45 protein-coding genes and 1 tRNA gene (2 of these 46 running past the window's edge) are annotated in these 57,671 nt (G+C 70.6%); 20 read left to right on the top strand and 26 right to left on the bottom strand.

What is annotated here, in order from left to right:
* The 5 genes from thrC to EAT51_RS09960 form a co-directional block, all read right to left on the bottom strand.
* A protein-coding gene (gene thrC, locus EAT51_RS09975; RefSeq protein ID WP_130517472.1) for a threonine synthase crosses the window boundary here: on the bottom strand, positions 1–1,197 show its 5' portion. 96 nt of this gene lie to the left of the window's left edge; the window shows 1,197 of its 1,293 coding nt (coding positions 1–1,197); it begins with the start codon at positions 1,195–1,197; the stop codon falls past the left edge of the window.
* A gap of 153 nt (positions 1,198–1,350) precedes the next feature.
* On the bottom strand, positions 1,351–2,271 hold the full coding sequence (locus tag EAT51_RS09970) for a homoserine kinase (protein ID WP_130517470.1): 921 nt from the start codon (positions 2,269–2,271) through the stop codon (positions 1,351–1,353).
* On the bottom strand, positions 2,268–4,751 hold the full coding sequence (gene thrA, locus EAT51_RS09965; RefSeq protein ID WP_130517468.1) for a bifunctional aspartate kinase/homoserine dehydrogenase I: 2,484 nt from the start codon (positions 4,749–4,751) through the stop codon (positions 2,268–2,270). Before thrA ends, EAT51_RS09970 begins: the two co-directional genes overlap by 4 nt.
* Positions 4,752–4,842: 91 nt before the next feature.
* Entirely contained in the window at positions 4,843–4,977 is a 135-nt protein-coding gene (locus EAT51_RS20775; RefSeq protein ID WP_265937028.1) for a hypothetical protein, read from the bottom strand.
* A 132-nt stretch (positions 4,978–5,109) separates the two neighbouring features.
* Positions 5,110–5,186: transfer RNA gene (locus EAT51_RS09960), tRNA-Arg, on the bottom strand.
* Between the two features lie 129 nt (positions 5,187–5,315).
* On the opposite strand from EAT51_RS09960, the gene EAT51_RS09955 reads away from it, so the two are divergent.
* From EAT51_RS09955 to EAT51_RS09930, 6 genes are all read left to right on the top strand, one after another.
* Positions 5,316–5,885 (top strand): hypothetical protein, encoded by a 570-nt coding sequence (locus tag EAT51_RS09955; RefSeq protein WP_130517466.1) that lies wholly within the window; start codon positions 5,316–5,318, stop codon positions 5,883–5,885.
* 425 nt (positions 5,886–6,310) lie between these two features.
* Positions 6,311–7,153, top strand: coding sequence for a cyanophycinase (locus tag EAT51_RS09950; protein ID WP_130517464.1), 843 nt, complete (start codon positions 6,311–6,313; stop codon positions 7,151–7,153).
* Positions 7,150–9,921: a cyanophycin synthetase gene (gene cphA / locus EAT51_RS09945; RefSeq protein WP_228257877.1), complete on the top strand. Its 2,772-nt coding sequence runs from the start codon at positions 7,150–7,152 to the stop codon at positions 9,919–9,921. The genes EAT51_RS09950 and cphA overlap by 4 nt, the downstream gene beginning before the upstream one ends.
* Before the next feature lie 8 nt (positions 9,922–9,929).
* The gene (locus EAT51_RS09940) at positions 9,930–11,708 is read left to right on the top strand and encodes a Mur ligase family protein (RefSeq protein WP_130517462.1); all 1,779 of its coding nucleotides are present in this window, start codon (positions 9,930–9,932) and stop codon (positions 11,706–11,708) included.
* Between the two features lie 503 nt (positions 11,709–12,211).
* On the top strand, positions 12,212–13,024 hold the full coding sequence (locus tag EAT51_RS09935; RefSeq protein WP_130517460.1) for an AraC family transcriptional regulator: 813 nt from the start codon (positions 12,212–12,214) through the stop codon (positions 13,022–13,024).
* A 76-nt stretch (positions 13,025–13,100) separates the two neighbouring features.
* Positions 13,101–13,742, top strand: coding sequence for a LysE family translocator (locus tag EAT51_RS09930; protein ID WP_130561580.1), 642 nt, complete (start codon positions 13,101–13,103; stop codon positions 13,740–13,742).
* A gap of 93 nt (positions 13,743–13,835) precedes the next feature.
* Here EAT51_RS09930 and EAT51_RS09925 read toward each other — a convergent pair whose 3' ends face one another.
* From EAT51_RS09925 to creD, 5 genes are all read right to left on the bottom strand, one after another.
* Complete coding sequence (locus EAT51_RS09925; RefSeq protein ID WP_130517674.1) at positions 13,836–15,422, bottom strand: M20/M25/M40 family metallo-hydrolase; 1,587 nt, start codon at positions 15,420–15,422, stop codon at positions 13,836–13,838.
* 120 nt (positions 15,423–15,542) lie between these two features.
* Complete coding sequence (locus EAT51_RS09920; RefSeq protein ID WP_130561579.1) at positions 15,543–16,427, bottom strand: carbon-nitrogen hydrolase family protein; 885 nt, start codon at positions 16,425–16,427, stop codon at positions 15,543–15,545.
* Positions 16,424–17,047, bottom strand: a complete 624-nt coding sequence (locus EAT51_RS09915) for a GNAT family N-acetyltransferase (protein ID WP_130517454.1) — start codon at positions 17,045–17,047, stop codon at positions 16,424–16,426. The genes EAT51_RS09920 and EAT51_RS09915 overlap by 4 nt, the downstream gene beginning before the upstream one ends.
* Entirely contained in the window at positions 17,044–17,433 is a 390-nt protein-coding gene (locus EAT51_RS09910) for a hypothetical protein (RefSeq protein ID WP_130517452.1), read from the bottom strand. Before EAT51_RS09910 ends, EAT51_RS09915 begins: the two co-directional genes overlap by 4 nt.
* On the bottom strand, positions 17,433–18,758 hold the full coding sequence (gene creD, locus EAT51_RS09905) for a cell envelope integrity protein CreD (protein ID WP_130517450.1): 1,326 nt from the start codon (positions 18,756–18,758) through the stop codon (positions 17,433–17,435). Before creD ends, EAT51_RS09910 begins: the two co-directional genes overlap by 1 nt.
* A 173-nt stretch (positions 18,759–18,931) precedes the next feature.
* On the opposite strand from creD, the gene EAT51_RS09900 reads away from it, so the two are divergent.
* From EAT51_RS09900 to EAT51_RS09880, 5 genes are all read left to right on the top strand, one after another.
* The gene (locus EAT51_RS09900) at positions 18,932–20,302 is read left to right on the top strand and encodes a GntT/GntP/DsdX family permease (protein WP_130517448.1); all 1,371 of its coding nucleotides are present in this window, start codon (positions 18,932–18,934) and stop codon (positions 20,300–20,302) included.
* A 39-nt stretch (positions 20,303–20,341) separates the two neighbouring features.
* Entirely contained in the window at positions 20,342–21,640 is a 1,299-nt protein-coding gene (locus EAT51_RS09895) for a DUF445 domain-containing protein (RefSeq protein ID WP_130517446.1), read from the top strand.
* 168 nt (positions 21,641–21,808) lie between these two features.
* On the top strand, positions 21,809–24,490 hold the full coding sequence (locus tag EAT51_RS09890; protein WP_130517444.1) for a M1 family metallopeptidase: 2,682 nt from the start codon (positions 21,809–21,811) through the stop codon (positions 24,488–24,490).
* 980 nt (positions 24,491–25,470) lie between these two features.
* Positions 25,471–25,728, top strand: coding sequence for a DUF2845 domain-containing protein (locus tag EAT51_RS09885; protein WP_165422704.1), 258 nt, complete (start codon positions 25,471–25,473; stop codon positions 25,726–25,728).
* Positions 25,729–25,980: 252 nt separating this feature from the next.
* On the top strand, positions 25,981–27,432 hold the full coding sequence (locus EAT51_RS09880) for an MFS transporter (protein WP_130561577.1): 1,452 nt from the start codon (positions 25,981–25,983) through the stop codon (positions 27,430–27,432).
* Position 27,433: 1 nt separating this feature from the next.
* Here the strand turns inward: EAT51_RS09880 and EAT51_RS09875 are convergent, their stop codons facing one another.
* The 3 genes from EAT51_RS09875 to EAT51_RS09865 all read right to left on the bottom strand — a co-directional run bounded on the left by EAT51_RS09875 (position 27,434) and on the right by EAT51_RS09865 (position 31,536).
* Positions 27,434–28,705, bottom strand: a complete 1,272-nt coding sequence (locus EAT51_RS09875; RefSeq protein WP_130561576.1) for an MFS transporter — start codon at positions 28,703–28,705, stop codon at positions 27,434–27,436.
* A gap of 66 nt (positions 28,706–28,771) precedes the next feature.
* A complete protein-coding gene (locus EAT51_RS09870; protein WP_130561575.1) occupies positions 28,772–30,043 on the bottom strand; it encodes an MFS transporter in 1,272 nt (423 codons plus the stop codon).
* Positions 30,044–30,147: 104 nt separating this feature from the next.
* Positions 30,148–31,536, bottom strand: coding sequence for an aminotransferase-like domain-containing protein (locus tag EAT51_RS09865; RefSeq protein ID WP_130561574.1), 1,389 nt, complete (start codon positions 31,534–31,536; stop codon positions 30,148–30,150).
* Positions 31,537–31,664: 128 nt separating this feature from the next.
* Here EAT51_RS09865 and EAT51_RS09860 point away from each other — a divergent pair, with 128 nt between their 5' ends.
* Positions 31,665–32,528: a DMT family transporter gene (locus EAT51_RS09860; RefSeq protein WP_130561573.1), complete on the top strand. Its 864-nt coding sequence runs from the start codon at positions 31,665–31,667 to the stop codon at positions 32,526–32,528.
* A 15-nt stretch (positions 32,529–32,543) separates the two neighbouring features.
* Here EAT51_RS09860 and rlmKL read toward each other — a convergent pair whose 3' ends face one another.
* The 3 genes from rlmKL to EAT51_RS09845 all read right to left on the bottom strand — a co-directional run bounded on the left by rlmKL (position 32,544) and on the right by EAT51_RS09845 (position 35,810).
* Positions 32,544–34,682, bottom strand: coding sequence for a bifunctional 23S rRNA (guanine(2069)-N(7))-methyltransferase RlmK/23S rRNA (guanine(2445)-N(2))-methyltransferase RlmL (gene rlmKL, locus EAT51_RS09855; RefSeq protein ID WP_130561572.1), 2,139 nt, complete (start codon positions 34,680–34,682; stop codon positions 32,544–32,546).
* A 112-nt stretch (positions 34,683–34,794) separates the two neighbouring features.
* Positions 34,795–35,322, bottom strand: coding sequence for a YqiA/YcfP family alpha/beta fold hydrolase (locus tag EAT51_RS09850; protein ID WP_130517428.1), 528 nt, complete (start codon positions 35,320–35,322; stop codon positions 34,795–34,797).
* Positions 35,319–35,810, bottom strand: a complete 492-nt coding sequence (locus tag EAT51_RS09845; protein WP_130517426.1) for an MOSC domain-containing protein — start codon at positions 35,808–35,810, stop codon at positions 35,319–35,321. The genes EAT51_RS09850 and EAT51_RS09845 overlap by 4 nt, the downstream gene beginning before the upstream one ends.
* A 91-nt stretch (positions 35,811–35,901) precedes the next feature.
* Here EAT51_RS09845 and EAT51_RS09840 point away from each other — a divergent pair, with 91 nt between their 5' ends.
* Positions 35,902–36,465, top strand: a complete 564-nt coding sequence (locus EAT51_RS09840) for an N-acetylmuramoyl-L-alanine amidase (RefSeq protein WP_130517425.1) — start codon at positions 35,902–35,904, stop codon at positions 36,463–36,465.
* 436 nt (positions 36,466–36,901) lie between these two features.
* Here EAT51_RS09840 and trxC read toward each other — a convergent pair whose 3' ends face one another.
* A complete protein-coding gene (gene trxC, locus EAT51_RS09835; RefSeq protein WP_130517423.1) occupies positions 36,902–37,342 on the bottom strand; it encodes a thioredoxin TrxC in 441 nt (146 codons plus the stop codon).
* A complete protein-coding gene (locus EAT51_RS09830; RefSeq protein WP_130561571.1) occupies positions 37,339–37,818 on the bottom strand; it encodes an OsmC family protein in 480 nt (159 codons plus the stop codon). Before EAT51_RS09830 ends, trxC begins: the two co-directional genes overlap by 4 nt.
* A 158-nt stretch (positions 37,819–37,976) precedes the next feature.
* Here EAT51_RS09830 and modA point away from each other — a divergent pair, with 158 nt between their 5' ends.
* The 4 genes from modA to EAT51_RS09810 are packed head-to-tail and all read left to right on the top strand — an operon-like array spanning position 37,977 to position 40,695.
* Positions 37,977–38,759, top strand: a complete 783-nt coding sequence (gene modA, locus EAT51_RS09825; protein ID WP_130561570.1) for a molybdate ABC transporter substrate-binding protein — start codon at positions 37,977–37,979, stop codon at positions 38,757–38,759.
* A gap of 3 nt (positions 38,760–38,762) precedes the next feature.
* The gene (gene modB, locus EAT51_RS09820) at positions 38,763–39,461 is read left to right on the top strand and encodes a molybdate ABC transporter permease subunit (protein ID WP_130528537.1); all 699 of its coding nucleotides are present in this window, start codon (positions 38,763–38,765) and stop codon (positions 39,459–39,461) included.
* Positions 39,461–40,078, top strand: a complete 618-nt coding sequence (gene modC / locus EAT51_RS09815; RefSeq protein ID WP_130561569.1) for a molybdenum ABC transporter ATP-binding protein — start codon at positions 39,461–39,463, stop codon at positions 40,076–40,078. The genes modB and modC overlap by 1 nt, the downstream gene beginning before the upstream one ends.
* 59 nt (positions 40,079–40,137) lie before the next feature.
* Positions 40,138–40,695, top strand: coding sequence for a flavin reductase family protein (locus EAT51_RS09810; RefSeq protein ID WP_130517413.1), 558 nt, complete (start codon positions 40,138–40,140; stop codon positions 40,693–40,695).
* Between the two features lie 239 nt (positions 40,696–40,934).
* Here the strand turns inward: EAT51_RS09810 and EAT51_RS09805 are convergent, their stop codons facing one another.
* From EAT51_RS09805 to EAT51_RS09790, 4 genes are all read right to left on the bottom strand, one after another.
* Positions 40,935–41,609, bottom strand: coding sequence for a hypothetical protein (locus tag EAT51_RS09805; RefSeq protein WP_425599569.1), 675 nt, complete (start codon positions 41,607–41,609; stop codon positions 40,935–40,937).
* Positions 41,609–43,327, bottom strand: coding sequence for a TonB family protein (locus EAT51_RS09800; RefSeq protein ID WP_130561568.1), 1,719 nt, complete (start codon positions 43,325–43,327; stop codon positions 41,609–41,611). The genes EAT51_RS09805 and EAT51_RS09800 overlap by 1 nt, the downstream gene beginning before the upstream one ends.
* The gene (locus EAT51_RS09795) at positions 43,317–43,685 is read right to left on the bottom strand and encodes a BlaI/MecI/CopY family transcriptional regulator (RefSeq protein ID WP_130561567.1); all 369 of its coding nucleotides are present in this window, start codon (positions 43,683–43,685) and stop codon (positions 43,317–43,319) included. The genes EAT51_RS09800 and EAT51_RS09795 overlap by 11 nt, the downstream gene beginning before the upstream one ends.
* A 172-nt stretch (positions 43,686–43,857) precedes the next feature.
* Entirely contained in the window at positions 43,858–45,999 is a 2,142-nt protein-coding gene (locus tag EAT51_RS09790) for a TonB-dependent siderophore receptor (RefSeq protein WP_130561566.1), read from the bottom strand.
* A gap of 264 nt (positions 46,000–46,263) precedes the next feature.
* Here EAT51_RS09790 and EAT51_RS09785 point away from each other — a divergent pair, with 264 nt between their 5' ends.
* A complete protein-coding gene (locus tag EAT51_RS09785) occupies positions 46,264–48,225 on the top strand; it encodes an acetyl-CoA hydrolase/transferase C-terminal domain-containing protein (protein ID WP_130561565.1) in 1,962 nt (653 codons plus the stop codon).
* 106 nt (positions 48,226–48,331) lie between these two features.
* Here EAT51_RS09785 and EAT51_RS09780 read toward each other — a convergent pair whose 3' ends face one another.
* Positions 48,332–49,747, bottom strand: coding sequence for a virulence factor family protein (locus EAT51_RS09780; RefSeq protein ID WP_130561564.1), 1,416 nt, complete (start codon positions 49,745–49,747; stop codon positions 48,332–48,334).
* Positions 49,744–52,326 (bottom strand): bifunctional lysylphosphatidylglycerol flippase/synthetase MprF, encoded by a 2,583-nt coding sequence (gene mprF / locus EAT51_RS09775; RefSeq protein WP_130561563.1) that lies wholly within the window; start codon positions 52,324–52,326, stop codon positions 49,744–49,746. The genes EAT51_RS09780 and mprF overlap by 4 nt, the downstream gene beginning before the upstream one ends.
* 193 nt (positions 52,327–52,519) lie before the next feature.
* Between mprF and EAT51_RS09770 the strand changes: the two genes are divergently transcribed.
* Both EAT51_RS09770 and EAT51_RS09765 read left to right on the top strand, forming a co-directional pair.
* Complete coding sequence (locus EAT51_RS09770; protein WP_130561562.1) at positions 52,520–53,533, top strand: L,D-transpeptidase family protein; 1,014 nt, start codon at positions 52,520–52,522, stop codon at positions 53,531–53,533.
* 4 nt (positions 53,534–53,537) lie between these two features.
* The gene (locus tag EAT51_RS09765; RefSeq protein WP_130561561.1) at positions 53,538–54,293 is read left to right on the top strand and encodes a M23 family metallopeptidase; all 756 of its coding nucleotides are present in this window, start codon (positions 53,538–53,540) and stop codon (positions 54,291–54,293) included.
* A 474-nt stretch (positions 54,294–54,767) separates the two neighbouring features.
* Here EAT51_RS09765 and tkt read toward each other — a convergent pair whose 3' ends face one another.
* Positions 54,768–56,777, bottom strand: coding sequence for a transketolase (gene tkt / locus EAT51_RS09760; RefSeq protein ID WP_130561560.1), 2,010 nt, complete (start codon positions 56,775–56,777; stop codon positions 54,768–54,770).
* A 226-nt stretch (positions 56,778–57,003) separates the two neighbouring features.
* A protein-coding gene (locus tag EAT51_RS09755; protein ID WP_130561559.1) for a dicarboxylate/amino acid:cation symporter crosses the window boundary here: on the bottom strand, positions 57,004–57,671 show its 3' portion. The gene runs 607 nt beyond the window's last position; 668 of the gene's 1,275 nt are visible here — the last part of the coding sequence; its start codon lies off the right edge, out of view; the stop codon is at positions 57,004–57,006.

The following is a 57,671-nucleotide window of genomic DNA, read 5'->3' as shown; positions in this document are numbered from 1 at the left end:
TGGCACCCCGATCGGGCCGACCAGCGGCTCGACCACGCTCTCGAACTTGGCCGGGTGCGCCGTGGCGGCCACCGCCCAGTCGCCGCCCTCGCCCTGGTTGCGCAGGTCCTCGAGCACCTTCACCGCCGTGGCCGTATGCGGGCAGAACACCTCGCCGAAGTGCCGATAGCGGCGCGCGATCACCAGCCGGATCGCGTCGTCGTCCACGCTGGCCGAGGCGAAGGCCGCGCGCAGCGCCGCGTCGTCGCCGCGATACAGCCAGCGCAGGCGCTCGAAGTTGCTCGGCGCGCCCACGTCCATGGCGTTGGCGATGGTCGCCACGCTGGGCTGGGGCGCGTACTCGCCGCCGTCGAAGTAGTCCGGCAGCACGTGGTTGGCGTTGGTCGCCAGCACGATGCGGCCGATCGGCACGCCCATCGCCCGCGCCAGGATCGCGGCCATCGCATTGCCCAGGTTGCCGGTGGGGATGACGAAGTTCAGCGTGTTGCCGCTGCGGGCGTGGTGGCCGAGCGCGGCGTGGGCGTAGTAGCTCATCTGCGGCAGCAGGCGCCCCAGGCTGATCGAATTGGCCGAACTCAGCGGCGCGCGCGCCTGCAGCTGCGCGTCGTTCAAGGCGCGCTTGACCAGCGCCTGGCAGTCGTCGAACGAGCCGGCCACGCGCAGGGCGGTGATGTTGTCGCCGAAGCAGCCCAGCTGATGCGCCTGGCGCGGCGAGACACGCCCGTCCGGATACAGCACGATCACGCGCAGATTGGGCTGGCGATGGAAGGCGGCGGCCACCGCCGCGCCGGTATCGCCGGAGGTCGCCACCAGGATGGTCAGCGGCGGCTCCTGCGCGCCGCGCAGGCGGGTCAGGCACTGCGCCAGGAAGCGCGCGCCGAAGTCCTTGAACGCCGCGGTCGGGCCATGGAACAGCTCCAGCACATGGTCGTTCGGCGTGGCCAGCGGCAGCAGCGGCGCGGGGAAGTCGAAGGCCGCCTCGCAGATGTCCGGCAAGGCGCCCTCCAGGCCGTCGCCCTCGAACAACGGCTGCAGCAGCGTGGCGGCGGTGCCGGCCAGCGACTCGCCGGCGGCCAGCGCGCGCACCGGCGGCAGGGCCTGGGGCACATACAGGCCGCCATCGGGCGCCAGGCCGGCGGCGATGGCCGCGCTCAGCGAAGCGGCGGGCGAGGCGTTGCGGGTGGAGACGAAGTGCATGGGAGAGGTTTTCCGAAAAGCTGAGGATTGGCGATGGATGCGGTTGTTCTGCGTGGGAGCCGCCATGGCGGCGATGAGGCTTTACCGGTAAGGCCCATCGCCGCCATGGCGGCTCCCACACTCAGGAGGATGAGTCTCTGGGTGCCAAGAAGGTCAGAGCACGCGCGCCCCCGGCGCGGCGATGCGCGAGACCCAGGCCTGCGAGGTGAAGCCGGCCTGCTCGAAGGCGGCCTGCACCGCCGGCGCCGTGGCCTGCGCCTCGGCGCGCGTCTCGAACCAGCCGAAGATGCTCGGCCCGGCACCGGAGATGCTCGCCCCCATAGCCCCGCCGGCCAGCATCGCCGCCTTGGCCGCGTCGAAGCCGCCGATCAGCGGCGCGCGCCGCGGCTCGACCAGCACATCGGCCAGGCCGGCACGCACCAGGGTCGCATCACCCTGATAGCAGCCGGCCAGGACCAGGGCGAGATTGGCGCTCTGGTGGACGAAGTCCTTCAGCTCGTAGGCGCCGGCCAGCGCGGCGCGCGCGCGGCGTGTCTCCAGCACCGCGTCGGGATGCACCAGCAGGCTGTGCCAGCCCTGCGGCACCGGCACGCTGGCCAGATGCTCGGCCGTGGCCAGCACCAGCCCGCCCAGCAGCATCGGCCCCAGGTTGTCGCCATGCCGGCCACCGCTGGCCACCGCCTCGCCGACCAGGGTGAACGGGTACAGCGCCTGCGGGCTCAGCGGTTCGTCGAGCAAGGCATTGGCAGCGACCACCGCCGCCACGCAGGAGGCGGCCGAACCGCCCATGCCCGAACCCAGCGCGATGCCCTTGTCGATCTCCACCTCGAAGCCGAACGGCAGCTCCAGCGCCTCGCGCATCGCGATCAAGGCCGCGCCCGCCGTGTTGGCCGGCGCCTCCAGCGGCAGGTCGAGCGTGGTGCCGCGGATGGCGGCGATGCGCACCACAGGCGCCTCGATGCGACGCACGGTGACGGTGTCGCCCGGGCCCTCGATCACGTGCCCCAGGATGTCGAAGCCGACCCCGACATTGCCGACTGAGGCCGGCGAGAACGCGCGTGCCTCCCGCCTCACAGGCGCGCCCCCTGCCCCGCCGCCACGCGCAGCACATCGGCGAACACGCCGGCCGCGGTCACCTCGGGACCGGCGCCCGGGCCCTGCACGATCAGCGGGTTGTCGCAGTAGCGACGCGTGGTGAACTGCACGACGTTGTCGGTCTGGCGCAGGTTGGCGAAGGCGTGGTCGGCGGGCAGCTCGACCAGGCCGACGCTGGCGCCGTCCTGATCCAGGCGCGCGACGTAGCGCAGCACCTTGCCGGCCGCCTTCGCCGCGGCCAGGCGCTGGGCGAAGTCGGCGTCCACCTCGTCCAGGCGCGCCATGAAGTCCTCCACGCTGGCCTGGCGCAGCGCCTGCGGCACCAGGCTCTCGATGCGCACGTCTTCCAGCGACAGCGCACGGCCGGCCTCGCGCGCCAGGATCACCAGCTTGCGGCCGACATCGGTGCCGGACAGGTCGTCGCGCGGATCCGGCTCGGTATAGCCCATCGCCCGCGCCTGCCGCACCAGTTCGGAGAACGGCACGCTGCCGTCGAAGCGGTTGAACAGCCAAGCCAGCGTGCCGGAGAAGATGCCTTCGATGCTGGTCACCGCATCGCCGGTGTCCACCAGGTCGCGCAGCGTGGTGATCACCGGCAGGCCGGCGCCGACGGTGGCCTCGTAGCGGAAGCGCGCCCCGCTGGCGGCCGCGGCCTCGGCGATGGCCTCGAAGCGCTGCAGCGAGCCCGAGCCGGCCTGCTTGTTCGGCGTGACCACGTGGATGCCCGCGGCCAGCCAGCCGGCATAGCGATCGGCCACGGCCGGGCTGGCCGAGCAGTCCACGATCACCGTATGCGGCAGGTGCGAGGCCAGCAGGTGTTCGGTGAAGCGGTCCAGGTCCAGCGGCTCGCGCGCCTGGGCGAAGACGCCGCGCCAGTCGTCCTCGATGCTGCGTTCGGCCAGCAGCATGCGGTGCGAGGAGGCGATCGCGCGCAGGCGCAGGTCGACATTGGCCTTGCCCAGCAGCTGCGGCTGCGCCGCGCGCAGCTGATCCAGCAGCGCGCCGCCGACATGGCCCGGCCCGATCACGCCGACCGCGAAGGTCTGCGGCGAGAGCCAGAAGCCGGCATGCGCCGCGCGCAGCGCCTTGGTCGCATCGCTGCTGGCGATGGCCACCGAGATGTTGCGCTCCGACGAGCCCTGGGCGATGGCCAGGATGTTGACCCGCGCGCGGCCCAGCGATTCGAACAACCGCGCCGCCACGCCCGGCAGGCCGGCCATGCCGTCGCCCACCGCGGCCAGCACGCTGACCCCGTCGGTGAGCTGCACGCGCTGGATCTGGCCGATCGCCAGCTCGTGGGCGAAGGCGGTCAGCAGCGCGGTGCGCGCACGCGCGGCATCGACCGCCTTGACCACGCAGCAGATCGAATGCTCCGAGGAGCCCTGCGAGATCATCACCACCGACACGCGTTCGGCACGCAGCGCCGAGAACACGCGCTCGGCCGTGCCCGGCACGCCGATCAGGCCGGTGCCTTCCAGGTTGACCACCGCCAGATCGGGCGAGAGCGTCAGGCCCTTGACCGGGCCAGCCGCGTCCTTGCGCGCGGTGATGCGCGTGCCCGGATGCTCGGGCTGGAAGGTGTTGCGGATGATGATCGGCAGGCCGCGCTCGATCGCCGGCGACATGGTCTGCGGATGCACGACCTTGGCGCCGAAATAGGCCAGTTCGCAGGCCTCGTCGTAGCTGAGCGATTCCAGCTGCACCGCCTCGGGCACCACGCGCGGATCGGCCGAGAGCACGCCGTCCACGTCGGTCCAGATGTGCAGTTCGGCGGCGTTGAACAGCGCGGCGAAGATCGCCCCGGAGTAGTCGCTGCCGTTGCGGCCCAGGGTGGTGATGCGATTGGCGCGATCGCGCGCGACGAAACCGGTCACCACCACGCGCCGGGCCGGGTGGCTGGCGCGCCACTGCGCCAGGCGCTGGGCGCTGGTCTCCCAGTCCACGTCCACGCCCAGCTCGCCGCGATCGACCACCAGCACCTCGCGCGCATCGAGCACCGCGCAGTCCTGGCCGCGGCTGCGCAGGTGGTCGCCCAGCAGCCGCGCCGAATACACCTCGCCCAGGCCCTGCACCCGTTCGAGCACCTCGCGCGGCAGCTCGCCGATCACCGACAGCGCCTGCAGCACCTCGGCCAGTGTGTCGAACTGCCCGTCCAGCCATTCCACCGTCGCGCCGGAGTCCTCGCCCAGCAGCGCCACCGCCGCGCCGCGATGGCGCGCGCGCAGCTCGTGCCAGCGCTCGCGCCAGTCGGCCAGGTTGCCGGCCGCACGCCCAGCCAGGTCGATCAGCGCATCGGTGACGCCCTTCATCGCCGAGACCACGGTGACCTGCTCGTCCTCATCGCGCGCCAGCAGCAGGTCGGCGACGTGGCGGTAACGCGTGGCATCGGCCACGGAGGTGCCGCCGAACTTGTGGGCGACGGTTTTCAGCGGTTGGGCGGATGCAGCGGGCGACGACATGGAGACCTCGGGTGGGGAGAAGGCCTCGCGCGCATCAGGATGTGGGGCTCCCGCATCCTGATCCGGGTGCGGGGCGGTGTTTGCGAAGAACCTACGCTTGCACGGCCACCAGCACCCGGATCCGGGTGATCGTGGTGGTGGTAATCGTGCCGATGCCCGCCGCGCCCGCGACGAAGCCCGCGCAGGGTGCGCTGGCGGTCACGGCAGGGGTGGGCAGGTGCGTCATGGGCGGCTAATGAACCGCATGCAGCGCAAGCCTGTCAAGCGCTGTGAAACAAGGCATCTCATGGTTTCACGCGCAACTTCGAAGGCCGGCCCGGCGCTGGCGAAAATTTCGCCACACCAAATGGCTGCGCGATGGTGACCCCGGCCCGATTCGAACGGGCGACCTTCCCCTTAGGAGGGGGACGCTCTATCCAGCTGAGCTACGGGGCCATGCGCGGGGAGCGATTGTAGCGGATGGCGTCTCAAATCCACACAATGCCGGGGAAACCCGCGCTTCAACATTTCTGTTTCGATTACGACCATCTGCCGATTCGCCGCCCTCGTCCCAAGGAGTTGACCATGAAATGGACCATCGTATCGATGCTTGTTCTGCTGACATCCTGTGCGACATTGGATAATCGATACGATCCAGCAAAACTGAGCGTCGGCGGCGTCGCCCCCGGATCAGGAGTCGTTGTCCTATCCACCGGAGCACAGGAGCGGTGCATTTCGGCTTCGACCTTTCTCAAGGTGGCTCCAGCGCAATCGCCGTATTACGTCACTGGGATTGCATTGCTACCTGTAGACAGTTACGCACTCAAAAGCGATTTCCCAGACCATCAAGGCAATGTGCACGCTCTTGCCCTCCCGGCCGGCAAATACTATTTGGCTCCTTGGGTGGCTAATCCGATGCTGAAGGCCGTCAAGATTCCTAAGGCGGAGTTTTCTGTAAATGCGGGTGAAGTCGTTTACTTGGGCGAATACTTCATGCCTGTTGCATGTTCCTGGTCCACGCAAAGCAAGTTCTTCAATCGCTTCAATCGAGACATCGATCTCATCACTGCGAAGAATCCGTCCATCGACAGATCCAAAGTCGTCGTGCGAATCGGGGGTTTCACCGGCCTAGCGATAGGAAACCCCAATCCATGACGCAGGCCTATAGGTCTGTTGCTGCTTGGCTGGTGGCCCACGCAATTAAGTCGCTGTGTCGTCGTTCTTATTTACACCCATGAACCGAAAGGCCTGCCCCTGCGCTCACGGAGAACCACGAAGCACGGTATTGCGGAGGAGCAGTCAGCACGATCCGCGAGCTTTATGCCAAACCTAACGTCACCTTATCCAGCCATCCATTTCAGGCAATACATAACACGGAGCATGGAATCGTTCGAGTAAAGCACGTAGCCCCTCACGCGCCTCTTGTAGCCCAGTCGGATGCGATGGTGCCATCGGCATCGCGCAGCGCACGGTCTAGGAAAACGGATGCAAAGCCTAGGCTGGCGCCGATCGCACAGCCCGCCCACACCCCGCGTGCTACGTTGCCAGGCCTGTTTGAACGGGCGAGGAGCGGCGGCGTCATGTGTCCGAGCAAGGTGGCCGAAGGCGCGGCGCGGGGCTGGCTGGTGCCGATCGGCGGGGCCGAGGACAAGGGGCGCGATGCGCGCATCCTGCGCCGCTTCGTGGCGCTGGCAGGGGGCAAGGCGGCACGGATCGCGGTGATCCCCACGGCCAGCCAGTCGCGCGAGGCCGGGCCGCGCTACGAACAGTTGTTTGAGGAACTCGGCGCGCGCCAGGTGGAGGTGCTGGACTTCGGCACCCGCCGCGACGGCCAGGACCGTGCGCGGCTGGCGCGGATCGAACAGGCCAGCGCGATCTTCTTCACTGGCGGCAACCAGCTGCGGCTGTCCACGCTGCTGGGCGGCACGCCGGCCGCGCAGCTGATCCGCGCGCGCAACGCGGCCGGGATCCCGGTCGGCGGCACCAGCGCCGGGGCGGCGATCCTGTCCGAGCACATGATCGCCTTCGGCCGCGAGGGCTCGGCACCACAGGCCGATTCGGTGCGCCTGGCGCCCGGTCTGGGCCTGACCAACCGCTTCGTGATCGACCAGCACTTCCGCCAGCGCGACCGGCTGGGCCGGCTGCTGGCGGCGCTGGCCTACAACCCCTTCGCCATCGGCATCGGCCTGGACGAGGACACCGCGGCCTTCATCGGCCCGGACAACACGCTGGAAGTGGAAGGCTCCGGCGCGGTCACGGTGGTCGATGCGGGCGAGCTGGAGTTCTCCTCCATGGCCGAGGCCAGCGAGCGCGACCCGGTGTGCATGCTCGGCCTGAAGATGCATCTGCTGCTGGCCGGGGCCACCTACAACCTGGCCACGCGCACGGCCTCGCCCGGCACGCTGGCGCGGGAGCCGACATGAGCCGGCCCCTGCGCATCGTCGAACGCGCGGTCTATGTAGGCCCCTCGATCTACGCGCACGAGCCGGTGATCCGGCTGGACCTGGACCCTGGCGATCTGCGCGACTGGCCCAGCGGCCGGCTGGGGCCGGCCTTGGCCGAGGCGCTGCTGGCCGCCGTGCCCGGCCTGGCCGCGCACGGCGACTTCGCCCAGCGCCTGCGCGCGGGCGATGGCCTGCCGCTGAGCGAGGTCCTGCAGCACATGGCGCTGGCGGTGCAGGCCATGGCCGGCGAGGACGTGCGCTTCGGCGCGACACTGCTCGGCGAAGATGCGCCGCCGGGCCTGGAGCGGGTGGTCTATGCCTACACCCAGCGCGAGGAAGGCCTGGCCGCCGGCGAGTTGGCCCTGCGCCTGCTCACCTCGCTGTTGCCCGCACCCCTGCGCGACGAGGCGGCACCGGACGATGGCTGGAGCTGGGACACGGCCAGGGTCGACTACATCCTCTACGCGCAGCGGCGCGCACTGGGCCCGTCCACCGCCGCGCTGGTCGCCGCGGCGCAGGCGCGCGGGATTCCGTGGCTGAGGCTGGACACCCATTCGCTGATCCAGTTCGGCCACGGCCGCTATCAGCAGCGCATCCAGGCCACGCTGACCGGACGCACGCCGCATCTGGCGGTCGAGCTGGCCAGCGACAAGGAGGCCACCAACCATCTGCTGGCCGGACTGGGGCTGCCGGTGCCGCAGCAGCGCCTGGTCACCACGCTGGAAGGCGCGGTGCGCGCCGCGCGCGCGCTGGGCGGCCCGGTGGTCACCAAGCCCTACAACGGCAACCACGGCCGCGGCATCAGCATCGACCTGTCCACGCCGGAGGAGATCGCCGCCGGCTTCGAGGCCGCGCGGGAACACGCACGCTCGGTGATCGTGGAGACCTACATCGCCGGCGACGACCACCGCCTGCTGGTGGTGGACGGTGCGCTGGTCGCCGCCACCCGGCGCACGCCCGGGCATGTGGTCGGCGATGGCATGGCCGACATCGCCGAGCTGGTCGACCGGGTCAACGCCGACCCGCGCCGCGGCATCGGCCACGAGAAGGTGCTGACCCAGCTGGAGCTGGACGAACAGGCCGACGCCATGCTCGAACGCGTCGGCTACGGCCATTTCAGCGTGCCGGCGGCCGGCGAGGTGGTGTACCTGCGCGCCACCGCCAACCTGTCCACCGGCGGCACCGCCACCGACGTCACCGACCTGATCCACCCCGACAACCGCGACATGGCGGAGCGCGCGGTGCGCGCGATCGGCCTGGACGTGGCCGGCGTGGACTTCATCAGCCCGGACATCGCGCGCAGCCATCGCGAGGTGGGCGGGGCGATCTGCGAGGTCAACGCCGCGCCCGGCCTGCGCATGCACGTGGCGCCCAGCGAGGGCCGCCCGCGCGATGCGGCCGGGCCGGTGCTGGACATGCTGTTCCCGCCCGGCACACCGTCGCGCGTGCCGATCGCGGCGCTGACCGGCACCAACGGCAAGACCACCACCGCGCGCATGCTGGCGCACATCGCCAAGATGGCCGGCCACGTGCCGGGCATGACCAGCACCGACGGGGTGTACATCGACGGCCAGCGCACCGTTGAGGGCGACATGACCGGCCCGCTCGCCGCGCGCATGGTGCTGGGCGATCCGCAGATCGACATCGCCCTGCTCGAGACCGCGCGCGGCGGCCTGCTGCGCGCCGGGCTGGGCGTGCCGGAGGTGGACGTAGGCGCGGTGCTCAACGTCGCCGCCGATCACCTGGGCGCGCGTGGCGTGGACACGCTGGCGCAGCTGGCGCGGGTCAAGCGCATCGTGGTGGAGGTGGCGCGCGACTGCGCGGTGCTCAACGCCGACGACCCGCTGGTGCTGCGCATGTCCGCCTACACGCAGGCGCGCAACGTCTGCTACGTCACCACCAACCCTTCCCATGCGCTGGTGCGTGCGCATATCCGCGCCGGCGGCCGCGCCTGCGCGCTGGAGGACGGCGTCAACGGCCAGATGATCACGCTCTACGACAAGGGCGCGCATCTGCCGCTGCTGTGGACGCATCTGATCCCGGCCACGCTGGAGGGCCGCGCCACGCACAACGTGTCCAACGCGATGTTCGCCGCGGCGATGGCCTTCGCGCTGGGGCTCAGGCTCGAGGCGATCCGCCAGGGCCTGCGCACCTTCGACACCACCTTCTTCCAGTCGCCAGGAAGGCTCAACCTGTTCGAGGAACATCCCTTCAAGGTGCTGATGGACTACGCGCACAACGCGCACGCCGCGGCGACCATGACCGACCTGGCGCGCCGCATGGACGTGGACGGCCGGCGCATCGTGGTGCTGAGCGCGCCGGGCGATCGCCGCGATACCGACATCGATGCCGTCGCCCGCGCGGTGGCCGGCCAGTTCGACCACTACATCCTGCGCCGCGACGACGCGCTGCGCGGACGCGGCGAGGACGAGGTGCCGCAGCGCCTGGCCCGCGCCCTGCACGCGGCGGGCGTGGACGCCGAGGCCATCGAACTGATTCCCGACGAACAGCAGGCCGTGGACGCCGCGCTGCGAATGGGCCGGCCGGGCGACCTGGTGCTGATCTTCGCCGACCAGCTCAGCCGCACCTGGAAGCAGATCACCAAGTTCCGCGCCGAGGGCAGCGCCGCGCCTTCGCCCGTGCAGCGGACCACGCACGCGCAGGACGACGAGGAGACGCCCGACGCGCTGCCCGAGGGCGTGGTGCAGGACGCGCGGGGTCTGGTGTTCCGCCGTGAGACCGACTGAGCCGCGCCATGCAGGCCCTGCCCTATCGACACGCGCGTCGGTTGACCGGCCCCAATGTCTACTTCGCCGACACCGGCACGGCGCTGGAAAGCGCGGCCGGGCAGGCGTTCGACCTGGACGCGCTGCGGCGCTGGGACGCGCTGGTGCGCGAGGCCGTGGCGCGGCTGGGCTGGCCGGCCGGCGCGCGCTATCGGCATCGCCACGCCAGCGGCGCCACGCTCGCCTTCTCCGCGCCGCTGGATCAGCTGCACACCGCCACCGCGCTGAACGTCTGGGCGTGGTGGATCGCCAGCAACAGCCCGGCCGAGCCGCTGCACGCGCCCGGCGATGCGGCCACCTGGGACATCGCGCTGGCCACGCGCACGCTGCAGGCCAGCGCCGCGGCCGAGGCGCAGCCGACCCTGCTCGCCCTGCAGCGCAAGGCGCGCGCCCGCGCCCTGCCCTTCCTGCTGGACGAGGACGAACTGACGCTGGGCAGCGGCAGTGGTGCGCGCAGCTGGTTCGTCGACGAGCTGCCCGATCCGGCGCACGTGCCCTGGCCGCGCCTGCATCGCATCCCGACCGCGCTGGTGACCGGCTCCAACGGCAAGACCACCACCACGCGCCTGCTGGCCGCGCTGTGCCAGGCGCATGTCGGGGACACCGCGTACTGCTGCACCGATGGTGTGTTCTTCCAGGGCCAGGCGCTGGACAGCGGCGACTTCTCCGGGCCGGCCGGCGCGCGCGAGGCGCTGCGCCAAGGCCAGGCCCGCGCCGCCGTGCTGGAGACCGCGCGTGGTGGGCTGCTGCGTCACGGTCTGGCGATCGAACAGGCCGATGTGGCGGTGGTGACCAATGTGGCGCACGACCACTTCGGCGAGTTCGGCGTGCATGACCTGCACATGCTGGCGCAGGTCAAGCTCAGCGTGGCCCGCGCGGTGGGCGTGGGCGCGCATCTGGTGCTCAATGCGGACGATGCGTTCCTGCGCACGCAGTCCACCGCACTGTCGTGTCCGCTGGCGTGGTTCGCGCTGGATTTCGACCAGCCGCTGCTGCGACTGCATCGCGCGCTCGGCAAGCCGACCTGCGGCGTGCGCGACGCGCATCTGTGGCTGGCGCTGGCGGGCATCGAACACGACCTCGGCCCTACCGCCGCGATGCCGCTGAGTCTGGGCGATCGCGCGCGCTACAACCTGGGCAACCTGGCGGCGGGCGCTCTGGCCGGCGCCCTGCTGGGTATCGCGCCGGGGATCATTGCGCACGTGCTCGCCTGCTTCGGGCAGGACCCGGACGACAACCCCGGAAGGCTGCAGCGCTGGATGTTCGGCAGCACGCGCGTGGTCGTGGACTATGCCCACAATCCTGAGGGCCTGCGCAGCCTGCTCGATGCGCTCGACGCTTCGCGACGCGGCGGCCGGTTGGGGCTGCTGCTGGGCCACGCCGGCAATCGCCAGGACGAGGATCTGCGCGCGGTCGCGCATGTCGCGGCGGCGTACGCGCCGGAGCGGGTGATCCTCAAGGAGCTGCCGGGTTATGCCCGCGGCCGCGATGCCGATTCGGTACCGGCGCTGATGCATGCGCAGCTGCTGGCCGATGGCCTGGATCCGCAACGCGTGCAGCTGCGGGCAGATGAGGTGCAGGCCGCGCGTAGTCTGCTCGCTTGGGCAAGCGAAGGCGATCTGCTGGTACTGCCTGTGCACGAGTTGGCCAACCGCGCGCAGGTGGTGGCGCTGCTGGATGAGATGGCCGCTTTGGGGTGGCGGGCGGGGGCTGCGGTTCCGGAGCAGGCGATGGATCCAGCCGGATAGAACAACGGTCCCGCAACTGCGCGACTCGGACTCGCTGGTATCGCTGATTGATCGATTGATCGATTGATCGATTGATCGAGCAGCAGAGTGTGAAGCTGCGGCTTTGCCCATTTCCGTGCATAGCAAGTTGAGGCCGGAAGTGGGTTGCGCCAGCCGAGCATGATGCGAAGAGCACCCCTCCCCAGCCCTCCCCTTCGCTTCGCGAAAGGGAGGGGGCCGATCATGCGATCGGCAAGGACTACTGGGCGGTGTTGCTGTCCGCTTGATTCGCGAACAGCAGTGCCGATCGTCGATCTTAGGGATGACGGGCTGTGCTTTTGCTCCCTCCCTTTGGCCGAAGGCCAAGGGGAGGGCTGGGGAGGGGTTGCGCCGTTGCCGTTGCTCCCGCTGTCGCGCTCCTGCACGAACGAGCGAGCCAGCGCAGCAAAGCAGCTGACCAAACATCCTCTTCGACTAAACCGCCATCGCGCGCACGGCCACCGGCATGCCATCCTGATGCCCTCATGAAACCTGCCCCGCAGTTCTGGCGCGATCCGGCCATGCCGCATGTAGAGAGCAGGCGTGCGTGGCAGAGCCGCGCCTGTTACCGGCCGCATAGCCATCCGACCTTTTCCATCGGCGCGGTCGATGAGGGCACCAGCGTCTTTACCGGCGCGCCCGAGGGGCCGGTCGTGCTGCAGCCGGGCTCGCTGGTGCTGGTCCCGCCTGCGCGCGTGCATGCCTGCAATCCCGCCCCGGGCAGCGCCTGGAGCTACCAGATGCTGCATCTGGATGCGCGCTGGCTGCAGCGCGTGCTGCAGGCGCAGCGGCCGCAGGCGCAGGCGCTGGAGCGCGCGCCGATCCGTGTGAGCGCTGAGCCCGCGCACTACCAGGCCTTCTGCCGACTCAATGCGCTGCTGTTTTCCACCGCCGATATCCAGGAGAAGGAGGCCGCCCTCCTCGCCTTCGTCGCACGCTTCTGCCGCCTGCCGGCACAACGCGTCTTCCCGCCGCGGGAAACCGGCGCGAGCCACCAGCGACTGCGGCCGGTGCTGGACGCGTTGCACCAGTCCGGCGCCGAGATGCGCTCGCTTCAGGAACTGGCGGACATGGCCGGCCTGAGCCGCTACCAGATGATCCGCATGTTCCGCGCCGCGACCGGCCTCACCCCGCATGCCTGGCAGTTGAACCAGGCGATCAACCAGGCGCGCACGCGTCTGCAGGCAGGCGACGCGTTGGCCGACGTCGCCGCCGATCTCGGCTTTGCCGATCAGAGCCATTTCCAGCGGATCTTCAAGGCCCATACCGGCACCACACCGGGGCGCTACCGGTCCTGAGCCCGGCGCAATTTCGTTCAAGACGCGCGCCGTCGGCATGCACAGACTCGGGCGTCCTTCGAACACCGATGTCCGCATGCAGCAGTTCCTGATCATCGCCGCGGCCCACTTCCTGGCGCTGCTCTCGCCCGGTCCCGATTTCTTCCTGGTCGCGCGCACCTCGCTGCGTGCCGTCTGGCGGCTGGCCAGCGGCGCCTGCCTGGGGATCGCCGTGGCCAACGGCGTCTTCATCCTCATCGCCTTGGCCGGCCTGTCGGCCTTGCGCCCGGGCAGCACGCTGTTCGTCGGCCTTCAGCTCATCGGCTGTCTGTATCTGCTGTATCTGGGCTGGCTGTTCCTTGTCCGCGCCGGCAGAAGCGACCTGCAGGTGATGGACGGCGTCCAGGCGCCGCGCAGCGCGGCGGCCGGCGCGGCGTCCTGGCTGCGCGCGATGGGCATGGGCTTTCTGTCCGGCATCCTCAATCCGAAGAACGCCCTGTTCTACGCCAGCCTGGCGGCGATGCTGACCGGGGCGCAGACCAGCGCGGGCTGGAAGCTGTTCTACGGCGTGTGGATGTTCAGCGTGGTCCTGCTGTGGGACCTGCTGGTGGCCATGTGCATCGGCAATGCGGCGGTGCTGCGCCGCTTCGCGCGTGCGCTGCCGTGGCTGGAGCGGGTCTCCGGCGCGGTGCTGATCCTGTTCGCGCTCGGGGTCATCGTCCTGCTCGTCGTGCGCTAAATCCCGACCGGCGCGTCCATGCCCAAGCATGGCACGCGTCGGCCCGGTCCAGCGGACTGCGCGCCGCGTCGCAAGACGCGACGCGCGGCGGTCTTACTCCTCGATCACGTCCTTGCGCGGCAGCGGCGCGTCGCGCATCGCCGCCTGGTAGGCGAAGGTGGCGATGATCGCGGCGGCCTGCTGCAGGTCGGCCGGGACGGCGTGGTCGTAGGTGTCCAGATCGCTGTGGTGGACCTGAGTGCCGTAGTCCAGCCGGTCCTGCACGAACTGGAAGCCCGGCAGGCCCACGCGGTCGAACGGGATGTGGTCGGTGCTGCCGGTGTTGCGGCTGGTGACGATGCTCGCGCCGATGTCCTCGAACGGCGCCAGCCAGGCCTTGAAGATCGGCATCACCGCCTGGTTTTCCTGCGCGTAGATGCCGCGGATGCGGCCCGAGCCGTTGTCCAGGTTGAAGTAGGCCGACAGCTTGCCCCAGTCCTTGGTCTTCTGCAGTGGGCCGGTCGGCGTGCGCAGCGAGGACGGCAGCTCCTTCTGCGCCGGGTCGGTCGGCTCGGGATAGCGGGCGAAATGACGCGAGACGTAGTCGGTCGAGCCGATCAGGCCCTGCTCCTCGCCGCTCCACAGTGCCACGCGGATGGTGCGCTTGGGTTTGGCGCCGACCGCCTTGAGGATGCGCATGGCCTCCATCATCACCGCCACGCCGGCGCCGTTGTCCGAGGCGCCGGTGCCGGCGTGCCAGGAGTCCATGTGTGCGCCCAGCATCACCACTTCGTCGGCCTTGCCGCTGCCCTTGAGCTCGGCGATGGTGTTGTAGCCCGGGTCGTTGCCCTGGCTGGTGAAGCGCGCATCGGAGCGCACGCGCAGGCGCACGGTGTCCTTGCGCTCCAGCGCGCGCATCAGCGGGTTGTAGTGCTCGGCGGCGACCACCAGTTCGGGCACGCCGACCGGCTCGCCGGCCTTGCGCGAACCGCCACCGCCCACGCGCAGGATGCCGTCGTCCCAGCCGGAGATGCTCAGCGCGGCCAGCGCGCCTTCGTCGATCAGGAACTGGTTGGTGGCCTTGGCCAGCTCGGTGCGCTCGCGGTATTCCTTCAGGCGCTTGTCGCGCGCCGCCTTGTCGGTGGGCGCGGGGATGGCGAAGTCCAGCAGCTCGTGCAGGCCGGCCTCGTCGTAGCGCTTGGAGGCGGCCTCGGTGTTGGGCTTGTACGGGCGCGCCTCGCTGAGCAGCACGATCTTGCCGCGCAGCTTGCCCTTGTACTTGTCCAGGTCGGCCTTGGTCTTGAGGTTGAGCGCGATGGCCTCGCCCTCGACCGTGCCGTTGGTGCCCGGCGTCCAGGCCTTGGGCACGGCGTGCAGCGGCGCGGCGCGCGGGCTGAGCAGCTCCAGGCTGGCGCTGCTGAACTCCCAGCCGCGGCCGAAATCGTCGAACGCCTCGTCGTGGACGTTGCTCAGCCCCCACTCGGTGAACTTCTCCCGGGTCCAGGCATTGGCGCGGCCCATGGCCGGCGAATTGGTCAGGCGCGGACCGATCTGCTCGGTCAGGTACTGCAGCGTGTCGGCCACCTGCGAGCGATGGAAGGCTTCCTGCCGGATCTTGCCGACCATCGCCAGGTCCACCGTTTCCTCGGCCTGGGTCGCGAAGGCCATCCCCAGCCCCGCGACCAGCGCCGCCCATTTCATCCGCCTCATGCCTAATCCCCGTCTGCGTTGTTGAAGGTCGTGTCGTGCAACCCACCGAGTCTGCCAGCGCGTTGTGCGCCTGCAGCAGGCCACAGGTCATGGCCGCCGATGACAAACCTGTCAGGCCAGCGGCGTCAGCCGGGCGCGGCGCAGCGCCGGGGCGTCCTGGCCGGGCCAGTCGCGATCTACCGCCACCTGCGCGCGGGCCGCGCTGGCCTGCAGCGCCGCGAAATCCAGCTCGCCGATCGCCCACACCTGCTCGCCCGCCGTCTGCGCGATCACACCATCGGCGGGCAGGTCCACGTCCATCGGCGCGAACAGCGCGGCCTCGCCCGTGTTTTCGTCCAGCGCCGGGCTCCACGGCGCGCTGCCGGCGGTCACCGACTGGGCGACGAACAGGCGGTTCTCCAGCGCGCGCGCCAGGCAGCCCACGCGCACGCGGGTGGCGCCGGCGGCCGTGTCGGTGCAGCTGGGCACCACTAGCAGACGCGCGCCGGCCTGCTGCTGGGCGCGCACCGGCAGCGGGAACTCGGCGTCGTAGCAGATCGCGATGCCGGCGCGGAGCTCGTCGGCGGCGAACACGCGCAGGTCGTCGCCGCCTTCGATCACCTGGGCATTCTTCTCGAAGCCGGTCAGCTGCAGCTTGTCCTGCCAGCCGCGGCGCCCGTCCGGGGTGAACCAGTGCGCGCGGTTGCGATAGCGCCCGTTGCCCACCGCGGTGAGGAAGCTGCCGGCGATCACGTGCAGGCCCATGCGCTGGGCCAGCGTGGCGTAGAGATGCAGGAATTCCTCGGCGTACTGCTGGGTCGCTTCCAGCGAGGCCAGCAGATCGGCGCTGATGGCCACCGGGAAGGTCGCGGCCAGCTCCAGCGACAGGTATTCGGGCAGCACCGCGATACGCGCGCCGGCGTCGGCGGCCTGCTGCAACAGATGCACCTGCTTCTCGGCGAAGGCATCGAAATCGCGCGGCTGGCCGATCGGATACTTGGCGACGGCGACCTTCATGCCTGCCCCTCCAGCGCACGGGTCCAGAAGGTCAGCGTGTGCGCGACCTCGCCGTGCCCGGCCTCGCGCCAGGGCAGACGCAGCTGCAGCCCGTCGCGGCGCGTGTAGCCGCGCTTGCGCCAGAACGCGTCGTTGTCGCGATGCCCGGCCGGGCGGCGCGGATCGGCCGGGTCGCGATCCACCGCGCAGAAGGCCGTCGTGTCGAACCCGCCCAGCGCGCGCGCATGGGCCTCGCGCGCATCGAAGAAGGCATGGCCGATGCCGCGCCCGCGCCACTGCGGCAGCAGCACGGACTCGCCGAAGTAGAAGACGCGGCTCGCATCCAGACCCTGGGCAATGAACGGCGCGGAGAAGGCCTCGGTATCGTCCAGCAGCGGCAGGCCGGTGGAAGCACCGATGACCTCCTCGCCCGCCAGCGCCAGCACGAACACGCTGCGCGGCGAGCGCGCATAGGCGGCCAGGTACTCGCACTCGTAGGCGTGGCTGCCCTGGTAGAGGTAGGGCCAGTGCGCGAACACGGCGATGCGCAGGCGCGCCACATCGTCCAGGTAGGGCGCGATCTCGGCGCCGCGCACCACCGCGATGCGGTGCGCGGGCAAGGCGGAAGCAAGCGAGGTCATGGGCCTAATTTACCGCACCCCGCCGCGCGCTTCCGCCACAGCAGGACCGCGATGCCCTGCTCCGGCACCAGCGCCAGCCACGCGGCGCGATCGCACCGCGCACTGAGCCATACCAGCCCGCCCTGCACGCCGCGCAGGCAGCGCCACGGGCGCCAGGCCGGCAGCTGCGGGCAACGCGACCACAGCGCCGCGCACAGCAGCTCGGCCGGCCGCTCGCGCAACGCCTGCGCGGTCGCCTGGGCCAGTTCGAACACCACCGCACCGCCCACGCCGCGCCGCAGCGGCGGCAGCGGCGGCCCGTCCGGCTCGACCCGCAGCCCGCACACCGACAGCGCCGCCGGCAGTTGGCGCGCCGCGTGGCGCACCGCGCGTCCGTGCAGGAGCATCAGCGCAGCTCCGTGGACAGCGCATACCAGTCGATCCTGCGCGTGATCCACATGATCGCCGCCAGGATGGCGAACAGCAGCAGCGAGCCCATCAGCAGCGCGTTGTCCTCGGACATCAGCAGGCCATACAGAGCGCCGTACAGCGCGGTCAGTGCAAGCGCGAACCCGCCTGCAAGCCAGGGGCTGCGCAGTACGCCTGCGAGGTAGACGAACTGCACGCCGATGCAGGCCCCGGCCGCGATCAGATACGCCAGCCAGAACGCGATGTGCTCGGACAGGCTGAACAGCAGCAGGAAGAACATCGCCAGCGCCAGGCCCACCAGCAGGTATTGCAGCGGATGGATCCGCATGCGCCGCACCAGTTCCAGCAGGCCGAAGCCGACGAAGGTCAGCAGCACGAACAGCAGCCCGTACTTGCAGGCGCGATCGGCCAGCGTATAGGCATCGACCGGGTCGACCAGCTCCACCCGCAGCGCGTCCAGCTGCGTCCCGCCGTCGGACTGCAGCCGCTGCAGCTGGGCCTGCGCCTGGCTGGCCAGCGAGGACACCGCCCACTGCGCGTCGAAGCCGCGCGCGCCCACCGTGCGCTGCACGGGCAGGAAGTCGCCGCCGAAGGCCGGATGCGGCCACGGCGAGGCCAGCCGCACGCGGCTGTCGTCGGCCACCGGCACCACCTCCAGCGCCTGCGTCCCGGCCAGCGCGAAGGACAGCGTCACGCTGCGCCCCGGCACGCGTCCATCCACCACCTCGGGCAGGAGCGCGCTGAGGCCGGCCAGGTGCGCATTGAACGCGCGCGTGCCGGGCTGCAGGCGCAGGGCCGCGCCGTCGACGCGCAGGCTGGGCGCGCCCTGCAGACCGCGCACATCGCTCAGGCCCAGCACCAGGTAGGGCGTTCCGTAGCGACGCACCGCCCCGGCCGGCGCCGGCGGCAGCGCGGTGGAGAACTGCGCCGACAGCTGCCCGCTCCAGACATAGGTCGGCACGTCGAACAGCCCGACCCTGCGCGTCTGCGGCCGCAGCTGGCCGCCGACCTGCAGCGACAGCGGCGCCTGCAGCAGCGTGCCTTCGCTGCGCACCTGCCGCGTGCGGGCATGCCCGGTGCCGTCGGTCCACGCCTGCTCGCGCACATCGACATACGGCAACGCGCGCAGCGGCCCGACCAACCGCTGCGCGCCGGCGCTGCTGCGCGCCACGCGCTCGACGGCCTGTTCGCGGTAGGCGGTGCGCTCGGCGATCAGGCTGCGGGTCATGCTCAGGGGAATCAGCAACGCCAGCACCAGCGCGCCGACGATGGCCAAACGCAACAGCAACTTCAGGGATTTCATGCACGGCTCCGGCCGGTGGTCGATGCCGGACAGGCTGCGCGGGCCGTGTGGGGCGCGGTTGAGCGCTGTTTGAAGCCAATGTGAAGTCCGTGGGCCGGCCGCTCGCCTTGATCGGGATGACAGGTCGCGCCGACTAGACTGACGGCCCCGTCAGTTTCCACCGGAGCGTCGCCTTGGACTTCACCACCGTGCACTGGGCCGCGCACGACTCGCGCCTGCTGCTGTGCGCCCTGGCCGGCATCGTCTGCATCGTCGCGCTGATCAGCCTGCTCCGGCTGCCGCCGTTCCTGTCGATCCTGGTCGGCAGCTTCGTGGCCGGGCTGGGCATCGGGCTGCCGCCCGAACAGCTGGCCAAGTCCTTCGGCACCGGCGCCGGCCATCTTCTGGGCGACGCCGGCCTGATCATCGCCCTGGGCGCCATGCTGGGGGCGATGCTGGCCGATACAGGCGCGGCCGATCGCATCGCCTCGACCCTGCTCGGCATCGGCAAGGGCAAGGCGTTGCCCTGGGTGATGGCGCTGGTGGCGATGGTGATCGGCCTGCCGCTGTTCTTCGAGGTCGGCCTGGTGATGATGGTGCCGATCATCTTCGTCATGGCGCGCCGCGCGCAGCAGCCGCTGCTGCGCATCGCCATCCCGGCGCTGGCCGGCATGACCACGCTGCACGCGCTGATGCCGCCGCACCCGGGTCCGCTGATCGCGGTCAGCACGCTGCATGCGGACCTGGGGCTGACGATGCTGTTCGGCTTCATCATCGCGGTGCCCGCGGTGATCCTGGCCGGGCCGCTGTACGGGATCTGGCTGTCGCGGCGCATGGATATCGCCGTGCCGGCCAAGATGGAGGCCCTGTTCTCCGCGCGCGAGGCGCCGGCGCATCCGCCCGGCTTCGCCGCGAGCCTGTCGATCATCCTGCTGCCGGTGGTGCTGATGCTCGGCGCCACCCTGGCCAAGATCGCCCTGCCGCCGGACGCCCCGGCTGCCACCGCACTGCGCTTCCTGGGCGAACCGATGGTGGCCCTGGCCCTGGCGGTGCTGGCCGCGGTGGCGCTGCTGGGCTGGGGCGGCGGGCTGGGCCGCGCGCGCGTCAACCAGGTGCTGCTCAAGAGCCTGCCGCCGATCGCCGCGCTGCTGCTGACCATCGGCGCCGGCGGCGGCCTGAAGCAGGTCCTGCTGGATGCCGGCATCAGCGACACCATCGCCAAGGTCGCCCAGGGCGCGCACCTGCCCTATCTGCTGCTGGCCTGGCTGATCGCCGTGGCGCTGCGCCAGGCGACGGGCTCGGCCACGGTGGCCACGACCACCACCGCCGGCATCCTGGCGCCGCTGGTGGCGCACCTGCCGCCCACGCAGGGCGCGCTGATCGCGCTGGCCATCGGCGCCGGCTCGGTGTTCTTCTGCCACGTCAACGACGCCGGCTTCTGGATGGTGCGCGAGTACTTCGACCTCAAGCTCAAGCAGACGGTGATGGTGTGGTCGGTGCTGCAGACCATCGTCTCGCTGGTCGGACTGGCCGGCACCGCGCTGCTGTGGCGGCTGCTGGCGTGATCGCAAGGGCTTTGCAGGACACGCGCTAGGCTTTGCCCTATGACTGAACCGCTGACCGGCCCGGCCGACGATCCCCGCCGCATCCGCCTGCGCCGCATGAAGCTGGCCGCGTTCGGCCTGCTGGTGCTGATGCTGGCCGGCTTCGGCTTGAGCCATGCGATGGGGCTGCGCGGCGGCTGGGCGTGGCTGGCCGCGTTCTGCGAGGCGGCGGCGGTGGGCGCGATGGCGGACTGGTTCGCGGTGGTGGCGCTGTTCCGCCGGCCGCTGGGCCTGCCGATCCCGCACACGGCGATCGTGCCGCGCGGCAAGGCGCGGCTGGCCGACAGTCTGGCGGTGTTCGTACGCGACCACTTCCTGGCGCCCGAGGCGCTGCTGGAGAAGCTGAGCGCGTTCGACCCGGCCGCGCGCCTGGGCCAGTGGCTGGCCGAACCGGCGCAGGCGAAGCTGCTGGCCGGCATGGCGCGCGGCTGGGCGCTGCAGGCGTTGGACCTGCTGGACGAGAGCGCCGTGCGCGCGGCGATCCAGCGCTTCGTGATCGCCCGCCTGCGCGGCTGGAACGCCGCCGGCACCGCCGGCCAGGTGCTGGGCCTGCTCACCGCCGACGGCCGCCACCAGGCGCTGCTGGACGCCGCGCTCAAGCGCATCGCCCGCTGGCTGGACGACCCGGCGCTCAAGGCCCGCGCCTCGGCGCTGATCGTGCGCTACGCGCGGCGCGAATGGCCCAAGCTGATGGGCACGGTGGACCTGATCAAGCGGGTGGACGAGATCGGCGACGCCCTGGCCCAGCGCATCGCCGCCGCGGCGCTGGAGGAGCTGCAGACCGTGCTGTCCACGCCCGGCCATCCGCTGCGTCAGGACTACGAGGCCTGGCTGTCGCGCTATGTGCAGCGCCTGCGCGAGGATCCGGCGCTGGTGGAGCGCGTGGAGCAGATCAAGCAGGATCTGATCGACCACCCGGCCGTGCAGGACTACGTGCGCGGGCTGTGGGACCAGGTCCATGCCGCCTTGCGCGCGGACCTGGAGAACCCCGACTCGCGCCTAGCCGCGCACCTGGAGCGCCTGCTGCAGACCCTGGGCGAGGCGCTGGGCCGCGACGCCTCGCTGCGCGAGGCCCTCAACGCCCACCTCACCACCGCCGCCGAGAGCCTCACCGCCCGCCTGCGCAGCGGCGTGACCCACCACATCGCCCAGACCATGAAGGGCTGGGACGAACGCCAGCTGGTGGACGTGCTGGAACTGGCCGTCGGCCGCGACCTGCAGTACATCCGTTTCAACGGCACGATCGTGGGCGGGCTGATCGGGCTGGTGCTGCATGCGGTGGTGGTGTTCTGGGGCTAGCCCGAACGGGCGCGGAACGGGCTTCTGGCGACACGCAGCGCTCGCGCGTCGACGCGTTCCACGCCACCCGCGCGCCCCTCCACACCTCGCCCCCCTGCCTTGTGGCACTGTGCGCCCCGCCGCCGGCGCCTCAGCCTGCGCAGTCCTTTTTTGACCGGAGCCTTGCCCATGCGTCGTCTGACCCGTTCCGTGCTGGCCCTCGCGCTGGCCAGCGCCTGCTGCGGCGCCTCAGCCGCCGACGAGGCCGTGCCTACCGGGCGCCTGCCCACCTGGGCCCAGCCGCAGGAATACGCGCTGGACCTGAAGATCGACCCCGCCCAGGACAGCTTCAGCGGCACCACCACGATCAAGGTCAAGCTGACCCAGGCCAGCGACCACCTGTGGATCGACGGCAAGGAGCTCAAGGTCGGCAAGGTCAGCGTGACCGGTGCCGACGGCAAGGCCGCCGCGGCCAAGTACACCGTGGCCGACGCGCAGGCCGGCGTGGCCCGCATCGATTTCGGCAAGACCCTGCAGCCGCAGGAACTGACCCTGTCCATCGCCTACACCGCGCCGTTCAACCAGGCGCTGGAAGGCCTGTACAAGGTCACCTACGAAGGCAAGCCGTATGCGATGACGCAGATGGAGCCGATCAGCGCGCGCTTCGCCTTCCCCAGCTTCGATGAGCCCGCGTTCAAGACGCCATACGACATCAAGCTGACCATCCCGGCCGACCTGCAGGCCGTGGCCAATACCGCCCAGGTGCAGGAGGCGCCCACGACCACCAGCAAGCGCTGGAAGACGCTGACCTTCGCCCGCACGCTGCCGCTGCCGACCTATCTGGTCGCCTTCGCCGTGGGCCCGTGGGACATCGTCGATGGCCCAGGCATCACCGCCACGCCGCAGCGCGCCGGCACCCTGCCGCTGCGCGGCGTGGCGCCCAACGGCAAGGGCCCGCGCATGAAGATCGCGCTGGATTCCACGCCGGTGATCATCCACACGCTGGAGGACTACTACGACTTCGGCTATCCCTTCGACAAGCTCGACCAGCTGGCCGCGCCGGACTTCTCCGCCGGTGCGATGGAGAACGCCGGCCTGGTGACCTACCGCGACTATCTGCTGCTGCTCGACAAGGATTCGGCCACCAGCTACAAGCGCTCGTCCTTCAACGTGATCGCCCATGAGCTGGCCCACCAGTGGACCGGCGACACGGTGACCATGTCCTGGTGGAACGACCTGTGGCTCAACGAGTCCTTCGCCACCTGGATGCAGCAGAAGGTCACCATGAAGGTGCATCCGGAATACCGCGCCGACCTGGACCGCGTGCAGGGCGCGCAGGGCGCGATGTCCGGCGATGCGCTGGTGGCCACGCGCAAGATGCGCCAGGAGATCACCGGCAACGGCGACATCGAGAACGCCTTCGACGGCATCACCTACCAGAAGGGCGCCGCGGTGCTGGGCATGTTCGAGGCCTATGTGGGCGAGGACACCTTCCGCACCGGCATGCGCCAGTACATCCAGAGGCACAAGTTCGGCAATGCCACCGCCGACGACCTGGTCAGCGCCATCGCCACCGCCGCCGGCAAGGGGCCGGAGTTCACCGCCGCGTTCAACAGCTTCCTCGACCAGCCCGGCGTGCCCTATGTGCACACCGAGGTCACCGACGCCAAGGGCCAGGTGGTGCTCAAGCTGACCCAGCGGCGCTACCTGCCGCTGGGCAGCACCGGCGATTCGGCCAAGACCTGGGGCGTGCCGGTCTGCGTGCGCTACCAGACCAGCGCCGGCAGCGACAAGGCCTGCACCCTGCTGTCGGCCGCCAGCGGCACCCTGGTCCTGCCGGGCGCGAAAAAGGGCGGCTGGGTGATGCCCAACGCCGGCGCCGCCGGCTATTACCGCATCGGCCTGGACGCCAAGGCGCTCAAGGCGCTCACCGCCGATGTGGCCCAGCTCACCGATGCCGAGCAGCTGGCCTACGGCGACGGCGTCAGCGCCGCCTTCGACCTGGGCGAGTTGAACCCGGCCCAGCTGCTGGCCGCGCTCAAGCCGCTGACCGCCTCCAAGGTCTCCGAGGTCGCGACCGTACCCACCGAACACGTGGGCTGGCTGTACGGCCGCCTGGCCAGGACCGACGCCCAGCGCGCGGCGCTGACCCAGTGGGCCGAAGATGCTTACCTGCCGCGCATGCAGCAGCTGGGCTATGTGCGCAAGGACGGCGAGGAGGGCAGCGATGCGCTGGAGCGCGCCGAACTGGCCGGCTTCCTGGCCCTGACCATGAAGGTGCCGGCCGCGCGCGCCGAGCTGCTCAAGCAGGGCGATGCGGTGCTGGCCGGCGGCAAGACGCTGGCCTTCGACCAGGCCAACCCCGACCTGCTGGCCGCCGCGCTGTCGGTGAGCGTGCAGGAGCACGGCGCTCCGGCGGTGGACCAGCTGATGGCCGCGCTGCCCGGCGTGATCGATCCGGCCCACCGCAATGCCATGCTCTCGGCGCTCAGCCGCACCGAGGACCCGGCATTGGCCGCCAAGGTGCGCAGCTTCGGCCTGGGCAAGGACGTCAAGGTCGGCGAGATGCGCTACCTGCTGACCGCCGGCAAGCACGCCACCGTGGCCGATCGCGACACGCAGTGGACCTGGTTCACCCAGAACTACGACGCCATCCATGCGCGCATCGGCGCCTTCGCCGGCGGCTCGCTGCCGCGCATGGCCTCGGCCGGCGCCTGCACCCCGGCCGAGTCGGACCGCCTGCAGGCGTTCTTCGAGCCGCGCCTGAAGGACCTGCCCGGCGCCATCCGCGGCCTGCAGCAGGCGCGCGAGAGCATCGCCCTGTGCGCCGCCCTCACCGCCAAGCAGGACCCGGCGACGCTGGTGAAATAAGCGCCAGCGCGGGCTGCAGCACCTGAACGCCGCCGCAGGAAACTGCGGCGGTTTCTTTTTGGGCGCTTTGCCGAACTGCGGATATCGATGAGTGCGGCTTTGGTGAGCGGACTTCGCCCACCAGCCTCGACCCGGCCAGGTGCAGCTTCTCGGCTCGGTTTCCCCTGATAGCCGGCGCTTGGATGGGAAAGATCGACCGCGCCTAATGCTTCTGGTGGGAACCGCCCTTGTGGCTTTTTCGGCCATGGCGGCTCCCACGGGATTCCGCGAGGACTATGCGCACCCGTGCACCAGCCTGGCCCGCGCTGTGTCACGCCCTGCCGGGGCGAGGCCGTGCGATCGAAAAGCACAGGATTTCTTTCGATCCAAAGGCGTTGGGTGAGCGCTCTGCCCCCTCCCTTTCGCCGCAGGCGAAGGGGAGGGCCGGGGTGGGGTGCTTTTGCTTTTCGCTTCGGTGGCTTGCCCGGGAAAGCCCCGACCCCTCCCCTGCGCTGCGCGCAAGGGAGGGGGCCTCACGTCGATGCATGTAGTCACTGATCGCGTTGTGCGCAAAAGAGAGGCAAGCAGGATCCCGCAAACCGAAGTCCTGCGACGTGACGCGCGAGGCAGCGGGCCGGCGGGCGGGGGCCGCGCCCAGCGAGGCAGGATGCCGAGCGCCCGAATCAGGGCAGGATGCCCTGATTGAGGGAAAAGCGGCCGCCGCCCGCCGGACCGCTGCCCCTTTCGAGGCCGACGCGCTTCTGCCTTGCGCCCACTCAAGCCGCAGAAGAAACCTTTTCGCAGGCAATAGAACGCTGCGGGATGCTTCGCAGTCCGGGGGTAATCGATTCAAACTGAGAAGTCGGATTCAGAAAGCTGAGCAATGACAGTGGACACCCAGACCAAACCATCCGCCCGTGCCCCGCTCGGCGGCTTGTGGCACAGTCCGCGGGCTCGCAATCACCCCTGATACGAAGGAAAGCCCGATCAAAAGGATCCTGTTGAGCCTGACCCTCTGCCTGCTGGCCGGCACGGCGCTGGCGGCCGGCAGCGTGCGTTTCGGCAACAAGCTGGTCAGCACCGGCGACAGCGCCGGCAAGGTGACCCAGGTGGCCGGCAAGCCCGACCGCGTGATTCCGCTGCAGAACGAGTACAGCGCCAATATCGGCGAGCGCTGGGAGTACGACCAGTCGCAGAAGACCATCCAGATCATCTTCAAGGATGGCCGGGTGACTGATATCCAGGAGATCTACAACTAATCACCCCGCATCGCAGCGGCCGACGCTGCGATCGCCCGTGAATCTCGCCCCGGCCCCGGTCGAGGCCCGCCGCTTGTGTCCCACCTCGCGGGAGGCTGCGCCCCGCGCCGGTTGTCCGGCCTCCACCACAGGCGAATAATCCGCGTGTTGCGGTGCGCAACTCCCGCGCGCACCGGCCCTTCGACGCGTGTTCACCGCCGCCAGGCTCGCCTGCCGGGACCGTGAGGCCGCGTCGGTCAGGACCCGATCGCTGTGACTGCTGCTTCCCAGGCCCGGCCGCCCGCGCCGGCGCGCCCGCCCCGCAAGACGCCCGACTACCGGGTCATCTCGCTGATCCTGGCCTGCGCCATCTTCATGGAGCAGCTGGACGCCACCGTGCTGGCCACCGCGCTGCCGGCGATGGCGCGCGACTTCGGCGCCAGCGCCCCGGCGATGAGCATCGCCATGACCAGCTACCTGCTGGCGCTGGCGATCGGCATCCCCGCTTCGGGCGCGATGGCCGACCGCTTCGGCGCGCGGCGGGTGTTCAGCGCCTCGATCGTGGTGTTCGTCGCCGGCTCGGTGCTGTGCTCGCTGGCCACCAGCGTGCCGACCATGGTGGCCGCGCGCCTGCTGCAGGGCGCGGGCGGGTCGATGATGGCCCCGCTCGGCCGGCTGATCCTGCTGCGCACGGTCGAGCGCAGGCATCTGGTCTCGGCCATGTCCTGGACGCTGGTGCCGGCCTTCCTGGGGCCCTTGCTGGGGCCGCCGCTGGGCGGCCTGCTGGTGACGCACGCCAGCTGGCATTGGATCTTCTACATCAACGTGCCGATCGGGATCCTGGGCTTCGTGCTGGTGCGCGCGGTGATCCCTTACATCGAGGCGGCCGACGAACCCCGGCCGTTCGACCTGCCGGGCTTCGTGCTGTGCGGGCTGTGCCTGGGCTGCGGCCTGTTCGGCCTGGAAAGCGTGGGCCAGCCGGGGAACCTGATCACCGGCCTGGCGCTGATGGCGGTCAGCGCCTCGGCGGCGGCCGGCTACCTGTGGCACGCGCGGCGCGCGGACGCGCCGCTGCTGGACCTGGACGTGCTGAAGATCGACTCGTTCCGGCTCTCGGTGATCGGCGGCTCGCTGATGCGCATCACCCAGGGCGCGCAGCCGTTCCTGCTGCCGCTGCTGTTCCAGCTGGGCTTCGGCTACAGCGCCGCGCACGCCGGCCGGCTGGTGCTGGCCACCGCGCTGGGCGCGCTGCTGATGCGCCTGTGCACCCCGATGCTGCTGCGCCGGGTCGGCTATCGCAACGGCCTGCTCGCCAACGGCGTGCTGTCCAGCCTGGGCTATGCGGTGTGCGCGCTGTTCCGTCCGGGCTGGCCGGACTGGTTGATGTTCGTGCTGCTGGTGGGCTGCGGGGCGTTCATGTCCTTCCAGTTCGCCGCCTACAACACGGTGGCCTACGAGGCGGTGCCCACGCGCCGCATGAGCCACGCCTCCAGCCTCTACAGCACGCTGCAGCAGCTGATGCTCTCAGTTGGCGTGTGCGTGGGTGCGCTGGCGCTGAAGACCGCCATCGCCGTCGGCGGCCATGGCAGCGCGCAGCTGGGCGACTTCTCGGCGGCCTTCGTGCTGGTGACGCTGATCTCGCTGTCCTCGACCTGGTGGCATCTGAAGTTCAGCCACGACGTCGGCGCCGAGCTGTCCGGGCATCGCGCCCGCGCGACGGCCTGACTCACACCGCGACCTGGCGCTTCCCCAGATACAGCGCCAGGCCGACGTTGACCAGGGCCACCAGCGCCACGTAGTGCGCCGGCGCCAGCGCCCCCACACGCGCGGCCAGGTAGGCGATCAGCGGCGGCGTCACCGCCCCGGCGATGGCATAGGCCAGGTTGTAGGACAGGGCGAGGCCGGTGAAGCGCACCGGTGCGGGGAAGGCCGCGGTCATCACCCCTGGCGCGACGCCGGACACACCGGCGGTGAAGCCGGCCAGCGCGTACAGCGGCAGGAAGTAACGCCCGCCGTGGGCCAGGTCGAGATACAGCAGGTAGACGCCCACCATCAACGCCAGCGAGGACACCGCCAGCGCCGGCGCGCGGCCGATCCGGTCCGACAGCAACCCGGTCCACAGGCAGCCGACGATCAGGCAGACCGAGGCCAGCACGCTGCCTTCGCTGGCCCGCGCCGCCGAGATGCCGAACGAGGACTGCACCAGCGTCGGCGTCATCAGGATCACCACCACGATGGCCGCGGTCAGCGCCCAGGTCGCCCCCATCGACACCAGCACACCGCCGCGATGCTCGCGCAGTACGTCGCGGATCGGCAGCTTGGCCAGCCCCTTGCGCGCGCGCATCTGCGCGAACACCGGTGTCTCGTCCAGCCAGCGGCGCAGCCACACCGAGACGAAGCCGAACACGCCGCCGATCAGGAACGGAATGCGCCAGGCGTAATCCAGCAGCTGCGCCGGGGTGAACCAGTGCGCCATCGCCGAGGCGGCCAGCGCGCCGAGCAGCAGGCCCAGGCTCAGCCCCGCCGACAGCGTGCCGATCGCGAAGCCCACCTTGCCGGCGGGCGCGTGCTCGGCCACGAACACCCACGCCCCCGGCATCTCGCCGCCGATGGCCAGGCCCTGGGTCAGGCGCATCACCAGCAACAGCAGCGGCGCGGCGATGCCGATCTGCGCATAGGTCGGCAGCAGGCCGATGCACAGCGTCGGCAGCGCCATCAGGAACACGCTGAAGGCGAACAGCCGCTTGCGCCCGATGCGGTCGCCGAAGTGCGCCATCAGCACGCCGCCGATCGGCCGCACCAGGTAGCCGGCGGCGAAGATCGCGAAGGTCTGCAGCTGCTGCAGCCACGCCGGCATCTCCGGCGGAAAGAACAGCGCGCCCAGGGTCTTGGCGAAGAACACGAAGACCACGAAGTCGTAGAACTCCAGCGCCCCGCCGAGCGCGGACAGCGACAGGACCTTGGCATCGTTGCGCAGCGGCGCGGCGGCGGTGGACATGGCAGGGACGCTCGGGCGAAAGGCGGCACACGATAACGGGCCCGCCGCCCGGATGCGCGAAGCGGCTTACTCGACCGCCGGACGCTTCCACAGGTACAGCGCCAGGCCGACGTTGACCAGGGCCACCAGCGCCACGTAATGCGCCGGCGCCAGCGCGCCCACGCGCGCGGCCAGGTAGGCGATCAACGGCGGCGTCGCCGCACCGGCGATGGCATAGGCCAGGTTGTAGGACAGCGCCAGGCCGGTGTAGCGCACCGAGGCCGGGAACGACGCCACCATGATCGCCGGGGTCACGCCCGCCACGCCAGCGGTGAAGCCGGCGAAGGCGTACAGCGGCAGGAAGTGCGCGCCGCCGCGGGCCAGATCGAAGTACAGCAGATACACGCCGACCAGCAGCGCCAGCGAGGCCACCAGCAGCGCCGGCGCGCGGCCGATGCGGTCGCTCAGCACGCCGTTCCACACGCAGCCGATCACCAGGCAGATCGCGGCCAGCACATTGCCCTCGCTGGCCAGCGCCGGCGCGATGCCGAACGAGGACTGCACCAGCGTGGGCGTCATCAGGATCACCACCACGATGCCGGCGGTCAGGGCCCAGGTCACGCCCATCGACACCAGCACGCCGCCGCGGTGGTCGCGCAGCACGTCGCGGATCGGCAGCCTGGCCAGCGCCTTGCGCGCGCGCATCTGCGCGAACACCGGTGTCTCGTCCAGCCAGCGGCGCAGCCACACCGAGATGAAACCGAACACGCCGCCGATCAGGAACGGGATGCGCCAGGCGTGATCCAGCAGCTGCGCCGGGGTGAACCAATGCGCCATCGCCGAGGCCATCAGCGAGCCCATCAGGGTGCCGACATTGATGCCGGCCGACAGGCTGGCCACGGCGAAGCCGACCTTGCGCACCGGCGCATGCTCGGCCACGAACACCCACGCCCCCGGCATCTCGCCGCCGATCGCCAGGCCCTGCAGCAGGCGCAGCAACAGCAGCAGCAGCGGCGCGACGATGCCGACCTGCGCATAGGTCGGCAGCAGGCCGATGCACAGCGTCGGCAGCGCCATCAGGAACACGCTGAAGGCGAACAAGCGCTTGCGCCCGATGCGATCGCCGAAGTGCGCCATCATCACCCCGCCGATCGGCCGCACCAGATAGCCGGCGGCGAAGATGCCGAAGGTCTGCACCTGCTGCAGCCAGGCCGGCATCTCGGCCGGGAAGAACAGCGCGCCCAGGGTCTTGGCGAAGAACACGAAGACCACGAAGTCGTAGAACTCCAGCGCCCCGCCCAACGCGGACAGCGACAGGACCTTGGCATCGTTGCGCAACGGCGCGGTGGGAGCGGGCATCGGGCGGGCGTAGCGGAGGGGGCCGCACACCATAGCGGCCCAACGCCGCGCCTGCGCGCGTGCAGTGATGCGTCAGCCGGATGCAGCTTTCCGCACGCCCCGCCTCAGTCTTGCCGGGCCAGACCGGCGGCCAGCACCTCGAAGATCCGCGGCGCGCCGCACTGGGCCACGTTGAAGCGCATGCAGTCCTCGGCGCGCTGGGCCGGGCTGAAGGCGTTGCCCGGCGCCAGCACCACGCCATGGGCCAGGCCGTGCTGGGCCAGCGGCGCGGCCAGCCGCCCCTGCGGCAAACGGCACCAGAGGAACATCCCGGCGTCCGGCACATGCCACGGCACGATGCCCAGCGGCGCCAGCCGTTCGATCACCCGGCGCCGCTCGACCGCCAGGCGCAGACGCAGACGCTCGATATGACGCCGGTAGCCGCCATCGGTGAGCGCGGCCAGCAGCACCTCCGAGGCCAGCCGCCCGCCGCCGAAACTGGTCGCCACCCGCAGGTCGGCCAGGTCGTCGATCCAGTCCGCGCGCGCGGCGATGTAGCCGCAGCGCATCGACGCCGACAGCGTCTTGGAGAAGCTGCCGACGTGGATCACGCGCGCCAGGCCATCGAACGCCGCCAGCCGCGCGGCCGGCGTGGTTTCGAAGTCGGCGAAGATGTCGTCCTCCACGATCCACGTCCCGGCCTGCTCGGCCAGCTTGAGCACCTGGTGCGCGATGCGCGGGGCGAGCGTGGCGCCGGTCGGGTTATGCAGGCCGGAATTGGTGATGTACAGCCGCGGCGCGTGGGTGCGCAGCACCTCGGCGAAGGCCTCCAGCGCCGGCCCCTCCGGCGTGTAGGGCACGCTCACCACCTGCACGCGATGCGCGCGCAGCAGCGCGTGGAAGTTGAAATAGCAGGGGTCGTCGACCAGCACCGTGTCGCCCGGCTCCAGCAGGAAGCGGCACACCAGATCCAGCGCCTGAGTGCCCGACTCGACCAGCAGCACCTGCTCGGGGCGCGCGGCGATGCCGGCGCCGACCATGCGCCGCGCCAGCAGCACGCGCAGCGCCGCCAGGCCGAGCGGGCTGCCGTAGTCGCACAGCGTGGCGGCGTCGCCGCGCGCGACCTGGCGCAGCGCGCGGCGCATGCTGGCCTCGGGCATCCACGACGGCGGCAGCCAGCCGCAGCCGGGCTTGAGCACGCTCGGGTCGGCCTCCAGCGATTGCCGCGACAGCCACAGCGGATCGACCTGGCGATCCAGCCGCGGCCCCAGGCCCGACAGCGCCAGCGGCGCGACCGGCCCCTGCACATAGAAACCCGAGCCGGCGCGTGGCTGCACCAGGCCTTCGGCCGCCAGCCGCTCGTAGGCCTCGACCACGGTGGACACCGACACGCCGAGCCGGCGCGCCTGCTCGCGCACCGAGGGCAGCCGCGCCCCGGGCGGATAGGTGCGCGCGGCGATGCCCTGCCTGACGGCCTCGATCACCTGGTCGATCCGGATTGCCTGCCGCGCCATGTCCCAACCGTTCTGGTCAAAAAGGAAAACAGTTCCCGCGGATCGTACTGGATTGTGTCTGGGTCGCCCGGCGCGGCGCTGGCCTACTGGCCCGCCCTCCCCAAGACAAGACAAGACGAGACGAGACGATGGACGACAGCACGCGCGGCTGGATCAACGGCGGGATCGGCGTGGCGATCTTTGCCGGATCGCTGCCGGCCACGCGGATCGCGGTGGCCGGCTTCACCCCGGTATTCCTGACCTGCGCGCGCGCCAGCATCGCCGCCGCGCTCGCCGTGGCGCTGCTGATGCTGCTGCGCCAGTCGCGGCCGCAGCGCCAGCAGCTGGCCAGCCTGGCGGTGGTGGCGCTGGGCGTGGTGGTCGGCTTTCCGCTGCTGACCGCGCTGGCGCTGCAGCAGGTGACCTCGGCCCATTCCCTCGTGTTCGTGGGCCTGCTGCCGCTGTGCACGGCGATCTTCGGCGTGCTGCGCGGTGGCGACCGGCCGCGGCCGGCGTTCTGGGCGTTCTCGCTGCTGGGCAGCGCGCTGGTGGTCGGCTACGCCGCCATGGGCGGGCTGCAGGCCTCGCTGCGCGGCGACCTGCTGATGCTGGCGGCGGTGCTGGTCTGCGGCCTGGGCTATGCCGAAGGCGCGCGGCTCTCGCGCCGGCTCGGCGGCTGGCAGGTGATCAGCTGGGCCTTGGTCCTCGCGCTGCCGCTGATGCTGCCGCTGGCCTGGCTGTCGCGTCCGGACAGCCTGGCGTCGATCACCCCGCCGGCCTGGCTGGGGCTGGGCTACGTGTCGCTCTTCAGCATGCTGATCGGCTTCATCTTCTGGTATCGCGGACTGGCCCAGGGCGGCGTGGCCGCGGTCGGCCAGATCCAGCTGCTGCAGCCGTTCCTGGGCCTGGCGCTGGCCGCCGGCCTGCTGCACGAGCCGGTGCGCGCGAGCATGCTGTGGATCATGGCCGGCGCGGCGATCTGCGTGGCCGGCGCGCGCAGGTTCGCGCACTGACCGGCCGGCGGGCGATCAGGCCAACGTGAGGCGCCAGGCGCGGTGAATCCTGGCGTTGCGCTCGAAGTCCGGGCCGATGGTGCTGGCGCTGATCTCCTCGCACACCGCGAACTCCACCACCGCCGCCTCGTCCAGCCTGAAGCGGCGGAAGTTGTTGGAGAAGTACAGCACCCCGCCCTGCGCCAGCCGCGCCACCGCCGCGCGCAGCAGGCGCACGTGGTCGCGCTGCACGTCAAAGTCCTCGGCGCGTGCGGAGTTGGAGAAGGTCGGCGGGTCGCAGAAGATCAGGTCGTACTGGCCGCGGTCGGCCTCCAGCCAGGCCAGCACGTCGGCCTGCACCAGCTGGTGTCGGGCGCCGCCCAGACCGTTCTCGCGCAGGTTCTCGGCGCACCACTCCAGGTAGGTCGCCGACAGGTCGACGCTGGTGCTGCTGCTGGCGCCGGCCACCGCCGCCTCCACGCTGGCCACGCCGGTATAGCTGAAGAGGTTGAGGAAGCGCCGGCCGCGCGCCTGGGCGGCCATCTGTCCGCGCAGCGGACGGTGGTCCAGGAACAGCCCGGTATCCAGGTAGTCGAACAGGTTCACGCGCAGCCGCGCGCCGTGCTCGCGCACGACGATGAACTCGCCCTGCTGGCCCATGCGTCCGTACTTGCTGCCGCCCTTGCCGCGCGCGCGCGACTTGATCGCCACCTGCTCGCGCGGCACCTCGAACACGGCGCGCACCGCCGAGAGCAGTTCGTTGAAGCGACGCTGCACATCGGCCTCGGGGATGCTGGCCGGCGCGGCGTATTCCTGCACGTGCAGGAAGGTGCGCTGCGCGCCCTCGGCCTCGGTGTAGACGTCCACCGCCGCGGCGTATTCGGGCAGGTCGGCGTCGTAGGCGCGGTAGCAGCTCACGTCCTCGCGCTGGCGCCAGGCCTTGAGCTTCTTGAGGTTCTTGCGCAGCCGGTTGGCGACCATCTGGGCGCCGTCGTTCAACTCCGGTGGCGCGTCGGGGACCACGCGCTGCGGCGGCGCGATCGGGTCGACGAAGATCAGCGCGCACTCGATGGCGCCGTTGAACAGCTGGTACTTCTTCTGCGCGCGCAGGCCGGTGGCCATGGCCAGATCGGCGCTGCCGCACAGCAGGCTGGCGCGCCAGTCGGGCACGGCCTGGCGCAGGCCATCGCCCAGCGCACGGTAGAGCGCGGCGTCGGCCGCCAGGCGTTCGTCGTAGGGCGGGTTGCACACCACCACGCCGCGGCGGATCGGCGGCGCCGACAGCTGCGCCACGTCGCTCACGCTGAAGGCGATGGCGTCCTCGACGCCGGCCTCGCGCGCGCTGGCGCGGGCGGCCTCGATGGCGCGCGGGTCGATGTCGCTGCCGAAGGCGACCTGGCCCAGTTTGGCGCGGCCGGCGGCCTCGCGCGTGCGCGCCTGGTCCAGCAGCACGCGCCACTGCTCGGCGTCGAAGCCCAGCCAGCGCGACGGCGGCAGGCTGCCATGGCGCTGCAGGCCCGGCGCCACGTCGGCGGCCATCAGCACGCCTTCGATCAGCAGCGTGCCGCTGCCGCACATCGGGTCGAGCAGGCCGCCCCCGCCGGCGTAGGACTGCAGCCAGCCGCCGCGCAGCAGCACGGCGGCGGCCAGGTTCTCCTTCAGCGGCGCCTCGTTGCGCACCTGGCGCCATCCGCGCCGGTGCAGCGGCCCGCCACCCAGGTCGATCGACACCGTCGCCCGGCCCTTGCGCAGCGAGAAGTTGATGCGCACGTCCGGCTCGTCCACGTCCACCGACGGCCGTTCGAAGCCCTCTGCGCGCAGGTGATCGACGATGGCGTCCTTGATCCGCTGCGCAGCGAAGCGCGCATGCGTGATCGCCTCGCCGGACACGTGCGCGTCCACCGCCAAGGTCAACTCGGAGGTGAGGTGCCGCGTCCATGGCAGCGCGAAGATGCCGTCGTACAGCGCGTCCTGGTCGGGGCATTCGAACTCGCCGATCGGCCACAGCACGCGGCTGGCCAGGCGCGACCACAGCACTGCGCGCTGCGCATCGTGCAGCGTGCCCTCGGCGTTGACGCCCGAGACGGTGGCCGTGGCCTTGGCCGCACCCAGCGCGGTCAGCTCGTCGACCAGCAGGTACTCCAGGCCCTTGGCGCAGGAAACGTAGAACTTCATAAAAAGCCAGGCGTGAGTGAAGAGGGGTGAGGCGTGCGTGAGATCGAGCGCGAGGGAGGTGGAGAAGATTGTTGCGGTGACTCGCTCCTCACTGCGCTCCGCTCACTCCCGCCTAAAGCCCGGCCAGCAACTCGCCGAACGCGGCCGCGGCCGCGTCGACATGGTTGGCCAGGCGATGGTCGTCGTTGACCAGCAGCAGGCGGGCGCGGCGGGCCTGGGCCCAGTCGATGACATTGCGGGCGGGGATCAGCTCGTCGTCCCAGCCGTGGATGACCGACAGCGGCACCTGCGCCGCGTCCAGGGCGGGCATCGGCCCCAGCGCGGTCGGCGGCGCCATCAGGAACAGGCCGTGCACCGGCACCTGCAGCGACACCTGGGCCGAGGTATAGGCGCCGAGGCTGGAGCCGACCAGCACCAGCGGCCCCTTGCGTGCGGCGGCCTCGGCCAGCGTGCGCAGGCGCGCCAGGCGCGCGCCGACATCGCCGAGCTGGCTCAGGTCGCTGCGCGCGTCCAGATCGGTGAAGTCCGGCCGCTCGCTGGTCCAGCCGGCGGCCTGGGCGACCTGCGCCAGCGCGGTGACCTTGGTCGCGTCCGGCCCGCTCTCGAAGCCGTGCGAGAGGATGACGTGGCCGCGGATCACAGCGGCACCACCGCATCGCCCACCGCGAAGCTGCCGCCTTCGATGATGCGCGCGCACAGGCCGCCATGGCCACGCATGGCGTTGTAGCCGCCGGCGCCCAGTGCGTCCTCCATGCGCGAGCACGGATCGCACGGCTCGGTGCCTTCCAGCACCACGCTGCCGATACGGAAGCGGCGCTCCTTCAGCGCGATCAGCGGCAGGCCGCGCACCACCACATTGCGCCGCAGGGTGGCCGCCTGCACCGCGTCCAGCCCGGCCAGCGTGGCGATCACGGGCAGATGCTCGGCCTGGATCAGGGTCAGCCCGCGCTTGCCGCTGCCGCCCTTGTAGCGATCGCCTTCCAGCCCGCCGCCGGTGCTGGCCTGGACGCGCGCGACCGCCTGCATCGGCACATCGCGCGCCGGGCGCAGCCCGATCCATTCCACCGTGCCCGGGCGCGGCAGGGTGGCCATCAGCCTGGCCAGGGGGGAGTCGGGATTGAGCGGCATGCGGATCGGACGCGATAGGCGGCGCCTGGCGCCGGGGACGCGCAGTTTACCCCGCCCTCGCCCGCGGCCCGCCCGTGTAGCATCGGCGCCCATGCCCGATGCCTTGCCGATCACCGCCGATCCCCTGCCCTACCAGGACCTGCTGGAGGCGCGGCCCCTGGAGCGGATCGACCTGGTGGTCATCCATTGCACCGAGCTGCCGGACCTGGCCACCGCGCGCCACTACGGCGAACAGCCGCGCTATGCCTCGGGCACCGGCAACAGCGGGCACTGGTACATCGACCGCGACGGCGGCGTGCAGCAGTGGATCGCGCCCGAACGCGTCGCCCACCATGTGCGTGGCCTCAACGCGCGCAGCGTCGGCATCGAACTGGTCAACCGCGGGCGCTACCCGCATTGGCTGCACGCCGATCACCAGGCGATGGACGAGCCCTATCCCGACGGCCAGATCGAGGCCTTGCTCGCCTTGCTCGACCGGCTGCGGCAGACGCTGCCGTCCCTGCGCTGGATCGCCGGACACGAGGACCTGGACACCGCCCAGGTGCCCGCCGAGGACGCCCCTACGCGGCTGGTCGCACGCAAGCGCGATCCGGGGCCGCTGTTCCCGTGGGAACGCGTCCTGGCGCGCGCGGGGCTGGAGCGGTTGGTGCCCTGAGCGACGGGCGGTGGTGTTGCGGTTGCGCTTCGCGCTGCGAACCCAACGCTCGTCATCCCCGCGAACGCAGGGATCCATGGACTTCCGTGCAGGCCCCGCAACGTCCATGGGTTCCCGCTTTCGCGGGAACGACGGTAGAAGGGTTCGCTCGAGGCTTCGCGCTGCAAACTCAACAGTCGTCATCCCCGCGAATGCGGGGATCCAGGGACTTCCGCGCAGGTCGCGCAACGTTCATGGGTTCCCGCTTTCGCGGGAACGACGATAGGAAGATTCGCTCGAGGCTGCACGCTGCGAACCCAACAGCCGTCATCCCCGCGAACGCGGGGATCCAGGGACTTCCGCGCAGGCCCCGCACCGTCCATGGGTTCCCGCTTTCGCGCGAACGACGGTAGGGAGGTTGTTGCGGCGCCAGCGCCGCTTCGCCGCCCGACCCGACTCAGCCCTGCGCCACGCGCCGTGCCCATTGCACGATCTGCGCCGCCTGCAGCGCGCCGGACTGCCGGCCGAGCTCGCGCCCATGCAGGAACACCGCCATCGTCGGAATGCTGCGGATAGCGAAGCGCGCGCCCAGCACCGGCTGCGCCTCGGTGTCGACCTTGGCCAGGCGCATGCGCGGCTCCAGCTGCTTGGCGGCGGCCTCGAACTGCGGCGCCATCACCCGGCACGGCCCGCACCACGGTGCCCAGAAATCCACCAGCAGCGGCAAATCGCTGTCGCGCGCATGCAGGTCGAACGTGCCGGCGTCCAGCGCCAGCGGATGCCCGGTGAACAAGGCCTGGTGGCAGCGCCCGCAGGTCGGCGCCTCGGCCAGGCGTTCGGCCGGCACGCGGTTGCGCGCCTGGCAGTGCGGGCAGGCGATCAGCAGCGGCGCGCTCACAACACCGCCTCGGCCGGCGCCTGACCCAGCAGCAGCTGGCCCTGCGCGTCGCGCACCTCGACCTGCACATCGATGCCCTGGCGCACGCTCTGGGTCACGGTGCAGAAGTCCTCGAAGGTCGCCAGCACGCGCTCCAGATGCGCATAGTCCGCGCTGCCTTCGGGCAGTTGCAGCGTGGCCAGGGCGCGCGGCAGGCGCAGCCGGCCGTCGGCATTGCGCTCGGTGACCGCGCTGATCGAGGCGCGCAGCCGGCCCGGCGCGTTCTTGTACTTGCGCAGCGCGAACAGCAGGCTGGCCGAGAGGCAGTTGACGATCGCGGCCAGCAGCAGATGCGAGGGCCGCGGCCCCTGGTCATGGCCCAGCGGCGCGCCTTCGTCGGACAGCACGTCGGGCACATCGAGGCCTTCGAAGTGAAGCCGGAACACGAAGTCCTGCTCCTGCTCCAGCACGACGGTGATCGGGGTGGCGGTGCTCATGGCGGGCCTGGCCTGGCGATGCGGGAGGCCAGCCTACTCCGCTCATCGTGTGACCGACGCGCAGCCGGGCGAACGCTCCGTCGCATGCGCTCTCACCTCCGGCGCGACCGTGGCGCGCGATACTCGGCGCTCATGCCCGATCGAGAGACATCCTCGCGATGACACGCCTGCTCCCCCGCCTGCTGCGCGCAGGCCTGGTCCTGTTCGCCGCCACCGCCGCGCTGGCCGCGCAGGCGGCCGACTCCGCGCCGGTCACCGTGTTCGCCGCCGCCAGCCTGAAGGAATCGATGGACCAGGCCGCCGCGCTCTACCAGAAGACCACCGGCACGCCGGTCACCGTGTCCTACGCGGCCAGCTCGACGCTGGCGCGCCAGATCGAACAGGGCGCCCCGGCCGACGTGTTCGTCTCGGCCGACCTGGAATGGATGGACTATCTGCAGCAGCGCGCGCTGATCGACCCGGCCAGCCGCCGCAACCTGCTCGGCAACACCCTGGTGCTGGTCGCGCCCAAGGCCAGCACCGCGCAGGTCAGGCTCACCCAGCCCGGCGCGCTGGACAAGGCGCTGGGCGATGGCCGCCTGGCGGTCGGCCAGGTCAACGCCGTGCCCGCCGGCAAGTACGCCAAGGCGGCGCTGACCTCGCTGCGGCTGTGGGACGGCGTGCAGGGCCGGCTGGCCGAATCGGACAGCGTGCGCTCGGCCCTGCTGCTGGTCTCGCGCGGCGAGTCGCCGCTGGGCATCGTCTACGGCTCCGACGCGGCGGCCGATGCCAACGTGCGCGTGGTCGACACCTTCCCCGCCTCCAGCCATCCGGCCATCGTCTATCCGGTGGCCACGCTCAAGGCCGGCACCGCGCCGGCGCGCGCGGCCTTCGTGCAGTGGCTGGGCACCGCGCCGGCGCAGGCGATCTTCCGCCAGCATGGCTTCACGGTCCTGCCGTAACGCGTGTTCGGTTTCTCGCCCGAAGAACTCACCGCCATCGCCCTGAGCCTGAAGGTGGCGGCCGTGGCCGCCGTCTGCAGCCTGCCGGCGGCCATCGCCGTGGCCTGGCTGCTGGCGCGCCGGCGCTTCCCTGGGCGGGCGCTGCTCGATGCGCTGGTGCATCTGCCGCTGGTGCTGCCGCCGGTGGTGGTGGGTTATGCGCTGCTGGTGACGCTGGGCACGCGCGGGGCGATCGGGGCCTGGCTGCTGGAGCACTTCGGCCTGCGCTTCGCCTTCCGCTGGACCGGTGCGGCGGTGGCCTGCGCGGTCATGGGCTTCCCGCTGATGGTGCGCGCCATCCGCCTGTCGATCGAACAGGTCGACCGCCGCCTGGAGCACGCCGCCGCGACCCTGGGCGCGCCGCCGTGGAAGGTGTTCGCCACCATCACCCTGCCCCTGGCCTGGCCCGGGCTGGTCGCCGGCGCGGTGCTGGCCTTCGCCAAGGCGCTGGGGGAGTTCGGCGCCACCATCACCTTCGTCTCCAACATCCCCGGCCAGACGCAGACCATGTCCGCCGCCATCTACGGCCTGCTGCAGGTGCCCGGCGCGGAGGCCGGTATCTGGCGCCTGGCGGCGGTGTCGGTGTGCATCTCGCTGGCCGCGCTGGTGCTGTCCGAGTGGCTGGTGCGCCGCCAGCGCGGGCGTGAGACCGAGGTGCTGTGATGCTGGATGCGGACCTGCAGCTGCAGCGCGGCCAGTTCACCCGCCATGTGCGCATCCACAGCGATGCGCGCCTGCTGGCGCTGGCCGGCCCTTCCGGCGCGGGCAAGACCAGCGTGCTCAACGCCATCGCCGGGCTGCTGCGACCCGTGGCCGGGCGCATCGTGGTCGATGGCGCGGTGCTGTTCGACAGCGCGCGCGGCATCGACGTGCCGGTGCATCGGCGCCGCATCGGCTATGTGTTCCAGGATGCGCGCCTGTTCCCGCACCTGGATGTGCGCGGCAACCTGCGCTACGGCACGCACGGGCGCAGCGCCGGCGCGCGCTTCGGCTTCGAGGCGGTGGTCGAGCTGCTGGGCATCGGCCCGCTGCTGCAGCGGCGGCCGCGCAATCTCTCCGGCGGCGAGGCCCAGCGCGTGGCAATCGGCCGCGCCCTGCTGTCGCAGCCGGCCCTGCTGCTGCTGGATGAGCCGCTGTCCGCCCTGGATCCCGCGCGGCGCGGCGAACTGATCCCCTATCTGCGCGGCGTGCGCACCGAACTGCAGCTGCCCATGCTCTACGTCAGCCACCAGCCCGATGAAGTGCAGCAGCTGGCCGATGCTGTGCACATGCTGGACTGACACGCCGTGAACGGCCGGCGCGGTGCAATGGCGGTCCGCTGTCGCTGTGCAAGGCCCGCATGAAAACGCCCACCAAAGAGGACTTCCCCGTACACCAGGTGCGGCGCTTCCTCGAGCCCGGGCCGGTGGTGCTGGTCAGCAGCGCGCACGCCGGCGCACGCGACATCATGACCATGGGCTGGCACATGATGGTGGAGTTCTCGCCCTCGCTGCTGGCCTGCGTGATCGCCAACGGCAACCGCAGCTTCGAGCTGGTGCGCGCCAGCCGCCAGTGCGTGATCAATCTGCCGACCGAGGCGCTGCTGGACACGGTGGTGCGCATCGGCAACTGCAGCGGTAGCGAGGTCGACAAGTTCGAGGCCTTCGGCCTGACCGCCCAGCCGGCGAGCCAGGTCCAGGCGCCGCTGATCGCCGAGTGCCACGCCAGCTTTGAGTGCCGCCTGCACGATGACCGGCTGGTGGAACGGCACAACCTGTTCGTCTGGGAAGTCGTCAAGGCGCACGTGGCGCCGACGCCGAAGATCCCGCGCACCGTGCACTACCGCGGCGACGGCAAGTTCATGGTGTCCGGCCCCGAACGCTCACGCCGCGGCCTGTTCAAGCCGGAGATGCTTTAACGCCTCGCAGGGCCCTGTGTGGGAGCCGCCATGGCGGCGATGAGGCTTTTTCGGCAAAGCCCCTCGCCGCCGTTGGCCCAAAAGGCCACAAGGGCGGCTCCCACCTGTAGAGCGGAGCTCGCTCCGCTGCTCTTCGTTCGGTTCGTGGGGAAGGCCCGAGCGGAGCGAGCTCCGCTCTACAGAAGGGCGGCTGCTGGAGTTGAGGAAGCAGTTGCTTCCGCCCAGCCGCACAAAGACGGTCACCGCCCTCCCACACCGCCCCGCTCCACATGCACACGCCCCTGCTCCACCTCGAAGGTGAAGGCATACAGCAGCGTCACCGGCACCGGCTCGACCGACTGTGCGCCGTCGCAGCGCTCCGGATCGGCCGGCGGATGCTCGGCGCTGAAATGGCAGACGGCGGCCGGCTCGAAGCGCCATTGCCGCACCTGCACGAGCATCGCCTGCACCAGATCCGCATTGTCCGGCTGCGCGCCGGCGGCGCATTCGGCGCGGTCGGCGAGCGGCTCGGCACGCAGCACCTCGCCGCGCGCATCGAGGATCACGCGCGCGCAGACCGTGGTCGGTGCCAGCGTCTGCCGCGGCGAGTCGGCGGGTAGCGCGGGGTTGTCGGCTCGCACCGGCTGCGGCATGCGGAACACCTCGGTCGGCGCCAGCGCATAGCGCTCGATCTTGCCGGCGCCATCGCCGCCTTCGGGTGTCAGCATGCGCTGATCGACATTGGCATTGCGGACCAGGGTGTCCTCCGCCGGGTCGAGCGGATGCGTGGCGCAGGCAGAGAGCAGCAGCGTCAGCGCGGAGATCGTGGCGAAGTGCAGAGGCCACGATGGGGCTCCGCTGGTAAGGCCCCGATCGCCGCCATGGCGGCTCCCACGAGAGCGGGCGGGCCGGAGACTGTTGGGGGGCGTGGTCATCAGCGACTCGCCACTAAGTGGGAAGGCGCTGCGATGTCTGCCACGGCGCCCCCACCGAAGGCGGGCTCACGCAAGCTGGAAGGCGCTGACGCGACGCCTTGGTGCGACGCAGAGGGCGCGGATGGCTCATCCAGATCGAAGTCGATCGGCACGCGCATGCGATGGGCGACCGGCCGGCCCTGCTCCAGGACCGGCTTGAACTTCCACTTGCGGACCGCTTCCACCGAGACGGCGTCGAACACGCCCGCAGGCCTGGATTCTTCCACCTGCACGTCCTGCACCGAACCGTCGGCCGCGACATCGACCAGCATCACCACACGCCCGGAAATGCCGTTGTTCGCGGCCTCCTTGGGATAGCGCGGCGGCGCATGCTGGGAATAGTCGAAGGACGATGTCTCTTCCGCTTGCGCCTGCTCAGGCGCACGCGCCACCTGCTTACGCGCCACCGGCGTTGCCGCCGCAGCGCGACGGGCGGGGACATCCAGCGCGCGCACCCGCACCGACAACGCCACATCGTGCGCGGCGCCCTGCACCGGGCCGGTCTTCAGCTTGAGCGAGGCCGCCTCGCCAAGGCGCGCGATCAGCAGCACCGGCCCGGCCATGTCGGCACCGTCCCGCAATAGCCGGGCATGCACCTTGGCTTGGCCAGGGGCATCGGGCTCGACGCTCAGCTCGCCGCGCCAGCGGTGTCCGGCCTGGGTGTCGATGGCAAACGCGAACGGCACACCGGCCGCGCTGTGCATCTCCAGCGCGTGGCGCTCGCCGTCCACCTCGATCTGCAGGTTCGCGCCGTACTGCGCGGCGGCCGCCGCCGCCGCATGCGCCGACGGCGCAGCCGCCGACTGCTGCGCCCAGGCCACATAGCCACCGCCGGCGAACAGCGCCAGCAGCAGGACAGCGGACAGACGCGTCTGCCAACGACGGGGACTGGGACGTTTCAACATGGCGATCCGCTCCTTGATCGGGTGTGTATGCCAGTGGCAGCCCACCGGCAGGGCGAAGACATCCAGCTGCGTCTTCAACATGGCCTGCGCATACGCCCGCCGCGCCCGTGGATGCCGCCGCAGCACGCGCGCATCGCAGGCCAGCTCCTGGTCCTGGCGATAGCACGCCACCGCCCAGTGCAGCAGCGGGTTGAACCAGTAAACGCAGCGCAGCAGCGCCACCAGCGCATTGCAGGGCAGATCGCCGCGGGCGATGTGCTGACGCTCGTGCGCCACCACCAGGGCGCGTTCGTCCGCGTCGTAGCGATGCAGGAAATCCGCCGGCAGCACGATGCGCGGGCGTAGCACGCCGGTCACCGCCGGCAGCCCCGCGCTGATCGCGGCCACGCGCACGCCGTGGGCATGCACGCGCAGCCGGCCGAGCCGGCGCAGGAACCTGCGCTGCTGCCACAGCTGCAGGCCGGCCATCGCCAAAGCGCCGCTCAGCCAGAGCACGAGCAGCACCGGCATCCACGGCACAGCCGCATCCGCCGGCGCGACGGCGACGCTCTGCACGCTGCCGACCCGCACGGCCATCGGCATCAGCGCCATCGAACGCACCGGCGCCGGCAGCAGCACGGTGATCAAGGCCACGGGCATCAATGCCCACAGCGCGTAAGCGGCCCCGGCGCCGAAGGCGGCGCGCATCGGTCGGCGCAGCAACAGCACCACCACCAGCGCGGCGCTGGTGGCCAGCGTCGTCTCGCCCAGCCACGCCATCAGCTCACTGCTCATCGTCCAGCTCCTGGACCAGGCGCTTGAGTTCGGCGATGTCCTGTGCCGAGAGCTTGCCGCGCTGCGAGAAATGCGCCACCAGCGGCGCCACGCGCCCGCCGAACACCCGCTCCAGCAGGCCCTCGCTCTGCTGCTGCACCCACACCTGGCGTGTGAGCACCGGCGAGTAGAGATAGCGGCGCCCTTCCTTGGCCGCCTGGATCGCGCCCTTGTTGAACAGGCGGTTGAGCAGGGTCTTGATGGTCGGCTCGGCCCAGTCGTTGCGGCTGGCCAGCGCGGCGACCACCTCGTCGGCACCCAGCGGGCTGCGTTCCCACAGCACTTCCATCACCACCGCCTCGGCCTCGCTGATCGCCATGTCGTTTACACCTGTAATTTTTTTTGAAATTACGCGCGTAATCGAACCGATGTCAAGCGTCGCGGGCCGCACCCGACGAACGGCGATGTGCATTTACCTGAAACGCGAAAGCGCCGGACCAGCCGGCGCTTTCGCGGACAGGAGGCGGACCGAACGCGTCCGCCGAATCAGCTCAGAAGCGCCACTCCAGGCTGGCCGTGGTGTTGCGCGGCGCGCCGTAGTAGCCGATCTGGTACAGGCTGCCGATGTACTTGCGGTCGGTGATGTTGCGCGCATTCACGCGCAGGGTCAGGTCGCGGGTGATGTCCCAGCCGACGAAGGCATCGAGCACGGTGTGCGCGTCCTGGCTGACCGTATAGCCGGTATAGCTGTCCGGGCCGGAGACGGTCTTGTCCTGCCAGCGGCCGCTGAGGCCGAAGGACAGCGCGCTGTAGCTGGGCAGGCGCGCGCTGATGGCCAGGTTGGCCGTGTTGCGCGGCACCCAGGGATAGGTGTCATCGCCCTGCTCGCCATCCATCTTCAGGTGCGTATAGCCGAACACCAGGTCGAGGTAGTCGTTGACCTTGCCGGTGACCTCCAGCTCGACGCCCTTGGATTCCACGTCGGCCGGCTCGTAGTAGTACTGGCCGTTGGCCGGGTTCAGCCCGCGCGAGACGGCCAGGCCATCCTGCTTGGCATCGAACACCGCCAGCGTGGTCAGCAGGCGCTGGTCCAGCCAGTTGGCCTTGACGCCGACCTCGTAGTTCTTGCCCTTGGTCGGCGGCAGGTAGTTCTGGCGGATGTCCTGCTGGTCCTGCGGCTGGTAGATGTCCGAATAGCTGACATAGCCCAGCACGTCCGGGGTGAAGTCCCAGGTCAGGCCGGCATAGGGGCTGGTATGGCTGTCGCTCTGCTCGAAGTACGCACCGCCGGCCAGGCCGTTGCGCGAGAACGAGGTGTAATTGAAGCCCAGCACCGTCTTCAGGCGCTCGGTCAGCGAGACATGCGTGGCGCCATAGGCGCGCTTGACGTGCTGGTTGAGCGAGTCCTGCGGCTGCGGCGCGGCCCAGAGCGGCTCGGGCACGACATCGCCGGCATAGGGGAACCCGGGCAGCGGCTCGAAGCCGGACAGCGCCGACCAGTAATGCCCACCGCTTTCGCTCTGGGCCAGGCTGAAGCCCAGCATCGCCTCCTGCGGACGGCCGAACAGCGCGTAGGTCCCGTTGAGCTCGACCGTGCCCAGGTTGGCGGTGACCTTGTCGCGCCCCTTGTACGGATAGCCGTTCAATCCTTCGCCGGTGACCGGATCCAGGCCGGTCGTGGTGTAGGCGAAGAACAGCTGATCGTCCTCGGTGCTGCGCCGGTAGTTGTAGGCCACCTTCAGCTTCCAGTCCGGGCTGAGCTGCTGGGCGTACTCGACGAAGCCGGTCTGGTTGTTGGTGTTCCAGTAGGTCCAGTCCTGGGTGGTGGAGGCGCTGCGCGGCCAGCCGATCTGGCCGCCGCCGACGGTGTTGAAGGTCAGCGCACCCCACATGTTGCCGGTGCTGTTGGCCTGCTGCCACGAGTAGCCCGCAGTCAGCGTGCCGTTCTCGCCGATCTGGCCGTCGACCACGCCGTAGAGGAAGGTGCGCTCCTTGTCGTAGTCGCGCAGGTAAGAGCCGCCGTCCTCGTGCGCGGCGACCACGCGCACCGCCCAGCTGCCGTCGGTGGTGATCGGCGAGGAGTAGTCCACCTGCTCGCGCCTGGTGTTCCACGCGCCGTAGCTGACCCCGACCGAGCCCTGCTCGTCGTTGGTCGGCCGCTTGCGCACGTAGTTGATCGTGCCGGCCGCATTGCCCACGCCGGTCAGCAGGCCGTTGGCGCCGCGGATCACCTCGATCTTGTCGTAGCCGTAGGAATCCATCGCCCCGGTAACGATGCCCCAGCCGTTGGGCAGGCCGATGCCGTCGATCTGCGTGTTCTCGATCTCGAAGCCGCGCGAGAGATAGTTGGTGCGGTTGGTCTCCCACTCCTCAACCTGGATGCCGGTCGCCAGGCGCAGCGCATCGTTGAGCGTGTTGGCGCCGAAGGCGTCCATCTGCTCGCGGCTGATGACGCTGATCGACTGCGGCGTGTCCTTGATCGCCAGGTCCAGGTTGGTGGCGCCGTTGCTGACGCGCTGCGCGCGCTGGGAGACCACCAGGATCTTGTCCAGGTCCTGGGCCTGGTCGGCGTCGGCCGGACCACCCTGCGTCTGAGCCTGCGCGGACAGCGCCAGGGCCAGGCCCGCGGCCAGGACGGAACAGCGCGGCAGCGGCCGGCGGGGAAGGCGAAGGGAGGCGCGGGCGAAAGGCATGGGGAGGATCCGATGGCTGATGCAGGACGCACCGGGCCGGGCGTCGTGCCAGCCGGGGCGAGAGGGGGTTGGGCGCGCAGGCGGGCGAGCGGCTGGCCGGCGCGGGCCGGGGCCGCGTCCATGGCGGCGCCCGGGATGACAGTATCTTAATGAAAACCATTCGCATTTTACAGCGCGTCATGGCAGACACCACCTGGACAGCCGGCACGCGGTCCTGCACGGCCGCTCGGCTACCCTCGTCCCACCGCGATTTGATGTCCTTGCATGCCCCAACACCTCGCCGAACTGTCCGATGCCGTCGATCTGATCCTGCAGCGGGTGCCCGGCCCGCTGCGCGTCGCCGCGCCGCTGGGCATCGGCAAGCCGCATCGCCTGCTCAACGCGCTCTACGACCGCATCGAACGCGACCCGTCGCGTCCGCTGCTGCTGTTGACCGCACTGTCGCTGGATCCGCCCGCGCCGAAGGGCGACGGGCTGGAGGCGCGCTTCTTCAAGCCGTTCGGCGCGCGCCACTTCGGCGAGGACTTCCCGCGGCTGCGCTACGTGGAGGCACTCAAGGCCGATGCGCTGCCGGCGCATATCCAGGTCGAGGAGTTCTACATGCAGTCCGGCGCGCTGCTGCACTCGCGGCAGATGCAGCGCCGCTACGTCAGCCTCAACTACACCCACGCAGCCGACGGCGTGGCCCAGCGCGCGCCGAACGTGATCGTGCAGAAGGTCGCGCGCGATCCGCAGGCCCGGCCTGGCGACCCGGTCCGCCTGTCGCTGTCGTGCAACAACGACACCACCCAGGACACGCTGGAGGCGATCGCGCGCCGCGGCCTGCCGCGCCCGCTGCTGGTGGCCGAGGTCGATCCGCAGCTGCCGTGGATCGGCGGCACGGCCAGCGTGGCCGAGACCTTCTTCGACGTGGTGATCGACCCGCCCGGGCCGTATCCGGCCTTGTTCGCCCTGCCGCGCCAGCCGGTCAGCGACACCGACTACGCGATCGGCCTGTACGCCAGCACCCTGGTGCGCGACGGCGGCACGCTGCAGATCGGCATCGGCACGCTGGCCGATGCGCTCAGCCACGCGCTGGTGCTGCGTCACACCGACAACGCCGCCTATCGCCGCGTGCTGCACGCCCTGGACCCGGAGCTGGTGCATCACCCGGCGGTGATCGAGAGCGGCGGCATGGCGCCGTTCCAGGTCGGCCTGTACGGCTGCAGCGAGATGCTCAACGAAGGCTTCCGCCTGCTGGTGCAGCGCGGGGTGATCAAGCGCCGCGTGCTGGACGATGCGGCGCTGATGCAACGCCTGGCCAACGGCAGTGCCGACGCGCAGGACCACGCCCGCCTGAAGGCCGAGGGCGAGTACCTGCACGGCGCCTTCTATCTTGGCTCACCGGAGTTCTACGACTGGCTGCGCAACCTGGATCACGACCAGCGCCGCGCCATCGGCATGCTGCGCATCAGCCAGATCAACCAGCTCTATGGCGGCCACGAGGCGCTGGAGCGCCTGCAGCGGGTGCAGGCGCGCTTCTTCAACAGCTGCATGATGGCCACCGCGCTGGGCGCGGCGGTGTCCGACGGGCTGGACGACGGCCGGGTGGTGTCGGGCGTGGGCGGGCAGCACGACTTCGTCAGCATGGCCCACGCCCTGCACGATGCGCGCAGCGTGCTGATGCTGCGCGCCGTGCGCGGCGAAGGCGAGCGCGTCGAATCCAACCTGCGCTGGAACTACGGCCACACCACCATCGCCCGCCATCTGCGCGATGTGTTCGTCGACGAGTACGGCATCGCCGACCTGCGCGCGCAAAGCGACGAGGACTGCATCATCGCCATGGCCGGCATCGCCGATGCGCGCTTCGCCGCGCCGCTGCTGGAGCAGGCCCAAGCCGCCGGCAAGCTGCGGCGCGACTTCAGCGCGCCGGCGCACTGGCAGCGCAACACGCCGCAGCACCTGGCGCAGGCCCTGGCGCCGTTCCGCCGCGATGGCACCCTGCCCGACTATCCGCTGGGCAGCGACTTCACCGACACCGAGCAGCGCCTGGTGCGCGCCCTGACCTGGCTGAAGGCCGGCACCGGCACGCGCGGCGGCAAGCTGCGCACGGTGGCCCGCTCCGTGTTCTCACGCACGCCTGCCGATGCGATCGCGCTGCGGCGCATGGATCTGGAGGCACCGCGCGGCATCGGCGAACACCTGATGGCGCGTCTGCTGCGCCTGGCGCTGGCGCAGACCGCCTAACGGCGGACGACCTCACCCGCAGCCGACGCCAGCGCCACGCGAACGCGCCGGCTGCGCGTTCGCAACGAGGCCGAGCGCGCCTTCCCTGCGCCGCCCGGAGGAGACCTCAGCGCTTGCCTTCGGCCGCGTCGGCCGCGGTGAGGATGATGTCGGCCAGATGCGCGTAGTCACCGTCGAAGTGGTGGCCACCGGTCAACGCCTGCACGCGCAGGTGGCCCGGCGGGACCTTGCTGCACACCTGCTCGTCGTCGCCCTCGCCATAGACGCAGAAGTTCTGCGCGGCCTTGAGCTTGAGGATCTCCGGCATGGTCGGTATGGCGTCGGCCACGTCGTCGCTCATCCAGTTGGTGACGTGGAACTCGAACGCGGCGTTGTTGCTCAGCGCCAGGTACACGGCCTGCAGGAGCTGGGCGCGCGTGTCCGGCGCCAGCCGATTGACCGCGAACGGCAGCACGTCGGCGCCCTGCGAATAGCCGATCAGCATCACCTTGGCCTTGCCCCAATGCGCGCTGTAGTAGCGGATGATGCGATCCAGGTCGCTGGCCAGGCCCTGCGGCGTGCGCTTCTTCCAGAAGTAACGCAGCGAGTCAAAGCCCACCACCGGGATGCCCTTGGCGGCCAGCGCCTTGGCCACTTCCTGGTCCAGGCCGGCCCAGCCGCCGTCGCCGCTGAGCAGGATGGCGTAGGTGTCGCTGCGGGCGCCGCCGGTGGCCGGAACCTCGTTCAGGGGCAGGCCTGACAGGTCCTGCGGCGGCGGCGGCGGCAAGGTCGCCACCTGCTCGCGCGCCAGCATGTGCGCGGCGGTGGTCAGCGCGGCGCGGCGCACCGCGGCCTGATCGCCGCCGGTGGCCAGCTGCACGAACGAGGAGCCCTTGACTTGCGCGGCGAAGGGCTTGGCGTCGAAGCCCTTCTTCGGCCCGTCGGTGTCCAGGGTCAGCCAGGGCACGGCCAGCTTGTTGCGCGCCGGCACCAGGGTGGTGGTCGCCCCGCGCGCGGGCAGCGTGTCGAAGATGTCGCCCTTGCCCTCGCAGGGCACCCGGCCCAGGTCCAGCGCAGGGGTGAAATCCAGGGTCAGCGCGCCGGCGAAGATCCCCGGATCGCCCGCCGCGACCATGGCATAGGCGATGGCCGCGCCACTGCCCTCGCCGATCAGCAGCGGCGCGCGGTAGCCCGGCAGCTGGGCATAGCCCTGCAGATAGTGCGAGAGATTCTCCAGGTCGCCATCGGGGAATACGCAGCCCTTGCCGTCGCCGGTGAACTGCCGGCGCATCTGCGGCGTATCGATGCCGGCCACGAAGGTGCCGTTGGCGGCCAGCGCCTGCGCATCGGCGTCCATGGTCGCGTTCCAGCCACCGTCGCCGGAGAGCATCAGCACCACCTGCTTGAGCGGGCCGACCGGCCGGTACAGCGCCACGTCGCGGAAATTGCCGTGCGAGATGCGCTCGGGCGCGGGACGGGGCTGCTGCGCGGCCAGCGGCAACGCACAGGCCAACAGCAGCAGACAGCTTGCCAGACGGATCATTTGCGGATGACTCCCTTGTAGCCACCGCTGATCAGCGCGGCGACATCGCCCATCACCAGCAGCGGGGCCATGCCGCCTGGCGCGGCCAGGTAGCGGGCTTCCCACTGCGGATCGAATTTTTCCTTGAAGGCGCGCAGCCCCCGGAAGTTGTAGAAGTGCTCGCCGTGGGCGAACAGCAGGCGCCCGATGCGATGCCAGCGCGGCGCCAGCGCGTGTCCGGCCATGCCCGACAGCGGCGCCATGCCCAGGCCGAAGCGCACGTACCCGGCCTGGGCGAAATGCAGCATCAGCTTGGAGAACAGGAAATCCATCGTGCCGTTGGGCGCCTCTTCCAGCTGGCGCATCAGGTCGATGCTGGCCTCCTGCCGCACATCGGTCACCAGCAGCGAGGCGAAGGCGATCACCTTGCCCTCGCGTCGCACCACCGCCACCGGGTTGCGCACCATGTAGGCATCGTCGAAGGCGCCGACCGAGAAGCGCTTCTCGGCGGTGTTGTGCTTGGCCAGCCACGCATCGGAGACCGCGCGCAGCTCGGGCAGGATCGCGGCCACCTCGTCGCGCTCGACCAGGCTGAAGCTCAGGCCCTCGCGCTCGCTGCGGTTGACGCCATTGCGCAGGTTGCCGCGACGCTTGCCCTGCAGGCTGAAGCCGGCCAGCGGCACCCAGGCGTATTCGCCCAGCTTGAACAGGCGCAGGCCCGCGTCCAGATACAGCGGCAGCGCATCCGGGCGCACCTGGTAGAAGCAGCCGCGCGCGCCCGATTCGCGGGCACGCTCCAGGAAGCGCCAGACCAGCTCGGGCCAGGCCTCGCGCGGGCCGACCGGATCGAACAGCGCCACCCACGACTTGCCCTTGCGTCCGAACATCACGAACGCATCGCCCTTCTCGGAGAACAGCAGCGGCTTGTCGCCGGTCAGCGCCAGCGCCGCGTCGGCCGAAGGCTGGCGACGCAGGATCTCCTGGGCGCGCGCCAGTTCCTCGGCGCTGGGCAGCGGCAGTGGCGGCGCCGGCGGGCGCAGCAGCTGGCGCAGCGCCAGCACCAGGGCCAGGATCGACACGCCGACCATCGCGCGCAGCGAGCGCGGCGCGTTGCCGTCGAACTCGAACTGCCACCACAGGCGGTTGGCGTAGGCCACATCGCGATAGACGAAGAACAGCAGCGCGGTCACCGCCACGCACACCACCACCATCGCCAGCAGCCAGCCGCCGCTGAAGGGCACGGCCAGCAGCGAGGCCTTGCGCGTGAACTGCTTGCGCGAGAGCAGCAGGACCGCCATCAGGCTGCCCAGGATCAGCGATTCGTCCACCGCCAGGCCCTTGGGCAGGGCCAGCACCAGCGCGGCCAGGGTCAGGCCCACCGCCGCCCACCAGGCCGCGTCCAGCCGGCGCAGCAGCGCGCGCGCGACGAACAGCATCGCCACGCCGGCGATCGAGCTGAGGAAGTGCGAGGCCTCCACCAGCATCAGCGGCACGTGCATGGCCAGCAGGGCGGTGGCCTGGTCGGTGGCCGGGGTCACGCCCGAGACCAGCAGCATGATCGCCACCACCGCGGTGAAGGCGGCCAGCAGATGCGGCGCCAGCCCGACCACCGCGCGGCCGACCGGCGCGGCCGGGCTGAGGCGCAGCTCGTGCACGGCCAGCACCACCATGGCCAGCAGCAGCGGCAGCACGTAGTAGATCAGCCGGTACAGCACCAGCGCGCCGGCCAGCTGGTCCGAGGGCACCGTGCCCTTCAGCGCCAGCAGCATCACCGCCTCGAACACGCCCAGGCCACCGGGCACGTGGCTGATCACGCCCAGCACCATGGCCGCGGCATAGAAGCCCACGAAGGCCGGGAAGCCGATCGCCCCGTCCGGCAGCAGGAACCACATCACCGCGGCCGAGGCGACGATGTCCACCACCGACACGCCCAGCTGCTGCCAGGCCATGCTCGGCGCCGGCAGGCGGATGCGGATCGGGCCGAGCCTGAATTCACCGCGCCGGCAGGCCCACATCAGCGCGCCGGCCAGGGCCAATGCTCCGATGGCCAGCGCCTGCAGCACCCACACCGGCATATGCGCCAGCGGCGCCAGCTCGCGCGCGTCCAGCAGCACGCCGCCCGCGCCGACCACGCTGATGCCCAGACCGAAGGCCAGGGCGTTGAAGGCGATCGCCCGGGTGATCAGGCCGGCCTCCACGCCCGCCGCGCCATACAGGCGCAGGCGCACCGCGCCACCGGTGAACACGCCCAGGCCGATCATGTTGCTCAAGGCATAGGCGATGAACGCGGTCTTGGCGACCACCCGGTACGGCACGCGCGCGCCGGCATAGCGCAGCGCCGAGGCGTCGTAGCCGGTCAGCGAGAAGAAGCTCAGCGCCGTGGCCGCCAGCGCCAGGCCCAGCTTCCAGCCCGGCACGCCGCGCACCGAGGCGACCACGCCGTCGTAGGTGATCTGCCGCGACAGGTCGACGAAGGCATCGACCACCAGCGCGGCCACGATCAGCGCGGCCAGCCCCAGCAGCCAGGGGCGGGCACGCTGCAAGCGCGGCAGCCAGGTGTCCACGAAGGCACCACGGGCGCGCAGCTGCGACAGGGTCATGCGACGTCCAGAACGGGGCGGCGGGAAAGCCGCGCATGATGCGCGTGCGGGCGCAAGCGCCGCAAGCCATGGGGAAATGCCGGAGTCATACCTCGATCCATCGTCGCGCCAGTCAGCGTCCAGTCGGGATTTTCACACGGATGCCCCACACCGCGTGCGCATGGTGCGGCCATTCCCATGACTGGAGGGTTGCATGACCCGTGCCGTATCGCTACTTCCCAGCCTGCTCGCGCTGGCCCTGATCGCCCCCCTCCATGCGCACGCCTTCCAGGCCAGCGCGCCGGCCGCCAGCACGCCCGCCGCCACGACGCCCGACACACCGGATGCGGCGCGCGCCAACGATGCGGCCACGGTCGACGGCGCCTCGGGCCTGCTGCGCCTGCAGGTGCTGCTGGACCGCGCGCACTTCTCCCCGGGCGAGATCGACGGGCAGGCCGGCTCGAACCAGCAGCGCGCCCTGCGCGGCTACCAGGCCGCCCATGGCCTGCCGATCACCGGCCAGCCCGATGCGGCGACCTGGCAGGCCTTGAACGCCGACACCAAGCCGGTCGTCGCCAGCTACACGCTGACCGCCGAGGACGTGGCCGGCCCGTTCGTGCAGATCCCCAAGCAGATCGCCAAGCAGGCCGGCCTGGACGCGCTGGGCTATACCTCGCTGGTCGAGGCGCTGGGCGAGCGCTTCCACCTCGGGCCGCAGACGCTGCAGCAGCTCAACCCCGGCCTGGACTTCGCCACGGCCAAGGCCGGCACGGTGGTCAAGGTGACCAATGTGCTCGGCGCCGCGCCGCTGGCCAAGGCCGCGCGCGTGGTCGTGGACAAGTCCGACTCCACGCTGCGGCTGCTGGACGATCAGGGCAAGGTGTATGCGCAGTTCCCGGTGACCTCGGGCAGCGCGCACGACCCGCTGCCGATCGGCCAGTGGAAGATCCTGGGCATCTCGCGCAACCCGACCTATCACTACAACCCCAAGCTGTTCTGGGACGCGAAGAAGGGCGACAAGAAGGCCACCATCGCCGCCGGCCCCAATAACCCGGTGGGCCTGGTCTGGATCGACCTGTCCAAGGACCACTATGGCCTGCACGGCACGCCCGAGCCGCGCAACGTGGGCAAGACCCAGTCCCACGGCTGCGTGCGCCTGACCAACTGGGACGTGTTGCAAGTCGCAGACGCGGTGGATGCCAGCGTGCCGGTGACCTTCCAGGAGTGAGGCCATGAGATTCCTGCTGACGCTGTTGCTGGGTATCGTCATCGGCGCGGTCGGCCTGCGCCTGGTCGAACGCACGCACGCCCTGCGCGCGGTCGGGCTGGACGTGCAACCCACCTCCACCCCGGGCACGGCCGCCGCGGCGGTCGACGCCGCGGTCGCCCGGACCGCGCCGACCACGCCGGCCCTGCAGATGGTCGGCGACGTGCAGCCCACCCGCGTGGCGGTCGAGCCGGTCTCGCCGCAGGCGCCGATAGGCGATGACACCGACTCACCCGCCATGCCGGCGGTGGCGCCGCAGCTGCGCGTGCCGGACGATGGCCAGGGTCTGCTGGTGCCGGTGCAGGGCGTGGAACGCAGCGCGCTGCGCGACACCTTCACCGACGCGCGCAGCGCCGGACGCGTACACGATGCGATCGACATCATGGCCCCGGCCGGCACGCCGGTGCTGGCCGTGGCCGACGGCACGGTGGAGAAGCTGTTCGACAGCAAGCGCGGCGGGCTGACCATCTACCAGTTCGAACCGAGCGGCCGGCTGGCGTACTACTACGCGCACCTGCAGCGCTACGCCGACGGCCTGCAGGAGAAGCAGGCGATCAAGCGCGGCCAGGTGATCGGCTACGTCGGCAGCACCGGCAACGCCAGCCCCGACGCGCCGCACCTGCACTTCGCCATCTTCCAGCTCGGCCCGGAAAAGCAGTGGTGGAAGGGCACTGCGGTCAATCCCTACCCTGTGCTGCACGACGGCGCGCCTGTGCCCTGAGCAGGATTCCCGCGGACCACTCAGTAAGCTCGTTATCAGAGTGCGGAACCGGCAAAAGCCAACCGCTTCGCGCACCAACCTCGACCGGCCGGGCACGGCTCCCCGGGTCGGTCCGCCTTTCTGGCGGACTCGCCGCCGCGGGCCATCCTAGGGCCCGCTCTCCGCGCGCCCGGCCGGATCGAGGCTCTGCGAAGGGATGGATCGGGACTTCTTTTGACTTCCGACCCGAAGTCTCTTCGCCCGACGCGCGAGGCAGCGGTTCGGCGGGCGGGGGCCGCGCCTAGCGAGGCAGGACGCCGAGCGCCCGAGTCAGGACAGGATGCCCTGATCGAGGGATAAGCGGCCCCCGCCCGCCGGACCGCTGCCCCTTCGAAGCTCGAACGCCTAAATGCCTCTCTCCTCACGCGAGAGATAGACCAAGAAAAAGCCGGGCAATGCCCGGCTTCTTCATGGACACAGCAATGGCGAAGCCTTTCAGCCCTCCACCACGCTCTGCGCCGCTTCGACCACGTGGTCGGCGGTGAAGCCGAAGTACGGGAACAGCTTCTCCGCCGGCGCCGACTCGCCGAAGCTGGTCATGCCCACGATGGTGCCGTCCAGGCCCACGTACTTGAACCAGAAGTCGGTCGAGGCCGCTTCCACCGCCACGCGGGCGCGGATCGAGCGCGGCAGCACCGACTCCCGATAGGCCTCGTCCTGACGGTCGAACACGTTGGTGCACGGCATCGATACCAGACGCGTCGGGATGCCCGCGGCCTGCAGCTTCTCGCGCGCTTCCGAGGCGATGCCGACCTCAGAACCCGTGGCGATCAGGATCACCTTGGCGGTGCCGCCGTCGGCCTCGGCCAGCACGTAGCCGCCGCGGTAGATGCCCTCGATCTCGGCCTTGCCGCGCGGCTGGGGCTTCAGATTCTGGCGACTGAAGATCAGGCAGCTCGGGCCGTCCTGACGGGCGAGCGCCGCCTTCCAGCTGGCGGCCGTCTCGGCCGCGTCGCACGGACGCCAGACATCGTTGTGCGGGATCAGACGCAGACTGGCCAGATGCTCGACCGGCTGGTGCGTCGGGCCGTCCTCGCCAAGCCCGATCGAATCGTGCGTATAGACGTGCAGCACATGGCTGCGCATCAGCGCGCTCATGCGCAGCGCGTTGCGCGCGTAGTCGCTGAAGGTCAGGAAGGTGGCATCGAACGGAATGAAGCCCCCGTGCTGGGCGATGCCGTTGGCGATGGCCGACATGCCGAACTCACGCACACCGTAGTGCACATAGTTGGCGTCCGGGTCGTTGCCGACGGCGGTCTTGGCGTTCTTCCACAGGGTCAGGTTGGACGGCGCCAGGTCGGCCGAACCGCCGACGATCTCCGGCAGCAGGCCAGTGTAGAACTCGATCGCCTGCTGCGAGGCCTTGCGCGAGGCGATCTCCGGCATGTCGGCCTGGACCTTGGCGATGTAGGCATCGGCCCTGGCCAGGAAGTCGTCCGGCAGCTTGGCGTGCGAGCGGCGCGCCAGCTCGGCGGCCTGGTCCGGGTACTGCTGGGCGTACTTGTCGAACAGCTGCTCCCATTCGGCCTGGCGCAGGCTGCCCGTACCGGTGGCGCGCCAGCCGTCGTAGATCTCCTTGGGGATCTCGAAGGCCGGGTACGGCCAGTCCAGCGCCTTGCGCGTGGCCTCCACCTCGTCCTTGCCCAGCGCCGAGCCGTGGCTGGATTCCTTGCCGGCCTTGTTCGGCGAGCCGAAGCCGATCGTGGTCTTGCACGCGATCAGGGTCGGCTTGTCGGTGACCTCCAGCGCCTCGTCGATGGCGGCCTTGATGGCGTCGGCGTCCTGGCCGTCGATCGGGCCGATGGTGTGCCAGCCGTAGGCGCGGAAGCGCGCCGGGGTGTCGTCGGTGAACCAGCCGTCGGTCTCGCCGTCGATGGAGATGTGGTTGTCATCCCAGAAGGCCACCAGCTTGCCCAGGCCCAGCGTGCCGGCCAGCGAGGCGGCCTCGTGCGAGATGCCTTCCATCATGCAGCCATCGCCCATGAACACCCAGGTGCGGTGGTCCACGACCTGGTACTCGGGGCGGTTGTAGTGCTGGGCCAGCAGCTTCTCGGCCAGGGCGAAGCCGACCGCATTGGCGAAGCCCTGCCCCAGCGGACCGGTGGTGGTCTCGATGCCGGGGGTGATGTGGCTTTCCGGATGGCCCGGGGTCTTGGAGTGCAGCTGGCGGAAGTTCTTCAGCTCTTCGATCGGCAGGTCGTAGCCGGTCAGGTGCAGCAGCGCGTACTGCAGCATCGAGCCGTGGCCGTTGGACAGCACGAAGCGGTCGCGGTTGAACCACTTGGGGTTGTTGGGGTTGTGGCGCAGGTAGTCGTTCCACAACACCTCGGCGATGTCGGCCATGCCCATGGGCATGCCGGGATGGCCGGAATTGGCGGCCTGCACCGCATCGGCGGCGAGGAAACGGATGGCGTTGGCGAGCTGACGGCGGGTCGGAGCGGACATGTCAGGGACTGGGGCGAAAGCGGCGCGTGAGGCACCAGGGACGCCTATTGTCCCATGAGGCACGGTTCGGAACGAGTGAGGCGGGGAGCGCAGCCGAGTGAGAAGCGAGTGAAAGCCCGGTCCGGGCGGCCTCCCAGCCTCAACGCATGCGTTCGGCCTCAATCCTCGCCCTTCCAGGCGGCGGCGCCTTGGCGCCAGCCGGCCCGCTTCGCTCACGCCCCTGCGCTCACTCCTCGCCCTTGGCCACCAGCGTGGCCAGCACCAGATCGCCGGTCGTATTGAGCGTGGTCCGGCACATGTCCAGGAAGCGGTCCACGCCCAGGATGATGCCGATGCCTTCCGGCGGCACGCCGACCATGCCGCAGATCAGCGCCACCACCGGCAGCGAGCCGGCCGGCACGCCGGCGGTGCCGACCCCGCCCAGGATGCAGACGAACATCACCGTCAGCTGCTGCAGCAGGGTCAGCTCGACGCCGAAGAACTGCGCCAGGAACAGCACCGTGACGCCCTCGAACAGCGCCGTGCCGTTTTGGTTGGCGGTGGCGCCCACGGTCAGCACGAAGCGCGAGACCTTGCGCGGCAATCGCAGGTTGTCCTCGGCCACGCGCAGCGAGGTCGGCAGGGTCGCGTTGGACGAGGCGGTGGAGAAGGACAGCACCATGACCTCGCGCACCGCGCCGAACCACTTCACCGGCGACCAGCCGGCCCACTTCAGCAGCGCCGAATACACCACGAACATGTGGATCGCCAGCGCCAGCACCACCACGCCCACATACGCCCCCAGCCGGATCAGCAGCTCCCACCCGAACAGCGCGGCCAGGTTGAACATGAAACAGAACACCGCGTAAGGCGCCAGCCGGATCACCAGGGTGATCAGGGTCATGGAGATCTCGA

Source organism: Pseudoxanthomonas winnipegensis (assembly GCF_004283755.1).
Classification (GTDB): Bacteria; Pseudomonadota; Gammaproteobacteria; order Xanthomonadales; family Xanthomonadaceae; genus Pseudoxanthomonas_A; species Pseudoxanthomonas_A winnipegensis.
The sequence above is the reverse complement of the archived record's forward strand: the minus strand, read 5'-3'. Positions and strand labels throughout refer to the sequence as shown.

Bases quoted from the DNA above. Each gene is read 5' to 3' on its own strand.
- thrA (WP_130517468.1), bottom strand. From the start codon at position 4,751: ATGTCGTCGCCCGCTGCATCCGCCCAACCGCTGAAAACCGTCGCCCAC.
- EAT51_RS20775 (WP_265937028.1), bottom strand. From the start codon at position 4,977: ATGACGCACCTGCCCACCCCTGCCGTGACCGCCAGCGCACCCTGCGCG.
- EAT51_RS09955 (WP_130517466.1), top strand. From the start codon at position 5,316: ATGAAATGGACCATCGTATCGATGCTTGTTCTGCTGACATCCTGTGCG.
- EAT51_RS09950 (WP_130517464.1), top strand. From the start codon at position 6,311: ATGTGTCCGAGCAAGGTGGCCGAAGGCGCGGCGCGGGGCTGGCTGGTG.
- cphA (WP_228257877.1), top strand. From the start codon at position 7,150: ATGAGCCGGCCCCTGCGCATCGTCGAACGCGCGGTCTATGTAGGCCCC.
- EAT51_RS09940 (WP_130517462.1), top strand. From the start codon at position 9,930: ATGCAGGCCCTGCCCTATCGACACGCGCGTCGGTTGACCGGCCCCAAT.
- EAT51_RS09935 (WP_130517460.1), top strand. From the start codon at position 12,212: ATGAAACCTGCCCCGCAGTTCTGGCGCGATCCGGCCATGCCGCATGTA.
- EAT51_RS09930 (WP_130561580.1), top strand. From the start codon at position 13,101: ATGCAGCAGTTCCTGATCATCGCCGCGGCCCACTTCCTGGCGCTGCTC.
- EAT51_RS09925 (WP_130517674.1), bottom strand. From the start codon at position 15,422: ATGAAATGGGCGGCGCTGGTCGCGGGGCTGGGGATGGCCTTCGCGACC.
- EAT51_RS09920 (WP_130561579.1), bottom strand. From the start codon at position 16,427: ATGAAGGTCGCCGTCGCCAAGTATCCGATCGGCCAGCCGCGCGATTTC.
- EAT51_RS09915 (WP_130517454.1), bottom strand. From the start codon at position 17,047: ATGACCTCGCTTGCTTCCGCCTTGCCCGCGCACCGCATCGCGGTGGTG.
- EAT51_RS09910 (WP_130517452.1), bottom strand. From the start codon at position 17,433: ATGCTCCTGCACGGACGCGCGGTGCGCCACGCGGCGCGCCAACTGCCG.
- creD (WP_130517450.1), bottom strand. From the start codon at position 18,758: ATGAAATCCCTGAAGTTGCTGTTGCGTTTGGCCATCGTCGGCGCGCTG.
- EAT51_RS09895 (WP_130517446.1), top strand. From the start codon at position 20,342: ATGACTGAACCGCTGACCGGCCCGGCCGACGATCCCCGCCGCATCCGC.
- EAT51_RS09890 (WP_130517444.1), top strand. From the start codon at position 21,809: ATGCGTCGTCTGACCCGTTCCGTGCTGGCCCTCGCGCTGGCCAGCGCC.
- EAT51_RS09875 (WP_130561576.1), bottom strand. From the start codon at position 28,705: ATGTCCACCGCCGCCGCGCCGCTGCGCAACGATGCCAAGGTCCTGTCG.
- EAT51_RS09870 (WP_130561575.1), bottom strand. From the start codon at position 30,043: ATGCCCGCTCCCACCGCGCCGTTGCGCAACGATGCCAAGGTCCTGTCG.
- EAT51_RS09865 (WP_130561574.1), bottom strand. From the start codon at position 31,536: ATGGCGCGGCAGGCAATCCGGATCGACCAGGTGATCGAGGCCGTCAGG.
- EAT51_RS09860 (WP_130561573.1), top strand. From the start codon at position 31,665: ATGGACGACAGCACGCGCGGCTGGATCAACGGCGGGATCGGCGTGGCG.
- rlmKL (WP_130561572.1), bottom strand. From the start codon at position 34,682: ATGAAGTTCTACGTTTCCTGCGCCAAGGGCCTGGAGTACCTGCTGGTC.
- EAT51_RS09845 (WP_130517426.1), bottom strand. From the start codon at position 35,810: ATGCCGCTCAATCCCGACTCCCCCCTGGCCAGGCTGATGGCCACCCTG.
- EAT51_RS09840 (WP_130517425.1), top strand. From the start codon at position 35,902: ATGCCCGATGCCTTGCCGATCACCGCCGATCCCCTGCCCTACCAGGAC.
- EAT51_RS09830 (WP_130561571.1), bottom strand. From the start codon at position 37,818: ATGAGCACCGCCACCCCGATCACCGTCGTGCTGGAGCAGGAGCAGGAC.
- modA (WP_130561570.1), top strand. From the start codon at position 37,977: ATGACACGCCTGCTCCCCCGCCTGCTGCGCGCAGGCCTGGTCCTGTTC.
- modC (WP_130561569.1), top strand. From the start codon at position 39,461: ATGCTGGATGCGGACCTGCAGCTGCAGCGCGGCCAGTTCACCCGCCAT.
- EAT51_RS09810 (WP_130517413.1), top strand. From the start codon at position 40,138: ATGAAAACGCCCACCAAAGAGGACTTCCCCGTACACCAGGTGCGGCGC.
- EAT51_RS09805 (WP_425599569.1), bottom strand. From the start codon at position 41,609: ATGACCACGCCCCCCAACAGTCTCCGGCCCGCCCGCTCTCGTGGGAGC.
- EAT51_RS09800 (WP_130561568.1), bottom strand. From the start codon at position 43,327: ATGAGCAGTGAGCTGATGGCGTGGCTGGGCGAGACGACGCTGGCCACC.
- EAT51_RS09795 (WP_130561567.1), bottom strand. From the start codon at position 43,685: ATGGCGATCAGCGAGGCCGAGGCGGTGGTGATGGAAGTGCTGTGGGAA.
- EAT51_RS09790 (WP_130561566.1), bottom strand. From the start codon at position 45,999: ATGCCTTTCGCCCGCGCCTCCCTTCGCCTTCCCCGCCGGCCGCTGCCG.
- EAT51_RS09785 (WP_130561565.1), top strand. From the start codon at position 46,264: ATGCCCCAACACCTCGCCGAACTGTCCGATGCCGTCGATCTGATCCTG.
- EAT51_RS09780 (WP_130561564.1), bottom strand. From the start codon at position 49,747: ATGATCCGTCTGGCAAGCTGTCTGCTGCTGTTGGCCTGTGCGTTGCCG.
- mprF (WP_130561563.1), bottom strand. From the start codon at position 52,326: ATGACCCTGTCGCAGCTGCGCGCCCGTGGTGCCTTCGTGGACACCTGG.
- EAT51_RS09770 (WP_130561562.1), top strand. From the start codon at position 52,520: ATGACCCGTGCCGTATCGCTACTTCCCAGCCTGCTCGCGCTGGCCCTG.
- EAT51_RS09765 (WP_130561561.1), top strand. From the start codon at position 53,538: ATGAGATTCCTGCTGACGCTGTTGCTGGGTATCGTCATCGGCGCGGTC.
- tkt (WP_130561560.1), bottom strand. From the start codon at position 56,777: ATGTCCGCTCCGACCCGCCGTCAGCTCGCCAACGCCATCCGTTTCCTC.